Source organism: Candidatus Amarolinea dominans (genome assembly GCF_016704685.1).
Lineage (GTDB): Bacteria > Chloroflexota > Anaerolineae > SSC4 > Amarolineaceae > Amarolinea > Amarolinea dominans.
On sequence record NZ_JADIZS010000006.1, the window covers coordinates 57,672 to 115,342 of the forward strand.

At 62.2% G+C, this 57,671-nt stretch carries 56 protein-coding genes (2 of these 56 cut by a window edge); 24 read left to right on the forward strand and 32 right to left on the reverse strand.

From position 1 onward, the window contains the following. The 4 genes from atpF to IPF85_RS05560 all read right to left on the reverse strand — a co-directional run. A protein-coding gene (atpF, locus tag IPF85_RS05545) for a F0F1 ATP synthase subunit B (protein ID WP_343407075.1) crosses the window boundary here: on the reverse strand, window positions 1–255 show its 5' portion. 246 nt of this gene lie to the left of the window's left edge; only the first 255 of its 501 coding nucleotides appear in the window; it begins with the start codon at window positions 253–255; its stop codon lies beyond the left edge, outside the window. 20 nt (window positions 256–275) lie between these two features. Beyond that, window positions 276–518, reverse strand: coding sequence for an ATP synthase F0 subunit C (gene atpE / locus IPF85_RS05550; protein ID WP_343407076.1), 243 nt, complete (start codon window positions 516–518; stop codon window positions 276–278). 151 nt (window positions 519–669) lie between these two features. Further along, entirely contained in the window at window positions 670–1,746 is a 1,077-nt protein-coding gene (locus IPF85_RS05555) for a FoF1 ATP synthase subunit a (protein WP_343407077.1), read from the reverse strand. Window positions 1,747–1,821: 75 nt separating this feature from the next. Continuing rightward, on the reverse strand, window positions 1,822–2,223 hold the full coding sequence (locus IPF85_RS05560; RefSeq protein ID WP_343407078.1) for a hypothetical protein: 402 nt from the start codon (window positions 2,221–2,223) through the stop codon (window positions 1,822–1,824). 36 nt (window positions 2,224–2,259) lie between these two features. On the opposite strand from IPF85_RS05560, the gene IPF85_RS05565 reads away from it, so the two are divergent. Continuing rightward, window positions 2,260–2,562 carry a BrnT family toxin gene (locus IPF85_RS05565; protein WP_343407079.1) on the forward strand — a complete coding sequence of 101 codons (303 nt, stop codon included), beginning with the start codon at window positions 2,260–2,262 and terminating at the stop codon, window positions 2,560–2,562. Next, a complete protein-coding gene (locus IPF85_RS05570) occupies window positions 2,549–2,875 on the forward strand; it encodes a hypothetical protein (RefSeq protein ID WP_343407080.1) in 327 nt (108 codons plus the stop codon). Before IPF85_RS05565 ends, IPF85_RS05570 begins: the two co-directional genes overlap by 14 nt. 71 nt (window positions 2,876–2,946) lie before the next feature. Here IPF85_RS05570 and IPF85_RS05575 read toward each other — a convergent pair whose 3' ends face one another. The 5 genes from IPF85_RS05575 to IPF85_RS05595 form a co-directional block, all read right to left on the reverse strand. Beyond that, a complete protein-coding gene (locus IPF85_RS05575; protein ID WP_343407081.1) occupies window positions 2,947–3,900 on the reverse strand; it encodes a lysylphosphatidylglycerol synthase transmembrane domain-containing protein in 954 nt (317 codons plus the stop codon). 32 nt (window positions 3,901–3,932) lie between these two features. Then, complete coding sequence (locus tag IPF85_RS05580) at window positions 3,933–4,898, reverse strand: glycosyltransferase (protein ID WP_343407082.1); 966 nt, start codon at window positions 4,896–4,898, stop codon at window positions 3,933–3,935. A 212-nt stretch (window positions 4,899–5,110) separates the two neighbouring features. Continuing rightward, window positions 5,111–5,470, reverse strand: a complete 360-nt coding sequence (locus IPF85_RS05585) for a MazG nucleotide pyrophosphohydrolase domain-containing protein (protein ID WP_343407083.1) — start codon at window positions 5,468–5,470, stop codon at window positions 5,111–5,113. A 73-nt stretch (window positions 5,471–5,543) separates the two neighbouring features. After that, entirely contained in the window at window positions 5,544–7,784 is a 2,241-nt protein-coding gene (locus IPF85_RS05590) for a parallel beta-helix domain-containing protein (RefSeq protein ID WP_343407084.1), read from the reverse strand. Window positions 7,785–7,998: 214 nt separating this feature from the next. Then, on the reverse strand, window positions 7,999–8,382 hold the full coding sequence (locus tag IPF85_RS05595) for a cytochrome c (protein WP_343407085.1): 384 nt from the start codon (window positions 8,380–8,382) through the stop codon (window positions 7,999–8,001). Between the two features lie 208 nt (window positions 8,383–8,590). Between IPF85_RS05595 and IPF85_RS05600 the strand changes: the two genes are divergently transcribed. From IPF85_RS05600 to IPF85_RS05625, 6 genes are all read left to right on the forward strand, one after another. Further along, window positions 8,591–10,408 carry a hypothetical protein gene (locus tag IPF85_RS05600; RefSeq protein WP_343407086.1) on the forward strand — a complete coding sequence of 606 codons (1,818 nt, stop codon included), beginning with the start codon at window positions 8,591–8,593 and terminating at the stop codon, window positions 10,406–10,408. A 177-nt stretch (window positions 10,409–10,585) separates the two neighbouring features. After that, window positions 10,586–11,368, forward strand: a complete 783-nt coding sequence (locus IPF85_RS05605) for an SAM-dependent chlorinase/fluorinase (RefSeq protein ID WP_343407087.1) — start codon at window positions 10,586–10,588, stop codon at window positions 11,366–11,368. Between the two features lie 17 nt (window positions 11,369–11,385). Next, on the forward strand, window positions 11,386–12,681 hold the full coding sequence (murA, locus tag IPF85_RS05610) for a UDP-N-acetylglucosamine 1-carboxyvinyltransferase (RefSeq protein ID WP_343407088.1): 1,296 nt from the start codon (window positions 11,386–11,388) through the stop codon (window positions 12,679–12,681). Between the two features lie 534 nt (window positions 12,682–13,215). After that, window positions 13,216–14,604: a recombinase family protein gene (locus IPF85_RS05615; RefSeq protein WP_343407089.1), complete on the forward strand. Its 1,389-nt coding sequence runs from the start codon at window positions 13,216–13,218 to the stop codon at window positions 14,602–14,604. Further along, window positions 14,601–14,798, forward strand: coding sequence for a hypothetical protein (locus IPF85_RS05620; protein ID WP_343407090.1), 198 nt, complete (start codon window positions 14,601–14,603; stop codon window positions 14,796–14,798). The genes IPF85_RS05615 and IPF85_RS05620 overlap by 4 nt, the downstream gene beginning before the upstream one ends. Before the next feature lie 142 nt (window positions 14,799–14,940). Continuing rightward, window positions 14,941–17,181, forward strand: a complete 2,241-nt coding sequence (locus IPF85_RS05625; RefSeq protein ID WP_343407091.1) for a 6-phosphofructokinase — start codon at window positions 14,941–14,943, stop codon at window positions 17,179–17,181. Between the two features lie 401 nt (window positions 17,182–17,582). On the opposite strand, the gene IPF85_RS05630 is transcribed toward IPF85_RS05625, so the two are convergent. The 6 genes from IPF85_RS05630 to IPF85_RS05655 form a co-directional block, all read right to left on the reverse strand. Further along, window positions 17,583–18,578 carry a ketoacyl-ACP synthase III gene (locus tag IPF85_RS05630; protein ID WP_343407092.1) on the reverse strand — a complete coding sequence of 332 codons (996 nt, stop codon included), beginning with the start codon at window positions 18,576–18,578 and terminating at the stop codon, window positions 17,583–17,585. Window positions 18,579–18,600: 22 nt separating this feature from the next. Continuing rightward, on the reverse strand, window positions 18,601–19,389 hold the full coding sequence (locus tag IPF85_RS05635; RefSeq protein WP_343407093.1) for an alpha/beta hydrolase: 789 nt from the start codon (window positions 19,387–19,389) through the stop codon (window positions 18,601–18,603). A 244-nt stretch (window positions 19,390–19,633) separates the two neighbouring features. Then, window positions 19,634–20,080, reverse strand: coding sequence for a universal stress protein (locus IPF85_RS05640; protein WP_343407094.1), 447 nt, complete (start codon window positions 20,078–20,080; stop codon window positions 19,634–19,636). A gap of 62 nt (window positions 20,081–20,142) precedes the next feature. Next, window positions 20,143–21,720 (reverse strand): long-chain fatty acid--CoA ligase, encoded by a 1,578-nt coding sequence (locus IPF85_RS05645; protein WP_343407095.1) that lies wholly within the window; start codon window positions 21,718–21,720, stop codon window positions 20,143–20,145. Between the two features lie 8 nt (window positions 21,721–21,728). Continuing rightward, a complete protein-coding gene (locus tag IPF85_RS05650) occupies window positions 21,729–22,013 on the reverse strand; it encodes a Dabb family protein (RefSeq protein ID WP_343407096.1) in 285 nt (94 codons plus the stop codon). A gap of 248 nt (window positions 22,014–22,261) precedes the next feature. After that, the gene (locus tag IPF85_RS05655; RefSeq protein ID WP_343407097.1) at window positions 22,262–22,753 is read right to left on the reverse strand and encodes a hypothetical protein; all 492 of its coding nucleotides are present in this window, start codon (window positions 22,751–22,753) and stop codon (window positions 22,262–22,264) included. A gap of 913 nt (window positions 22,754–23,666) precedes the next feature. On the opposite strand from IPF85_RS05655, the gene IPF85_RS05660 reads away from it, so the two are divergent. The 7 genes from IPF85_RS05660 (at window position 23,667) to IPF85_RS05690 (ending at window position 32,326) form a co-directional block, all read left to right on the forward strand. Next, window positions 23,667–23,804, forward strand: a complete 138-nt coding sequence (locus tag IPF85_RS05660) for a hypothetical protein (RefSeq protein ID WP_343407098.1) — start codon at window positions 23,667–23,669, stop codon at window positions 23,802–23,804. A gap of 170 nt (window positions 23,805–23,974) precedes the next feature. Next, window positions 23,975–24,340, forward strand: coding sequence for a LysM peptidoglycan-binding domain-containing protein (locus tag IPF85_RS05665; protein WP_343407099.1), 366 nt, complete (start codon window positions 23,975–23,977; stop codon window positions 24,338–24,340). 565 nt (window positions 24,341–24,905) lie between these two features. Then, on the forward strand, window positions 24,906–26,501 hold the full coding sequence (locus IPF85_RS05670; protein WP_343407100.1) for a hypothetical protein: 1,596 nt from the start codon (window positions 24,906–24,908) through the stop codon (window positions 26,499–26,501). An 82-nt stretch (window positions 26,502–26,583) separates the two neighbouring features. Next, the gene (locus IPF85_RS05675) at window positions 26,584–28,017 is read left to right on the forward strand and encodes a hypothetical protein (RefSeq protein WP_343407101.1); all 1,434 of its coding nucleotides are present in this window, start codon (window positions 26,584–26,586) and stop codon (window positions 28,015–28,017) included. Beyond that, window positions 28,014–29,870, forward strand: coding sequence for a choice-of-anchor Q domain-containing protein (locus tag IPF85_RS05680; protein WP_343407102.1), 1,857 nt, complete (start codon window positions 28,014–28,016; stop codon window positions 29,868–29,870). Before IPF85_RS05675 ends, IPF85_RS05680 begins: the two co-directional genes overlap by 4 nt. Beyond that, complete coding sequence (locus IPF85_RS05685; protein ID WP_343407103.1) at window positions 29,804–30,670, forward strand: calcium-binding protein; 867 nt, start codon at window positions 29,804–29,806, stop codon at window positions 30,668–30,670. Before IPF85_RS05680 ends, IPF85_RS05685 begins: the two co-directional genes overlap by 67 nt. A gap of 174 nt (window positions 30,671–30,844) precedes the next feature. Continuing rightward, entirely contained in the window at window positions 30,845–32,326 is a 1,482-nt protein-coding gene (locus tag IPF85_RS05690) for a hypothetical protein (RefSeq protein ID WP_343407104.1), read from the forward strand. 160 nt (window positions 32,327–32,486) lie between these two features. Here the strand turns inward: IPF85_RS05690 and IPF85_RS05695 are convergent, their stop codons facing one another. The 13 genes from IPF85_RS05695 to IPF85_RS05755 all read right to left on the reverse strand — a co-directional run bounded on the left by IPF85_RS05695 (window position 32,487) and on the right by IPF85_RS05755 (window position 46,465). Beyond that, the gene (locus IPF85_RS05695) at window positions 32,487–33,224 is read right to left on the reverse strand and encodes an amino acid ABC transporter ATP-binding protein (RefSeq protein ID WP_343407105.1); all 738 of its coding nucleotides are present in this window, start codon (window positions 33,222–33,224) and stop codon (window positions 32,487–32,489) included. 29 nt (window positions 33,225–33,253) lie between these two features. After that, a complete protein-coding gene (locus tag IPF85_RS05700) occupies window positions 33,254–34,096 on the reverse strand; it encodes an amino acid ABC transporter permease (protein WP_343407106.1) in 843 nt (280 codons plus the stop codon). A gap of 84 nt (window positions 34,097–34,180) precedes the next feature. Beyond that, window positions 34,181–34,705 carry a thiol peroxidase gene (gene tpx / locus IPF85_RS05705; RefSeq protein ID WP_343407107.1) on the reverse strand — a complete coding sequence of 175 codons (525 nt, stop codon included), beginning with the start codon at window positions 34,703–34,705 and terminating at the stop codon, window positions 34,181–34,183. A 30-nt stretch (window positions 34,706–34,735) separates the two neighbouring features. Further along, on the reverse strand, window positions 34,736–35,665 hold the full coding sequence (locus tag IPF85_RS05710) for an ABC transporter permease (protein ID WP_343407108.1): 930 nt from the start codon (window positions 35,663–35,665) through the stop codon (window positions 34,736–34,738). Window positions 35,666–35,676: 11 nt separating this feature from the next. Further along, entirely contained in the window at window positions 35,677–36,753 is a 1,077-nt protein-coding gene (locus IPF85_RS05715) for an ABC transporter permease (protein WP_343407109.1), read from the reverse strand. Between the two features lie 271 nt (window positions 36,754–37,024). Then, window positions 37,025–37,822, reverse strand: coding sequence for a basic amino acid ABC transporter substrate-binding protein (locus IPF85_RS05720; protein ID WP_343407110.1), 798 nt, complete (start codon window positions 37,820–37,822; stop codon window positions 37,025–37,027). Window positions 37,823–37,965: 143 nt separating this feature from the next. Next, the gene (locus IPF85_RS05725) at window positions 37,966–39,660 is read right to left on the reverse strand and encodes an ABC transporter substrate-binding protein (protein WP_343407111.1); all 1,695 of its coding nucleotides are present in this window, start codon (window positions 39,658–39,660) and stop codon (window positions 37,966–37,968) included. Window positions 39,661–39,752: 92 nt separating this feature from the next. Further along, the gene (locus tag IPF85_RS05730) at window positions 39,753–40,469 is read right to left on the reverse strand and encodes an ABC transporter ATP-binding protein (RefSeq protein ID WP_343407112.1); all 717 of its coding nucleotides are present in this window, start codon (window positions 40,467–40,469) and stop codon (window positions 39,753–39,755) included. Continuing rightward, window positions 40,466–41,293: an ABC transporter ATP-binding protein gene (locus IPF85_RS05735; RefSeq protein WP_343407113.1), complete on the reverse strand. Its 828-nt coding sequence runs from the start codon at window positions 41,291–41,293 to the stop codon at window positions 40,466–40,468. The genes IPF85_RS05730 and IPF85_RS05735 overlap by 4 nt, the downstream gene beginning before the upstream one ends. Before the next feature lie 12 nt (window positions 41,294–41,305). Then, window positions 41,306–42,712 (reverse strand): branched-chain amino acid ABC transporter permease, encoded by a 1,407-nt coding sequence (locus tag IPF85_RS05740; protein WP_343407114.1) that lies wholly within the window; start codon window positions 42,710–42,712, stop codon window positions 41,306–41,308. 17 nt (window positions 42,713–42,729) lie between these two features. Then, window positions 42,730–43,731, reverse strand: a complete 1,002-nt coding sequence (locus IPF85_RS05745) for a branched-chain amino acid ABC transporter permease (protein WP_343407216.1) — start codon at window positions 43,729–43,731, stop codon at window positions 42,730–42,732. A 336-nt stretch (window positions 43,732–44,067) separates the two neighbouring features. Further along, window positions 44,068–45,705 (reverse strand): branched-chain amino acid ABC transporter substrate-binding protein, encoded by a 1,638-nt coding sequence (locus IPF85_RS05750; protein WP_343407217.1) that lies wholly within the window; start codon window positions 45,703–45,705, stop codon window positions 44,068–44,070. After that, on the reverse strand, window positions 45,614–46,465 hold the full coding sequence (locus tag IPF85_RS05755; protein WP_343407115.1) for a branched-chain amino acid ABC transporter substrate-binding protein: 852 nt from the start codon (window positions 46,463–46,465) through the stop codon (window positions 45,614–45,616). Before IPF85_RS05755 ends, IPF85_RS05750 begins: the two co-directional genes overlap by 92 nt. A gap of 435 nt (window positions 46,466–46,900) precedes the next feature. On the opposite strand from IPF85_RS05755, the gene IPF85_RS05760 reads away from it, so the two are divergent. The 3 genes from IPF85_RS05760 to IPF85_RS05770 all read left to right on the forward strand — a co-directional run bounded on the left by IPF85_RS05760 (window position 46,901) and on the right by IPF85_RS05770 (window position 48,263). After that, the gene (locus IPF85_RS05760) at window positions 46,901–47,026 is read left to right on the forward strand and encodes a hypothetical protein (RefSeq protein WP_343407116.1); all 126 of its coding nucleotides are present in this window, start codon (window positions 46,901–46,903) and stop codon (window positions 47,024–47,026) included. Window positions 47,027–47,098: 72 nt separating this feature from the next. Next, on the forward strand, window positions 47,099–47,950 hold the full coding sequence (locus IPF85_RS05765) for a DMT family transporter (RefSeq protein WP_343407117.1): 852 nt from the start codon (window positions 47,099–47,101) through the stop codon (window positions 47,948–47,950). A gap of 13 nt (window positions 47,951–47,963) precedes the next feature. Then, window positions 47,964–48,263, forward strand: a complete 300-nt coding sequence (locus IPF85_RS05770; RefSeq protein ID WP_343407118.1) for a hypothetical protein — start codon at window positions 47,964–47,966, stop codon at window positions 48,261–48,263. 26 nt (window positions 48,264–48,289) lie between these two features. Here IPF85_RS05770 and xseB read toward each other — a convergent pair whose 3' ends face one another. From xseB to IPF85_RS05785, 3 genes are read right to left on the reverse strand one after another with little or no spacing between them, the layout of a single operon-like run. Continuing rightward, complete coding sequence (xseB, locus tag IPF85_RS05775; RefSeq protein ID WP_343407119.1) at window positions 48,290–48,523, reverse strand: exodeoxyribonuclease VII small subunit; 234 nt, start codon at window positions 48,521–48,523, stop codon at window positions 48,290–48,292. Beyond that, window positions 48,513–49,730 (reverse strand): exodeoxyribonuclease VII large subunit, encoded by a 1,218-nt coding sequence (gene xseA, locus IPF85_RS05780; RefSeq protein ID WP_343407120.1) that lies wholly within the window; start codon window positions 49,728–49,730, stop codon window positions 48,513–48,515. The genes xseB and xseA overlap by 11 nt, the downstream gene beginning before the upstream one ends. Window positions 49,731–49,747: 17 nt before the next feature. Further along, window positions 49,748–51,061: a nodulation protein NfeD gene (locus IPF85_RS05785; protein WP_343407121.1), complete on the reverse strand. Its 1,314-nt coding sequence runs from the start codon at window positions 51,059–51,061 to the stop codon at window positions 49,748–49,750. Between the two features lie 233 nt (window positions 51,062–51,294). Between IPF85_RS05785 and IPF85_RS05790 the strand changes: the two genes are divergently transcribed. From IPF85_RS05790 to IPF85_RS05800, 3 genes are read left to right on the forward strand one after another with little or no spacing between them, the layout of a single operon-like run. Next, window positions 51,295–51,780: a nucleotidyltransferase domain-containing protein gene (locus tag IPF85_RS05790; protein ID WP_343407122.1), complete on the forward strand. Its 486-nt coding sequence runs from the start codon at window positions 51,295–51,297 to the stop codon at window positions 51,778–51,780. 57 nt (window positions 51,781–51,837) lie between these two features. After that, entirely contained in the window at window positions 51,838–52,044 is a 207-nt protein-coding gene (locus tag IPF85_RS05795) for a DUF951 domain-containing protein (RefSeq protein WP_343407123.1), read from the forward strand. A 46-nt stretch (window positions 52,045–52,090) separates the two neighbouring features. Continuing rightward, the gene (locus IPF85_RS05800) at window positions 52,091–53,275 is read left to right on the forward strand and encodes a M24 family metallopeptidase (RefSeq protein ID WP_343407124.1); all 1,185 of its coding nucleotides are present in this window, start codon (window positions 52,091–52,093) and stop codon (window positions 53,273–53,275) included. Window positions 53,276–53,429: 154 nt separating this feature from the next. On the opposite strand, the gene IPF85_RS05805 is transcribed toward IPF85_RS05800, so the two are convergent. Beyond that, a complete protein-coding gene (locus IPF85_RS05805) occupies window positions 53,430–54,584 on the reverse strand; it encodes a hypothetical protein (RefSeq protein ID WP_343407125.1) in 1,155 nt (384 codons plus the stop codon). A 253-nt stretch (window positions 54,585–54,837) separates the two neighbouring features. On the opposite strand from IPF85_RS05805, the gene rocD reads away from it, so the two are divergent. The 3 genes in view from rocD to IPF85_RS05820 are tightly spaced (at most 39 nt apart) and all read left to right on the forward strand, a layout consistent with a single transcriptional unit that may run on beyond the window. Next, window positions 54,838–56,070, forward strand: coding sequence for an ornithine--oxo-acid transaminase (rocD, locus tag IPF85_RS05810; RefSeq protein WP_343407218.1), 1,233 nt, complete (start codon window positions 54,838–54,840; stop codon window positions 56,068–56,070). Between the two features lie 39 nt (window positions 56,071–56,109). Next, window positions 56,110–57,084 (forward strand): UV DNA damage repair endonuclease UvsE, encoded by a 975-nt coding sequence (locus IPF85_RS05815; protein WP_343407126.1) that lies wholly within the window; start codon window positions 56,110–56,112, stop codon window positions 57,082–57,084. Between the two features lie 24 nt (window positions 57,085–57,108). After that, on the forward strand, window positions 57,109–57,671 hold the 5' portion of the coding sequence (locus IPF85_RS05820) for a hypothetical protein (RefSeq protein WP_343407127.1). It continues 268 nt past the right edge of the window; 563 of the gene's 831 nt are visible here — the first part of the coding sequence; its start codon is at window positions 57,109–57,111; its stop codon lies beyond the right edge, outside the window.

A 57,671-nucleotide genomic window follows, 5' to 3' on the forward strand; every position in this document is an offset into this window, starting at 1 on the left:
CGCCGCAATACGCGATTGCGCCGCGCGGCGTTCCTCGTCCAGCTTCTTCATCAATTCCGTCCGCTCGGCTTCGGCGGCTTGGCGTGCCCGGTCGGCGGCCTTCATCCCGTCCTCGATACGCTGACGTCGTGCGTCCAGCATGTTCATCACGGGCTTCAGCAAAAAGCGCCGCAGCAAGTAGAACAGGATCAGGAAGTTGATGATTTGCGCAAGCAGGAAGGCACCGTTAATTCCAAGTTGTCCAAAGATATCCAAGCTGGCACCCCCTCAAACCCCTACTTAAAGGTCGCGAGACCCGGCGCGCCCACGAAGACCAACAACAGGGCAACCACCAGCGCGTAGATGGCGATTGCTTCAGCGAACACGATACCAAGAATCATGTTCGTGCGGATTTCGCCGGCCGCTTCTGGGTTGCGACCCATAGCCTGCAGCGCACCCATCACAAGCAAACCGACGCCGATGCCGGGGCCAATGGCGCCCAAGCCAATCGCAAGACCCGCAGCCAGAACTGCATTCATAATTTTCGATCCTCCTCAATGATTCTGTTAAGTGTCAATGCGAACAGTTCACTCAGCGTCACACCCCAAGTGTGACCTCCACAAAATCAACGTTTGACTGGCCTGCCCGCGCGCTGCGTACCCGCCTGCGGATCAAACCCAGACAAGTTGCTCAATGCGCCGTCACAGGCGCCTCTTTTCCGTGACCATGCTCCTCGTGCCCTTCGTGGCTGACTACCGCCGACGACAGGAAGATCAGGGTCAGAATGGCAAAGACGAAGGCTTGCATAAAGCCCACAAACAGTTCCAAACCGTAGAACGGCAAGGGAATCAGGTACGGAATCAGAAATGGCATGACGAACAGGAGAACCTGCCCGGCAAAGACATTGCCGAAAAGACGAAAGGAGAAAGAGATGATCTTTGCAAACTCGGAGATGAGCTCCAAAATTCCGACGAAGGCGTCCACCGCTTTCATGCCGGTGATGGTCGGCAAGAAGAACTTACGCCAGTACTTCATGCCGAGGACCCGCATGCCCTCAGCTTGCGTTAGAATGACCGAGATCAGCGCCAGGGCCAGCGGCACGTTGAGATCGGTGGCCGCGGCGCGGAACAGCGGCTTCAGGACATAGGCGCCATACTTGCTCTCATGACTCTCGCTCTCGGTGGCTGCTTCTCCGCTTGCAGCCGCAGCTTCGTGCTCAGCCAGAATCTCATGCACTTGCTCATCGTCCAGGTTGACCTGCTCCTTGATGAGCGACGGAATGCCCAGGAACGTTCCCAGCTTGTAACCGGTGCGCACCGTGCCGTTGGTGTGGGCCGTGGCAACTTCTATCGGTTCGATCACGCCGATGCTGTCGAAGCCGGGGATCAACTCCCACCAGTTCGCCACCATCAGGAACATCATGATGGTGATGAAGACCGGGAACCAGCGCTTAGCGTTGACCTTGCCGGCGATGTCTTCGGTCATACGGTAGAAAGTTTCCAGGAACCATTCGATCAGGTTCTGAAAACCGGTTGGAATTTCTTTGAGATTGCGACCGACCGCGAAGGCAATGACCAACAGGGTGATGTCGGCGATCAGGGTGGTGATCAAGGTGTTCGTAACCGGGAAGCCAGCCACGGAGAAGATTACTTCCGCTGGCAGCAGAATGGTGGGCAGGGGCACCGGAAAGAGAATGGCGCCGCCCAGCATCACCGCGAGGACGACAACGATCATGAGAAGGTTGCGTGGTTTGAACAGATTGCGCACTCTGCTATATCCTCCTTCTGGTTCTTTCTGATAGAGGCGCAAAGTCCACGCGGGAGCCTTCACACCTCGGAATGCCTACTTTTTTCCCTGGTCAATTTCGGTATCGGGTGCAATGGCCCGGTACACGCTTCCCAAGCGACGAACGAGGAAGAATGTAGCAGCGGTGGCCCCAGTGCCGATACCGATCAATAATCCCCAGGGTGTGGAACCGGTTGCCATGTCATACCACAGGCCAACACCGAAGGGAACAAACAGAAAAAGCCCGACGACAATCAGTAAGATAAGGGCTTCACGATACCACGGATGTCGCATCACGATGACTTTTCCTGCGTCAACACCCGCATCAACGTCGCCACGGCTCCAAAACGAAAGATCGCCCCGAAACCTGAATCTCAGCGACCACGTTTGGATTATAACATATTGTACTAAGCGGCGCAAATGATGAACAGACCAGTGTTTTTGCGCAGCATAGCTCAAAACGTATTGACATTGTAAATACATTGAGTTATACTAATGATCATGGACGCTCGTTACCGGCTTCACGGCATTACTTTTGAATGGGACATCGCCAAAGCAGTTGTTAATCTGCACAAGCACCGTATTTTGTTTGAATCAGCATGCGAGGTCTTTCATGATCCGTTTGTTTATGTCGTGGAGGCGGACGAGGCGGAAGAAGAGTCAAGGGACAAAGCAATTGGCATGACACAGAACTGGCAATTACTGCACGTCGTGTATACCATGCGTGGTGATACGATACGCATTGTTTCTGCCCGCATGGCTGTCAAGTCAGAAAGAAGAATCTATGAACATCAATGATCTAAAGAACCGCCTGCGCCGTGACCGTCCGATGAAGACGATTACCGTTCGCATACCAGAGGATGTGTTGGAAGACCTGAAACGAATGGCCCCACGCCTGGGATTCTCCGGCTATCAGCCGCTCATGCGTGCCTATATTGGACAGGGCCTGCGCGCCGACCTGGCTCGCTTCGAAGCAGATGCACCCGAAATGGCACGCCTGCTCGATGGTCTGCGTCGCCATGGGGTTGACGACAAGATCATTGCTTCAGTCGTGGCGGAAGCCACGGACGACGTACGTTACATCACTACCGCCACACCGCCATTGGCTTGAGTTCAGGCAAATGCTGGCGCTTCGATACTCGGTGCTTGCTGAAAAGGCGCTACCTGTTCAAGCTGCAGCTCCTACCGCGTGATGTTCCTACCGCGTAACCACAACAGCCCACCGGGCAGGCTGGAGATGATGATGAGCGCCTGTATCAGCAGCGACACCGCCAGGGCATGGTCGTGCGGCACACCCACCAGGCCATAGAAACCGACGTACGCGTTCTGATTGACGCCAAGCCCGCCCACGGAAATGGGAATCAGAAGCACGAGGGCGATGAGCGGGTTGAAGAGGGCAATCGCCAGGAACGAGATACCGCCGCCCAGCGCCTGGGACAGCAGGTAATTGACCACGTTGGTCAGCATCAGGCCGGTCATGCCGATCAGGTAGGCAGCCAGCAGTGTCTTGTAGCGAAAACGATAGGCTCCAAAGGCATCGGCCAGGCGACCGTAGACAGGAGCCAGCGGCCGCAGGAGTGACCAGTCGAACAGCCGGGCCAGGACGATGCGCAGACGCCGGCTGAAGAGCACCGCAAAGGCAAAGATGAGCGCCGCCAGCGCAACAATCGCCACTGCGCCCACCACGACGAGATCGGGCAGGTGCGTGGTGTAGATGGCGATCAGTGCGGCCACCACCGCGGACGAAACGAACGCCATCAGCCCCACCAAGCGATCTACGATGACCGAGGCCGCGGCGTCGAGTTTGCTCTCCGTGTACGCGCTCAGGCCGTAGCCGCGCATGACATCACCGCCAATGTTGGCCGGCAGGATATTGTTGAAGAAAACGCCGATAAAGGTGTAGCGCAGCAGCGCGCCAAAAGGAACCCCGGGCACCTGGGCACGTAAGAGAACGGCCCATTTGGCCGTGTTCATGACAATGGCGCCGAAATAGGCGATCAGCGCCAGTAGAACAAGAAGACCGTTAGCGCCGGCCAGGCGAGCGCCCAGCGCAGCCAAATCTGCACGACTGAAGATGAAAGCGATCAGCGCTGCACTGACCACCAGTTTGAGCAGCGCCGTTAGTTTGTCACGCACAACTTGCTCCCTGCAATGATGGAGACCGGAGATCAGAGATTCGTCGTTGTCGCCATCGGTGCGGTGTCCTGGGCGCCCAGACGGCGCTGGGCCTCTGCGCCAACATCGGCTTTCTGCGTCCAGGCCATGTCCCACACCACATGACGGTCCTGCTTGACCTTGAAGTCGTACCAGCCCAGAACGCGCGCATAGCCCTCCAGAAAGGCCATCAAGAAGAGGGTGTAGACCAGGCGTATGGCGCCCAAGATCTCCTTGAGGGCAATCTTGAGGACGCGTCCGTTCTGAATGCTGGACACCTGGTAGCCGTATTTGTGCTGTAAGTAGAGATGCCCGGCATGGTTGCGCCGGCGTTGGCGCACGAAATCGCTCACGGTGTCCGGGCCGGTGTTGAAGACCACGGCATCCGGCGCATAACGCACCTGCATCCCGCGCTTGACCACCAGCGCCTCCACAAACGCTTCGTCCATCGCCACATCAGGTGGTATCTGATCGAACACCTTACGGAACGCAATCATCTCGCCCAGGCGCGGAATTTCCAGGCACAGTTCATGCTCCATGCGCAGGCGCAGATGCGAAAACAGGCCAACGATGTGATCGGGCGTGTTGACGGGGATCTTGTGCGCGCCGGTCATCCCGACGTTCGGGTCGGCGAACATACGTACCATGTGCTCCACCGCATCCTCCCGCGGCAGGGTGTCGCCGCTCTCCAGGACGCAGATCGCTTCGGTCGCCGCCTGCAGAAACAGGTTGATCGCGGACGTCTTGCCCTCACGCCGCGGCTGCACGATCAGCCGGATGCGCTCATCCTCGGCCAGCTTGCGTTCGATGATCGGTACCGTGTCGTCGGTGCAGCCACTGGCTACGACGATGATCTCGCTAATCTCCGCCTGATAGAGATGTTGGTTTATCAGCGCGTCCAGGAGCGCGCCGATGTTGGCGGCTTCATTATGCGCCGTCACGCCGACGCTGCAACGGATACGTGATGCTGGATGTTCCACAAGCTTGGCTCCTGCTGATCTCTGCGCCATCGGCTCTGATCTCGCGGGTACGCACAGCGCACGCTCACTCAGGCACAGGAAGCGCCATTATAAGGCGTCAACGCCCGAAATAGCAAATGCCAACGGCCCTGAACTTGTTCAGGACTCCCGCACCCGCCAGGCTTCCGAACTTGTTCGGGGCGCACCTGCCGGATTCGCGTCCCTGAACAGGTTCAGGACTCCGGGTGCGCCTGCTGCGCCAGGTAGCGCGCCATCTCCGGTGCGCCGGTCTCCAGGGGGTGACGGGTATCCGCCTTGACCATGCCTGCCCGCAATGCATCCTCGACATCCACGCCGCACTGATAGGCCAGCTTGAACAGAAAGACGAAGACGTCCGACAACTCCTCGCGCAATTCAACCTGCCATTGATCGGGAAAAGCCGACGGCTTGTAGCCCTCGCGGCGCAAAATGACCCGCGCCACCTCGCCCAGCTCCTCCATCGCGTGCAGCAGCGTATGGGCAGGCGCCACCTGGTCCCAGCCACGCGCGGCGTCCCATGCCTGCAACCAAGCCTGGTAGTCTCGAATTTTCATTTGACCCCCACAGGGCATGCATGAGCCTGGGTGCTGGCCCGCGACTCTGCGCCCAGGCAACGCCCCCCTGGATTTACATCACTCTCTCGATCACAAAATTCAGCAGATTGCCATAGGCGCGCTGCAAAAAGCCCGGCCAGCCTTGACTCGGCAGCAGGGGCGGGAAGGCCGATGCGCCGGGCTGATCGAACGTGTTGCCGGCGCCCGAACCGTCCCAGATCAGGTCCGAACCGGGAACGCCGAGTTTGGTCAGGAATTCGTCCGGGGCGAAGCCATTGTGCGCCAGGGTGTTGCCGTGGATGCGGTTGCCCTCCGGCAGCGGGCCAATGTCCAGCTCGTTTGGCTCGAACAGGCCGGTGCGCGTCAGGCTGTAGATGCCGATGCCGCCGGTTTTGTTGTCCTTGATCTCGTTGCCATAGATCTCAGCCCGGTCGGCGCCCATCAGCAGCACGCCGATGCCGGACGGGACGAAGCGCACGACGCCGCCGCGCGCAAAATTGACTCGATTGTTGTTTTCGATGATGTTATCGTGAACGCGTGTGTTGGCCGAGATCTTGGAAGTCAACTGTGGCAGTACGAAGACCAGCAGCCCCGCTGTGTTATCGTAGGCGTGACAGTTCGTTACTTCACCGTTGAGGGTATTTTCCAACTCGATCCCCGCAACGTTGGCGTAGGCGACGCAATCGCGCACGACAGCGTTTTCCGACTGACCAACGTAGATGCCGGCGTCCTCCACCCCCGTCACCGTCACTCGTTCGATCAGGATGTTGGTGCTGCGCACCGGATAGACCCCGTAGGTGCCCGTTTTTTCGGCATAGATGTCGTACAGATGCACACCGGTCGCGCCCTCGACCAGCACGCCGTTGTCGTTGTAGTTCTTGAACGCCAGCTTGCCTAGCTTGAAGTTGTTGCCTGAAGCGACGATCCCGTCGGCCAGCTTGAACTCGCCGTCCAACGTGGGGAAGTCGCCTTGCCCATCGGGAATTCCCTCGATGGTCAGATCGCTGATGTCAACGGCTACGGTTTCGTGATAGACGCCCATTGGAATCAACACTGTGTCGCCTGGGCGCGCCCGATCTACCACCGCCTGGATGGTCTGGCCCGGTTGCACAGTCAGGGTGACGGCGGCGCGCGGAGGAACCACCTGCCCGTCTCCGCCGCGGTTGTGATCTGCAACCCGTTGGTGTACCGGGTTGTCAATCGGCTGGACGACGGGCAGGCCAGAGGGGACCGCCGCCGGAATCTCTGGCTGTTGCGATTCGTCGGTCAAGGCATAGAGGAAGGCGACCAGGTCAGCCCGCTCTTGCTGGCTCAGATCGAAGCCGTTGACGAACACGTCCACGTTGGCGATGTCGAAGGCGTGACCGCCGCCGTTGGCATAGAAATCCACCACATCTTCCAGCGTGGCCAGGGCGCCGTTGTGCATGTAGGGGGCCGACAGGGCGATGTTGCGCAGGGTTGGTGTTTTGAACGCGCCTTTTTGTCCATCGGCGACGATGCCAGCGCGGCCCGGGTCGTCGTCGGGCACGCCAACGACGCGAAAGGTGTCGCTGGCGAAGGTGGGGGCGGTGTGGCATTCGAAACAGCGTGTGGCGCCGGAACGGAAGAGGGCCAGGCCACGCCGCTGCTGCGGCGTCAGGGCGTCGAAATCCCCGACGGCGTAGCGATCGAAGGGGCTGTTCTGACTCAAGAGGCTGCGTTGGAAGGCGGCCAGGGCCTGCATCAGGTGCTGCACGGCGACGGCTTGGGCGCCGCCGCCAAAGGCGGCATCGAATAGCTCGACATAAGCAGGGATGGCGCGTAGTTCTGCTTCCAGCGCCGAGGTGTCGGTGACGCCCATTTCGTTGGGGTGGGTGAGCGGAAAGATCGCCTGGGCTTCCAGTGAGTCGCTGCGACCGTCCCAAAAGAGCTTCTGCGTAAAAGCAGCATTCCAGAGCGTCGGCGCATTGCGCGCCAGCGGGCCGGACGGCCCTTTGGGCGTCGGCTGACCGTCGCCAAAGCCCAGGTCGGGATGATGGCAGGTTGCGCAGGATGTGTCGTTGGCCTGCGAAAGGACGGAATCGAAGAAGAGCAGACGGCCCAACTCGATTTTTTCTGGCGTGGAGGGGTTGTCGGCCGGTTCGTTGCTGGCAGGCCATTGGCGCTGCAAGCCGGAGTAGGACGGCTCGACGCTGCTGGCGCCGGCCCCGTGACGGGTCATGTCAATGGCTGGATCGGCCACCTCGGGCGCAATGGCCGCCACGATCACGACAAGAACGAACGCCGCCAGAATGGCGCCAACGATGATGGCCAGGGTCCTGAGCACGGTCTTCATGGGTGTCCTTCTTTCAGATAGCATCGAGATAGCAGCGTTGCCCATGCGCCATTTTTACCAGCAGCGGTGAGCCGCGGCTCGCGGGTCGCTCCTTCGTTTGTCTGCAATGCATCGTCCGTGACGATCATCGCTGCTCGGCCTGGGGGAAAGAAGGCCTGTCTGTACGGGCTGCGACCCGGTCAGAGCAGGCAGGGGGTGCAACGTGGGGGTTCGATCACTCTTGCGCCAGGAGGTAGGCGACGACGGCGTCAATTTCTTCGCCGCTGAGGGTTTTGGCCAGGGTCGAGGGCATCAGGTTGTCGAAGCCTGCGACCAGGAAATTGCTGGGTCGCATGATCGAGGTGTAGAGATAGGCGCGGGCATCCAGCCCATCAATGCGCGTCGCGCCCCGTTGAGCGATTCCAGCCAGCGAGGGGCCAACCAGGGTTGTATCTGGCGACAGGCTGTGACACGCGCCGCAGTGCTGCTCGAACACACGCTGGCCGCGCGCCAGCGCAGACGAGACTATCGGCATGCGAACGGGCGTCGGTGGGCTGCCGCAGGCGGTCAGCAGCGCGGCGAGAAGGGGAATCAACGGAACGAGAACGGATTTGCACATCGGAGTGGCCTTCGTATCATTGGTCTGGGAATGAAGCTATTGTACCGCAACCCATGACGAATTGCGAATTGTTCCCCTTGACTTTTCCCCCCACACCCATTATAGTTTTGTTATGACCATCTCTTCACGCATTCGTCGTCTCATGATTTTCTCCATTGTTCTCCTCATATTTCTCAGTCTACTGGGCCTGACCGGAATGGCGTTGGGAGTGCCGGGAGCGGGAGCGCCGGGATCGGCGACGCTCGCGGCGCCCGATTACGCGCTGGCGCCTGGCGGGGCCATGCTGGTGGATCGCGACAACTTCAACGGCGCCGCGCGCGCCATCCCTGGCATCGAGTTGGGCAGCCATCTCGATGTGCTGTGGGCTGAGATCAACCCGGCCAACTGCGCCACCAACCCCACCGGTTGCACCGATTTCAGCGTCATCGAAGAACGCCTGCGGCAAATGGGGCAACAGCAGGTCACCACGGTGGACGGGCAGGTGCTCTCCCCACGCCCCTTGTGGCTCAGCCTGCCGCGCTTCTGGTCACAGGGCAACGAAATTGACGGCATCCGCTATTGTAACAACAACGTCCCATCCTGGCTAGGCAGCAGCAACGGCGTGGCGCCCAACTACGCCATCAGCGTCACGCGCACAGTCGGCGGCCAGGCGCTCACCCACACCGAATACGTGCCGCGGCTTGACAGCGCGGCGCTGCAGGCCGCGTACAGCACCCTCATTCAACGCCTGGGCGCGGCGTTTGGCAACGATCCGCGCATCGCCGGGCTGTTCATCGCCGGCGGCTATGACAACGAGACCAACCTGGCCGCGCCCTGGTGCGGCATCACCCTGGAGTTGATCGCCAACTGCGCCAACCCCGCGTCGCCGCAATGCCTGATCTCAGCCTACGCCGGCGGCGAGTACGACCAGTTCGTGCGCAACGCCCTCGATGCCTTTCACCAGGCCTTCCCACGCAAACCGGTCTATCTCCTCTTTGCGCCCGCGCCCGATGATTATCTGCGCTGCAACTGGGTGTACGGGGTACCCGGCCAGTTCACCGGCATCGCCCAATACAGCAATCGCCACATCGGCCTGGGCTTCAACGGCATGCGCTATGATGTCCCCGGCTTCATCCGCCGGCCCCCGCCCGCGCCCCCGCCCGCCTCAGCCCGCTGCTCCGTCTTTCAACTGCTGCTCGACAACCGTGGCCTGTTGCCCATCAAACTGGAGCCGTCGCAGAGCTGGTCAGGCGTGGCGCGGCGCCAGATCGAATACTGGAGCTGGCTCTTCGGCCTGGGGCCGTTCTGGCCCGATTTCATAGACACACAGCCGGAATGGTTCTGCGCCAACACCGACGGCGATGGCAATTGCGGCACACCGGCGGCCAGCGAACTGCGCGCCTTCAACACGCAGTACGGCTTTCCTGCCATCACGACCCCGCGCAACGGCAACCAGGGCGATTTTGGCGATTGGCTGGAGCGTCAGTTTGGCGACAGCCCCACCAGCGCCCGCGATCTGTGGACCGCGTTCCACCGCACCGAATTTCCGCACACCGGCAGCTATTGTCAGGGCTACTGCGAAGGCTTCGACGACAACTTCAACCACTTCCTGGCCGTGGCCTACGGTCCGTACAGCGTGCGCTGCGGCGATAGCAGCCTGCCCTGCTATGACCCCGTGCCGCTGCCGCAGGCCGCCACGAACATCTACTCGCGCTTTGCCGGCCGCATGGATGGCGCCGCGCTCGCCTTTGCCATCAGCAACACCCTCAGCTATTACGGGCAAACGTTGGACAATGTACACATCCGCCTGGCCTACGTCAACGATAGCGACGCCGATTTCAGCGTGACCCTGCCCACCGAGTTCAGCAGCATCACCCTGCCGGTGGATCGCACCGCGGCCGGCAACTGGGCCTGGTTCGAGACCACGCAGCGCATCAAGCTGGCGAATGATCTCAATGGCGCTATCCTGCGCATTGACTACAACGGTCCCGACCCCCGCCCCACCCTGCACATGGTTTGGATTGACGTTAACGATGCGGCGCCCTGACCTGGTCGTTCGGTCTCTTGTTGTGGCAAAATTGTGGTAAAATAGAAGTAACACTGCCAGGGTCGGCGGAGCCTGTAACTTCGTCCTTCCTGGTGCGTTGTGTTTGGCAGTAGGATTCGTTTCTGCGCCGGCGGCATCCACCCTGCGCCGCCCATTCGACTCGAAGACGAGGAATCCGTGCCCATCATCACGCTGCTGACCGATTTTGGCAACCAGGATGGCTATGTGGCCGCCATGAAAGGCGTCATCCTCAGCCGTGCGCCGGACGTGACCCTGGTTGACATCACCCACGCCATTGCCCCACAGGCCGTGCTGCAAGCGGCCTATGTCCTGGCGCAGGCCGCGCCCTTTTTCCCCACAGGCGCCATTCATGTTGCCGTAGTTGACCCTGGCGTCGGCAGCGCCCGGCGTCCGCTCGCCATCCAGACCTCCACCGCCATCTTTGTGGGACCTGACAACGGCCTGTTTACCGATGTGCTCGACAGCGGCGCCGTCACGGCCTGCGTTCACCTCGATCGGCCTCGTTTCTGGCGCGACAATCCCAGCAGCACCTTCCACGGCCGCGACATTTTCGCGCCGGTCGCTGCACACCTGGCGCAACAAGTGTCCCTCAACATCCTGGGCACGCCGATCAACGACCCTGTGCGCCTGCTGCTGCCCAAGCCCCAGCGGCAGCCCGACGGAACCCTGACCGGCGCCATCATTCATGTGGATCATTTTGGCAACCTGATCAGCAACATCCCCGCGGCCTGGCTGAGCGTGGCGCGCTGGCAAGTCCACATCGGGCCAGCCACGATTGACGGCATCCAGCCCAGTTTTGCCGCGGCGCCGGTTGGCGCCCTCCTGGCCTACCGCGGCAGCGCCGGCACGCTGGAGGTCGCTGTGCGCAACGGCAGCGCGGCGCAGGCGCTGGGCGCTGAGGTGGGGCAAACCCTGGCTGCGGAACCGCACAGCCACTAATATAGAGGAAGAAAACCATGTCTTGCTTCAAGATCGTCGGCAAACAACCGCTGCATGGCGAGGTGACGCCATCCGGCAACAAGAATGCGGCGCTGCCCCTGTTGGCCGCATCGCTCCTCACCGATCAACCCCTGACGTTGCGCAATGTGCCCGCCATCGGCGACGTCAAAACCATGGTGCAACTGCTGCGTGGCCTGGGCGTCGAGGCAACCTGGCCCGACGAGCATACCGTGACCCTGCACGCGTTCGACCTGAATCGGGGCAAGTTGGACAGCGAGCTGTTTCGCGTCATCCGCGGCTCGGTCATGCTGGCGGGATCGCTCCTGGCGCGCACCGGTCGCGCTGAACTGCCCATGCCGGGCGGCGACAAAATTGGCCGCCGGCGCATTGACACCCATCTGCTGGCCCTGTCCGCGCTGGGCGCGGAGGTTGAGCACGGCCAAAACTTCACCCTGTCCGCGCCCTATCTGACCGGCGCCGACATCCTGCTGGACGAAGCCAGCGTCACCGGCACCGAAAACGCGGTGATGGCGGCCGTGCTGGCGCGCGGCGCCACTATCATTCGCAACGCCGCATCGGAGCCGCACGTGCAGGACCTGTGCAACTGCCTGATGCAGATGGGCGCGCAGATTCAGGGCATCGGCAGCAACACGCTGGTCATCGAAGGGGCGCGCCGTTTGCATGGCGCGGAGTTCAGAGTCTCGCCGGACACGACCGAAATCGGCTCCTACATCGGCCTGGGCGCGGTGACCAGCGGCGAAATTCGCATCCGCGACATTCCGGCTGAGCAACTGCGCATGATTCGTCTGATTTTCGGCGACCGCCTGGGGGTGCGCATGCGCCAGGAAACGACGGCCGGCGGTTTCGATCTCATCGTGGAAGATCAGCAGGACTTAGCGGTGCGCATGGATGTGGGCGGCGCGGTGCCCAAGATTGACGACGCCCCCTGGCCCGCCTTCCCGGCCGACCTGATGAGCATTGCCATCGTAGTGGCGACGCAGGCGCGGGGCACGGTGTTGATTCACGAGAAGATGTTCGAGAGCCGGCTCTATTTCGTGGACAAGCTGATCAGCATGGGCGCGCAGATCATCCTGTGCGATCCGCATCGCTGCGTGGTCGTGGGGCCATCCACCCTGCACGGACAGGAGCTTAGCTCGCCGGACATTCGCGCCGGCATGGCGCTGCTGATTGCCGCCCTGGCCGCGGATGGCGAGAGCACCATTGCCAACATCGGTCAGATTGATCGCGGCTACGAACGCGTGGAAGAAAAACTGCGCAGCCTGGGCGCGCAGATTACGCGCCTGGAAGATTGACAAAAAGGAAACGCCGCAGCCCTTGCGCAGGCTGGCTCCACCACACATCGCCGGGCAAGTCGCAATCGCCCGACCCGTGAATGAATTCACGGTCTGATACACCGAAACCTGCTGAAGCAGGTTGGTGTTGGGTGTGACCGCTCGAGGCGTAAAATTCGTGGCAGAACGAATTCACGGGCTGAACCACCCGTGAATGAGCAGCGCTCTCCCGAATATCCTTTGCGTCTTTGCGCCCTGGCGTCTTGGCGTTATGGTTACAAACGACAAGAAGGTGGTGAAGAGAAGGGACTTGCACTTTGACAATCGAATAGAACTTCCTATCTGTTTCGGGCGCAAGCGAGAACGCTGAAGTTACGGTGGCTGAAATGTGCTATCCTGAATAAAGTCATGAGGCGAAATTCAGGAGGCAGCCAATGAAAGCAAAAACAGAATGGCGAGTACGGATGGAACGCCAAGCCCATCGAGATGCCATGCACAGACTGAAAGCCGCTTATCAGAAATTGAGTCAAGAAACAGAGCCGAAGGAGGTTCGTAATGAAACAGACAGCTGCGTTGTATGCCCGTGTTTCGACGCAACGCCAGGAAGAGGAGGCCACGATAGCCAGCCAGGTGGCGGCGATTGAAGAATATGCCACCCACGAGGGGTACGCCTTGCGAAAGGACTTGTATTTTCTGGACGAGGCGGTGAGCGGGGCGAAATTGGATCGTCCGGCGCTGGATCGGTTACGAGACCGAGAAGGTGAAGGCTGTTACCAGGTGGTGATCTGCCTGAGTCCAGATCGGTTGGCAAGGGTGTACATGTTGCAGGTGCTTCTGCTGGAAGAATTTCGGCAAGCCGGGATACAAATGTTGTTTGTGAACCAGCCTCCGGTGAGTGATAGCCCGCAGAGCCAACTGTTGTTCGGCATTCAAGGGTTGTTTGCCGAGTATGAACGGGCTGTGATTGCCGAACGGATGCGGCGAGGGCGTCTGCATTGCGCACGTCAGGGAGCAATGGTCAACCCAAAGACCCCATATGGGTATGATTACGTGCCCAAAACAGGGAGGGAAGGCGGGCGTTGGGAAATCAATGCCGAAGAAGCCAGGGTCGTGCGTCAAATTTACGCCTGGTATACCCAATCCGAGCCGATGACTATTCAAGAAATCACAGATCGCTTGAATCGAGACGGCCTCCAACCGCGTCGCGGGAAGTGCTGGCGCAGTAGCCTGATTGGAAACATCCTGCGACAAACCCAATATACCGGATTGGCTTACTACAATCGCACCGAAAAGGTGTATCATGAGGTGGGGCGATTGCGTAAAATTGGGCATGGCAAGCGTCTTTGCCCGGTGAGTATGCTTCGCCCCACAGAAGAATGGATTGCCATTCCCGTCCCCAGCATTTTGGACAAGGATATCTGGCGCATGGCACAAGAACGACTGAAAACGAACCAGCGATTCTCAATGCGCAACAATCGCAACCACCGCTATCTCCTGCGCGGCTTGTTGATTTGCGCCACTTGTGGCCATACACTCACCGCCCGCGCTGGGAATGGCTATTTTTCCTACAGCTGTGGCTATGGCGGTGTTCACCGTGCCCCCGATACGCCTGAGCATACCTGCCGCATTGACGGCAACACCGTTGAAACCCTGGTTTGGAACGCAGTGGTGGAGCTTTTGAAAAATCCCAAACTGATTTCCCAAGCGTGGGGCTGCGATGAAGCTGCCAACATCGAGCAAGGTGAGAAAGAGCGGTTGGAAAATCGCTTGCGATCGCTCGACCGTCAGCAAGAACGTCTGCTGGATTTGTACCAAGATGAGCAGATCGAAAAGCCATCCTACCTGGTGCGCAAACAACGTCTGGATGAGGAGCAAAAAACATTCAAACGCGCCTTCTGCAAATCGAGCAAGAGGCCAAGTCCGAACAAATCAAGCAGGAATTGATCGAAGATTTCCAGCAATATTGCCAGCGTATCCAGGAAAACCTTGCAAATCCCAGCCCGGATTTACAACAGGAAGTGATTCGGTTGTTAATTGATCACGTTGTTGTCGGAAAAAATGAAATCGTGATCAAGCACATCGTCCCGACCGATGATGATTGTCGTTTGAAACCACAACGTCTTGATGTGGAACCCTGAATCTGTGCAGGCAGAGCCGGATTCCCTGGGCGCCTGTGGTATACTTGAAGAGAAGAAGCCAAAGTAATGCCCATGGGCGCCCGCTGGCCCGCACAGGCAGCGCCCGAAGCCTGACGCCCCGGGATGAAGGAGAATTTGTCGTATGTCAACAAATGTCAGACGTGTTGGGATTTTGACCAGCGGCGGCGATGCGCCCGGAATGAACGCCGCGGTCCGCGCGGTGACGCGCGCAGCTCTGGAGCGGGGTGCGGAGGTGTACGCGATCTACGAAGGCTACCAGGGCATGGTGGATGGCGGCGACCGCATCCGCCCGCTGACGTGGGAATCGGTGGGCGGCATCCTGCAAAAAGGCGGCACGATCATCGGCACGGCGCGCTGCCCCGCGTTTCGCACGCGCGAGGGACGGCGCCAGGCGGCCCGCAACCTGGTGCGCTTCGGCATTGACGCCCTGGTGGTTATCGGCGGCGACGGCAGCCTGACCGGCGCCAATCAGTTCCGCGGGGAATGGCTGGAACTGCTGGCCGAGTTGGTCAAGACGGACGAGATCAGCCCGGAGAGGGCCGAACGGCACAAGCACCTGGCGATCGTGGGCCTGGTCGGCTCGATTGACAATGACATGTACGGCACCGACATGACCATTGGCGCGGACACGGCGCTGCGGCGCATCACCGATGCCGTGGACGCGATTGCCAGCACGGCCGCCAGCCATCAGCGCACCTTCGTGGTCGAGGTGATGGGGCGCCACTGTGGCTACCTGGCGTTGATGGGCGCCATTGCCGCTGGCGCCGATTTTGTGCTGATTCCCGAAAGCCCGCCAGACGTGGACAATTGGGAAGACAGCATGTGCAGCCTGATGAAGGCTGGCCGCGCGGCCGGACGCCGTGACAGCATCGTCATCGTGGCCGAAGGCGCGCAGGATCGCAACGGCAAACCGATCAGCGTGGACTACGTCCAGCAGGTGTTGGAACAGCGTCTGGGCGAAGATGCGCGCGTGACGATCCTGGGACATGTGCAGCGCGGTGGCTCGCCCACCGCGTTCGATCGCAACCTGGCGACGCTGACCGGGTTTGCGGCCGTGGATGAACTGCTGGCGATGACGCCAGAGAGCGAGCCGCAGGTGATCGGCATCCGCGGCAATCGCATCAACAAGGCGCCGCTGATGCACTGTGTCAAGCAGACGCAGGCCGTGGCCGAGGCCATTGGCGACAAGGACTTTGGCCGGGCGATGGATCTGCGCGGCGGCAGCTTCAAGGATTCGTTCCGCATCCTGCGCACGATGGTGCGCGCCTTGCCGCACGAGCCACAACCAGAGCAACGCCGTCTGCGCCTGGCCATGCTGCACGGCGGCGGCCCGGCGCCCGGCATGAACACCACCATCCGCGCGGCCCTGCGTCTGGGCCTGGATCAAGGGCACATCATGCTCGGCGTGGAGCAGGGCTTCGAGGGGTTGATTGCCGGCAAGGTGCGCGAAATGAATTGGATGAGCGCCAACGGCTGGGCCTCGCTGGGCGGCGCGGAGCTGGGCACGAACCGCAAGGTGCCGTCCGGCCGCGATCTGTACGCGCTTGCGCGCACGATCGAGGAGCAAAAACTCGACGGCCTGCTGATGGTGGGCGGCTGGTCAGGCTATCAGGCGGCTTTCAAGCTGGTGAGCGAGCGCAAGAACTATCCCGCGTTCAACCTTCCGATCATCTGCCTGCCGGCCAGCATTGACAACGACCTGCCCGGCTCGGAGCTGAGCATCGGCGCGGACACGGCCTTGAACAACATCGTCGAGGCGGTGGACAAGATCAAGCAAACGGCCGTGGCCTACCGGCGCTGTTTCATCGTGGAGGTGATGGGACGCTACTGCGGCTACCTGGCCCTGCTCGGCGGCCTGGCCACCGGCGCGGAGCGGGTCTATCTGCACGAAGAAGGCGTGACCTTGCGCGACCTGGAGAATGACCTGGCGAATCTGCGCAACGGTTTCGAGCACGGTAAGCGCCTGGGCTTGCTCATCCGCAATGAAATGGCGCACCCGGTGTACACGACCGGCGTTATGGCTGCGCTGCTGGAGGCGGAGGGCAAGGGGCTGTACGATGTACGTCAGGCTATCCTGGGCCATTTGCAGCAGGGCGGCAGTCCGACGCCTTTCGACCGCATTCAGTCCATGCGCCTGGCCGCGCGCTGCATCGAGTGGCTGATCGCGGAGGCGCAGAAGCCGGAGCCGGGCGCAGCCTTCATCGGCCTGGAGGCGGGTCAAGTGCGCTTCCACGATCTGATTGACCTGCCGCGCATGGCCGACGAACCGTTCCAGCGCCCCAAGGAGCAGTGGTGGATGAACCTGCGCCCGATCGTGCGCGTGCTGGCGCAGCCGGGGCCGAGCGGAGGACATGCGGAATAGTGCAATGCGTTTTCTCCGAAAACGCAGAAAGTGCAATGCGTTTTCTCCGAAAACGCAGCGTGCAAAAGGTAGGGGCTGAATGCTGAATGCGCAGCTGGGAGATGGCGACCTGACTGCACCAGCCAAAACCGGTTCGCCCACAGGGTGACGCAGGAGATTGAATGAATGTCATTCCGGCCCGCCCGACCATCTACCACATCACGCATGTTGATAACCGGGGGCAGGCTGGAGCTGCTCGCGACGGTTCATTGGGTCGTAACGCACGAAGGCATAACGGATCGAGAGCAGATTACGCGTGCAGTTCATACGTGGAATGCACGCAAGCAGCAGTTTTCTTCTGCACAGATCACACTGGCCCTGGATCGCCTACGAGAACAAGGTTGGCTGAAAATGGCTGTGGCCTAAACCGTCCACCGGAAGAGCACACAGCCGATTGCCATGCCGCCGCCGGTGGCGCAGAAGATGACGTGGTCGCCGGCGTGTGGGCCTTTGCCGCGCTCCACCGCATCATCCAGGGCCATGGGAATGCAGGCCGAGCCGGTGTAGCCCCACTTGTCCATGATCCAATGGGTCTTGCTCAAGGGCTGTCCCAGGTTCGCCATGACGGTCTTGATGGTGTTGACGTTGAGCTGCGTGAAGAAGAACCAGTTGACCTCGTCCACGGTCAGCCCGGCGCGTGCCACCACCTGCCTAATCAGCGGCGGCCAACGTTCGCTGTTGAAGGTGGCCGGAAACTTACGCACGAACTGCACCCGCGGCTTGCCCTGCGCGTTGACCACCTCAGGCGTGGCCGGGCGGAAGGTGCCGCCGGTGTAGACGCCCAGGGCATCGTGAAATTCACCCATCGCCAGCAGCTTGCCGCCCAGGAAACCGGGCTGCTCCCCCGCCCCCAGGATGACCGCGCCCGCGCCGTCGGCGAAGAGGGTGCCGGTCTGCTTGTCGTGCCAGTCGAGGAAACGGGTCATGCCATAGGCGCCGACCACCAGGATGTGGCGATAGTTCGTGTCCGTGGCGATGTAGCGGCTTCCGATGTCGAGCGCCGTGACCCAGGCCGCGCACGCACAGTTGACGTCAAAGGCGCCGGCGTTGGTCGCGTTGAGTTTGCCTTGCACCACCGAGGCCGTGGCCGGACTCAAATAGTCGGGCGTGTCGGTGGCGACGATGATGAGATCGAGGTCCGCGGCGGCCAGGCCGGCGCGCTCCAGCGCCTGCTGTGCCGCGGCCACCACCAGGTCCGACGTGACCTGCTCCGGCGCCATGACATGGCGTTCTTCGATCCCAACCTTCTCGATCAGCCAGGGGCCGACATCCTGACCCAGGATGGCGCTGACATCGGCATTGGTGACGACACGTTCCGGCACATAACGTCCGGTAGACAAGATTTGCGCGTAGGGCATGGGTCAACTCCTCAAAACTGGACTACAAAAGAAAATCGAGCAGCGCCTGCACGGTCGCGGCCGGGTCTTCGATGGGGAAGATGTGGCCGGTGTGGGGAATGATAGTCACACTGGCCTGCGGCAGGAGACCGGCCAGCAGCGCGGCGTTGGCGGGCGGCGCCACCCGGTCGTGTTCGCCAAAGAGCACGTTGACCGGACAGGTGATTTGTCCCAGGCGCGCTTCTGCGTTGTGCTGAGCGCCGGCCATGACCTGCGCCTGGTAGTGCGCAGGGGCAATCGGGCCGCTGAGGCGATACGCCAGCAGTTCGGCGACGACGTCCGGATGGGTCCCGGCAAAGCCCGGCGCACAGGCGACGGCGATGCCGCGGCGGATCAGCTCCAGCGGGTCGCCGCTGCGATTGAGCAGCACATCGAGCGCCTCCGGGGTGATGGGCACGACGTTGGGGCCGCCGCTGGTGGTGGCCGCCAGCACCAGTTTGCTGACCAGGGCCGGCCGCGCCAGGGCCAGTTCCTGCGCGATGAAACCGCCCAGCGAATGACCAACCACGTAGGCCGACTCGATGCCCAGCGCGTCGAGCAGGCCGGCCGCGTCGGCCGCCAGCAGCGCGGTGGAATAGGGGCCGTCCACGCGGCTGCTCTGGCCGACGCCGCGGTTGTCAAAGGTGATGACGCGGTAATGACGACTAAGGTCGGGCGTCAGTTTGTGCCAGAACCAGGCGCCATAACCCACGCCGGTGATGAAGAGGAGCGGCTGCCCCTGCCCGGCGCTCTCGTAGTGCAAGGTGATTTCGTTTGCAGCGATTTGTGACATAGTTTCCTCATGCAGATTAAGAGCCTCACCTCAACCCCCGGCCCCTTCTCCTCTCCGCGTGGCGGAGAGGAGAAGGGGGGACGAGCCTCACCTCAACCCCCGGCCCCTTCTCCTCTCCGCGTGGTGGAGAGGAGAAGGGGGGACGAGCCTCACCTCAACCCCCGGCCCCTTCTCCTCTCCGCGTGGCGGAGAGGAGAAGGGGGGACGAGCCTCGCCTCAACCCCTTGCATTGGGGCCTGCATTCTCAGATGCGGACTTGTTCTTCGGCTGTGGCGTGGGTGATCAGGATCGGTACATCGGTCAGATGCAGCACGTTGTCGCTGACGCTTCCCAGCAGAACCTGCTCCATGGGGGAGAGGCCGCGGCGGCCCATGATGATGAGATCGCAGCCTTGTTCGGCGGCCACGCGCACGATGGCTGCAGCGGCCGGGCCTTCGACAATGGCGGGGTGTACGACAACGCCGGTGCGCTGCGCATTGATGATCGCGGGGGACATGATGCGCATGGCCTCGGCCTGTTCCAGGTCGAGAAACTCATCCGCATCGTCCAACGGGGATGAACTGGTAATGGGGGCATACGCATGCAGAATGTAAAGCTCCGCGTGGAGTGCTTCTGCCATGCCGATGGCGTAGCTCAGGGCTTCGCGGCTGTGGGTCGAGCCGTCGAAGGCGAGCAGCAAACGCTTGAACATAAACATGCTCCGATGACGCTGCCATTCGTTGACGTGCGTTCGGGGGCCGGCGACCGCGGGGGTCAGTCGCGACCGTACAACGCCAGCAGCGCCTGTTTGTTGACTTTGCCCGCGCCGGTCAGCGGCAGTTGGGGCGCCACCACCACCGATTTGGGCACTTTGTAGCGCGCAAGACGGCCGCGCAGATAGGTCATAAATTCCTCACTATCCCCGCCTGCCCTGCTGGCGTCATTGCCGCCAGGCTGATCGCGCAGGACGACGATCAGACGCCCCACTTCACCCCAGTGCGGGTCGGGCACGCCGATGAGCGCGGCTGCGGCCACGGCCGGATGTCCGCAGGCCACGCTTTCGATCTCGGCCGGATAGATGTTTTCACCGCCGGAGATGATCAAATCCTTGCTGCGGCCGGCGATCGTGTAGTAGCCTTCTTCATCACAGATTGCCAGATCACCGGTGTGCAGCCAGCCGTCCACATCTATGGCCGCCGCGCTGGCAGCCGGATTGTTCCAGTAACCGGCGCAGACGTGCGGCCCGCGGATGAGCAGCTCGCCTGGCTCCCCGGCCGCGCAGGGCTGACCGTCCGGCCGGATCAGCTTGACCTGCACATGAAAGAGCGGAAAACCCACCGCGCCGGGCTTGCGCCGCACATCCGCCCCGGGCAGCCAGAAGGTGTTCGGGCCAGCCTCGGTCAGGCCGTAGCCGGACTTGAAATCCACCCCTTTGGCCCAAAAGCGCTCGAACACGGGTAGGGGGCAGGGCGCGCCTCCGCTGATGACCAACTTGAGACGGCTAAAATCGGCGGTGGGCCACCGCGGATGCTGCTGCAGGGCGTTGAACATCGTGGGCACGCCGAAAAACAGGGTGGCCGCAACTCCGCCCGCGCCCTCGGCCACCAGGTCGAACACCTGACCGGCGTCGAAGCCCTGGCAGACGATGGACGCACCGCCGATGTACACCAGCGGTGCGGTGAAGACATTCAGCCCGCCGGTGTGAAAGAGCGGCGCGTTCAGGATGGCAACATCGTCGGCCGTCAGCCCCCAACTAACCACCGTGTTGACGGCGTTGGCGGTGATCGCGCGATGGGTCAAGATGGCACCTTTGGGCAGGCCCGTGGTGCCGCCCGTGTAGCAGATGACCCAGGGCTGTTCCCAGTCAAAACCGGCTTCGGGGAGATTGGCGCCGCTGCACACCTCGCGCTGGCTGAAGGACTGATCGCCTGGCCGGTCGGGCTGTCCCAGGGCCACCCAATGGCGCACGCTGGGCGCCAGACCGCGCAGGTCGGCGACCACGTCGCGGAACTCCGGGCCGTAGATGAACACCGCCGGCGCGGCGTCCTGGACAATCCCTTGCAGCTCGGCTGCGGTCAGGCGCCAGTTGAGATTTTGCAGCACCGCGCCCAGCTTGCCCAGGGCAAACCAGAGGTCCAGGTACTCCACGCAGTTCAAGGCCAGCATCGCCACACGATCACCCGGCCGCACGCCCAGCGACTCATGCAAGAAGGCCGCGGTGCGATTGGCCTGCGCGTTCCAGGCGCGATAGGTGATGATGGGGCGTTCCTGGTGCAGGGTATCAACCAGGGCCACACGGTCAGGCGTCAGGCTGGCCCGGCGGGCCAGCCAATCCACGGCAGGAATCGTCATGATCGGGGTCAGGGGGCGCTGTAGTCCACCGAAACGCGGCTGGCGCACAGCTCTTCGATCCTCTGGAGCAGCGCTTGTACCGCGGGATGTTTGAAGTAGCGCAGGAGCGCGTCCTTGTCGGCAAAGTCGCCGACCACGGCCATGTCGTAGGCCAGGTCAATGTTCAGTTCATTGCAGCCTGTGGACCAGTTGACAATCTCAGGCACTTGGTTTTGGGCGGCGGCCAAATCAGCCACCAACTGCCCAGCACGCGAACTCCGGTGCGTGCGACTTGAATTTGAAAAGAGCCACATGTCGAAACATACGTGATTTCCTTCGTCACTTTCTTGTGCATTTCGTTCTCACCAGTTGCGCTGGTGAGATTTACAGTGTAAACTTCCCATCTACCATGATCGTGCGCCCATCCAGTTCGATGGTACACGACGTGGGGATGACATCCACATGAATGCTGGCCGACCAGGTCGCGCCGGTTTCGTGCGGATACGAATCACAAATGCGACGTGAATGCCCGGCAGCTTTTCGTCCTGCAGCAGATTGCCGGTCAACCCGTTGAGGCCGATGTTGGTGCCGATGGCACATTCGCCCATGCGCCGTCCGTTTTCGGCCGAAGAGAGATAGGCGGTGACTTCATCCACCAGCGCCTGGTTGGCGCCTGTCCGCAGCTGATCTCGCCGGCGCTGATGTGAAAGAAGATCGGCGTCGGCAGCACGCCGTATTTCTCGCTGAAGTAATCGCCCAAAACGCTGGCCGCCACCACGCCCTCGGCTGTCGCCGGGCAGGTGAAGGTTTCCCCTTCGGGTAGATTGCCCCATTGTCCCGCCCGATGATAGATTCCCGTGCAGGGCACCCAACGCAGCGCCGGATCGAAACGCGCGGTCAGGTCGGTGCCGGCCGGCGAGGTGACGTGAATCTCATGGGCCTGGCGTGCCAGGTCGTAGACCTGCTCGGTCAGGCGGGCAATCTGATGGTAGTCCGCGGTCATACCCTGGGTCATGAGCTGCTCGGTGATGCCGATCCTATGGGCTTGGCGCACGTGCAGGTCGTGTACCAGGGAAGCGCGCAGGCCGATGCGGAAGGTGATCTCGCCTTCTGGCCGGTGGCTGCATAGAAGGTCACGCTGGGCGCAAAGGTCACCAGATCTTGATGCAGGGCCACCGGCACGGCCACAATGGGCCGCAGGGCGTAGTCTTCCAACTGCACGATGCGCACAACCGCACCGGCCGAAGCGCTGCTGCGGCCAGCGCTTCAGCGATGGCGGCGCAAAGGCGATCGGTGAGAATGAACACGCGGTCCTGGGCGGTGACGCCCATGCAGGTGAACACGCTGCGCTGTGCCCGCTGGGCAATGCTGCAGTGGATCCATCGCTCTTTCGTCGCTCCTTTCGATCCGTGTACGATTTCGATGATCTACTATTCATTATACCCACGAACGGCCCAACCGTAAAGAACACCCGGTTACGGAATGAATCCAATCACTTTGACAAATCCAAACGACCGGCGTATGATGATGCTGTACGCCCACTGGGGTGTACCGGATGCCCCGCAGGTCAGCTACTTCCTCAAACCATCGCGCGCCGGCCTCATCCGATCTTCGTCAGTAGTCGTGCATCTGAGTGGCACAGTATATCGGTCAATGACCAGGAGAAAAGAATACTATGGGAGTTTTTCAATCGCAGAAGACAGTTCCCGTCAGATGACGCCCCTGGCGCCAGAAACCAGGCGGTCGCCAGCCATTTTCAAGCCAAGGGCTTCGAGGTGAAGAGCCAGCGCACGGACAAGGGTTGGCATGTCAGCGTCAGCAAGGGCCGACACGTTCAAGGTGGTCATGGGCACCAAGACAGCCCTGAACGTGGAGCTGGGCCAAAGGGCGATGGCACCGAGATCAGCGCAGGATTGGCGTCTTCGGCCAGCAGAGCGGCGGACTCAGTTCGCATGGCGGGGCCACTGATGATTACCCAACTGTGGGGCATGGTGCAGCAGTCCAAGTTGGACGACGAGGCGCTGGCGGTGGCCGAAAAGGCGCTGCAGGACGCCAAGTCCGCGGGCGCCACGGCGGAAAAGGCGGCCGCCGCGCGGCGCAGCTGAGATGGAAGCACGCCGGCACGAAGAAGCGACTGCGGAAGGGGAGGCCAAGGCTCAGGCGGCGGCTGCGGCCAAGGCGGCCGCGGCTGCGAAGGCCCACATGGAGGCCCAGATCGCAGCCCGCGTGCAGCAGGAAGCCGAGGCCGCCACCGGGCACAGGCGGCGGGGCCAATGTGAGGCGGGAAATCCGCCTGGGCCAGGAAATCACCACCGAAGCCCGTGTGCAGGCTGCGGCAGAGGCAGCAGCAAAAGCGGAAGCAGAGGCCAAGGCGAAGGCTGAAGCAGAGATGCAGGCCAAGGCCGAGGCGGCTGCCCAGGCCCGCGACGCGTTGGGGCGTGGGTCCCAACCGGTGGGCACACGCGGTGTCCTCGGCGGCAGCGAGCGGACGCACGTCGTGGTCGCTGGCGACAGCCTGTACAAGATCGCGGCGCACTTCTATGGCAACGGCAACCGCTGGCCTGAGATTTTCGAGGCCAACAAGGATATCATCAAGAACCCGCGCATCATTCGCCCCGGCCAGAAACTGCGCATTCCCTGATCCGACCGGCCCCCCGTGCAACGCAGGTCGGCTATGGCTCCGCCGAAACGGAGCGAGAGGCGTTCCTGTAGGTCCGGCCTCCTGGCCGGACGACGCTGGACGAGGGAAATAAGCTCTGTGGCAGAGGGCGTCGTCACGCCGGAGACGTGACCTACGGCTTGGGCAATACGGCAAACAGCAGCCACGAATTACACGAATTAGCACGAATTTCAGGATCTTTTCGTGTCAATTCGTGCAATTCGTGGCCGAAACGCGGTTCAGTCGAAGGAGACGACGCCCACCCCTCTCATGAGCCGTTTTGCCAATTGGGTCAGGTTCTGGTACAATTTTCCTACTTCAAGCAGACCGCCTAATTTTCTTGGCCATGATTCCCGGATACACCTTCTTCTTTGATTCGGCTGCTGCCTTCTACGCCTGCCTGCTGCGGTTCAACGCCAGTTGAACGCTGGTCTGCTTCCTGGATTGTGTTCGGCGCCCATTCCAACCGGCGCCCAGGGTCCTCCACAGACCCAAGCCATCGTTGTTCGTCAGAAAAATCGTACCCCCTGCATCGGAGGATTGTTCCATGTCAACCCGTCGTCCATCTCGCCCTTTGGGGCACGCCCTGTCCATTCTTCTCCTGCTTAGCCTGCTGGCTGTGCTGGTCACGCCGGCGCTGGCGCACAACAGCCTCAATCCCTCTCAGGCCGGCGTTGCCGTGCCGGCGGCCGCGCCCCCCGTCCCCAAGACGATCGGCGGCGGCGGCGACTATGCCACCCTCAAGGCGGCGTTCGATGACATCAACGCAGGGGTGCTGACCGGCGCTATTCAGCTCGATGTCATTGGCGACACCACCGAGACCGCAACCGCATCGCTCAACGCCAGTGGGACAGGATCGGCGTCCTACACCTCGGTGTTGATCCAGCCCTCCGGCGGCGCCGCACGCACCATCAGCGGTGCAATCGTCGCCGCCAGTCCGCTGATTGACCTCAACGGCGCAGACTACGTCACGATTGACGGGTTGAACAGCGGTGGCAACACGCTGACCATTGCCAACACCACTGTTTCGGCCACGTCAGGCACCAGCACCATTCGATTCCAAGCCGACGCCACGAATAACACCGTCACCAATTCCAACATTCAGGGCGCGGCCACCATGGCGGTCGGCACGAACGGCGGCACGATCTACTTCGGCGCCGGCGCCATCTCGACCGGTAACGACAACAACACCATTTCCTATAATAACATCGGCCCGGTTGGCTCCAATCTGCCCAGCAAGGCCGTCTTCAGCAACGGCACGACCACCTCAACCGCCACCTACAACAGCGGCAACGTCGTCACCAATAACAACATCTTCGACTTCTTCGGAGCTGCGGTGCAGAGCGCCGGCTTTTACATGAGCAGCGGCACCACCGACTGCACCATCAGCAACAACCGGCTATACCAGACCGGCACGCGCACGCAGACCACCGCCTCCACTCACGCCGGCATCCAGCTTGCCAGTTCCAACATCAACAACTGCACGATCAGCGGCAACACCATCGGCTATGCCAGCGCGGCCGGGACGGGAACCTACGATTTCGTTGGTTTCTCAAGTAGCTCGAAATTCATTCCCATCTATTTCTCGACGCATGGCACGACCACGGCTTCGAGCGTACAGGGCAACACCATCACCGCCATCAGCTTGAGCGGCATCGTGGGCGGCACCGGCACATCGGGCGCGTTCGTGGGCATCAGCGTCAGCAGCGGCCTCGTCAACATCGGTAACGTCACCGGCAACACCATTGGCAGCCTGACGACACCCGGCGCCATTGCGGTCAGCAGCAACAATGCTTCGGCCTTCGATGTGCGCGGCATCTACTTCTTCCCATCGGCCAGCGTCAACATCTCCAACAACAACGTGGGCGGCATCACAGCCGCAAACAGCGGCGTAGGCGCCATCAACCTGATCGGCATTCACGCCTACACCGGTGCAACTTACACCAACGTGATGTCGAACAACACGGTTGGCTCGGCCGCGGCGCCGCTCAGCAACAGCGCCAGCTCGACCTCCTCCGTCATCATCGGCATCCGTTCGCAGTCGGGCATCACCACGATGACCGGCAACTCCGTCAACAATCTGACGCTGTCCGCGGGCAACATCGGTACCGGCTCCACCGCCTCCTCATCGGTTTGTGGGTAGATGGCTCCAGCGTGACTTCGGCGCACAACGTCGCGCAGAACACCGTCCATTCGCTGAGCAACACCAACGCCGCCGCGGCCGTGTGGGTGACCGGTCTGCAGTTCAACGGCCCCGACGAGCGCCGCGCACACCGTGCAGCGCAACTCTCATCTACAACCTGTCCACGCCAAGCTCCAGCGCCACGGCCACCGTCAACGGCGTCAACGTGCAGGGCGGTACGACGACCTATCAGAACAACATGATCGCGCTGGGCAACGATATGACCGCCAACAGCCCGCAGATCAACGGTATGGCGGAAGTCGTAGCCGGAACCGACAACTTCTACCACAACAGCGTCTACATCGGCGGCTCGGGCGTGGCGGCCGGCACGGCCAACTCCTACGCTTTCCAGAGCACCATCACCACCAACACGCGCAACTACCGCGACAACATCTTCTACAACGGCCGCAGCAACGGCGCCGCCACCGGCAAGCACTACGCGGTGCGCGTCGGCGGTACCGCGCCCAACCCCACCGGTCTCACCAGCAACAACAACGACTATCTCGCCAATGGCGCCGGCGGCGTCTTCGGCTACTTCAACAGCCTTGACGTGGCCAACCTGGCCGCCTGGCAAGCTGCCGTGGGGCAGGATGCCAACAGCTTCGAGTCCGACCCGCAGTACCTGGCGCCCACGGCCGCCGCGCCTGATCTGCACATCAACCCCTCGGTGGCGACGGTCGTCGAAGGTAATGGCTTCCTGATCGCCTCGATCACCGATGACTACGACGGCCAGACTCGCGCCAGCCTGACCCCAACCGACATCGGCGCGGACGCCGGCGATTTCACCTCCGCGGGCGATATCTCTCCCCCCTCCATCGCCTACACCGCGCTGGGCAACACCGCCTCCACGGCTGACCGCATCCTGGCCGCGACCATTACCGACGTCACGGGCGTGCCCACCTCTGGCGCGCTGCAGCCCCGCATCTACTACAAGAAGGGCGCGGGCGGTACGTGGTACTCCTCGCAAGGCGTTCTGACCAGCGGCAGCGGCACCAGCGGCGCCTGGGACTTCACCATCGTCGCTGCCGATATGGGTGGCGTGGCCGCGGGCGACACCATCTACTACTACGTCATCGCCCAGGACACGGCCTCTACTCCCAACATCGGCTCCAATCCCAGCGGGGTCGTGGCCACCGATGTCAACACGGTCATCACGCCCCCCGCCGTGCCCAACAGCTACAACGTCCTGGCATCCATCAGCGGCACCTACGACGTGGGCGCCACCTGTGCCACGCCGGAGTATGCCACCATCACCGCCGCCGTCACGGCGCTGAACGCAGGCGTCCTGACCGGACCGGCCACCTACCTGCTGTGCGACACGACCTATCCCAGCGAGACGTTCCCCATCACGATCGTCGCCAACGCCGGCAGCAGCGCCGTCAACACCATCACGATCAAGCCCGCGCCCGGCGTCTTGCCCACGGTCAGCGGCTCCAGCGCCACGACGATCTTCGACCTGAACGGCGCCACGGCGTGATCCTGGACGGGTTGAGCACGGCGGATTCGCCTCCGGGCAAAGATTGGACGATCGAAAACACCAGCACCAGCGGCGCGACCATTCGCTTCATCAACGGCGCGTCGAACAACACGGTCAAGAACGCGGTGGTGCAGGGCGTCGTCACCAGCAGCACGAGCGGCGTGGTGTTCTTCTCCACCTCGACGGCAGCCACCGGCAACAACAGCAACCTCCTGCAGAACAACGACCTGCGCGGCGGCGCTACTATGCCAGCCAACATCTTCTACAACCTCGGGACGAGCGGCAAGGAGAACACCGCCAACACCGTGGCCGGCAATCGCATCTTCGATTTCTCGACCGCCGGCATCAATGATGGTGGTAACTCATCGGGCAACGCCTGCACCGGCAACGAGATCTTTGAGGTCACCTCTCAGACCACCACAGTGTACGGCTTCTATCCGCATGCCACGTCCATCATTGGCTTCACCTTCAGCGGGAACTACATTCACGACCTGGCCACGTCCGGAATCACGGTGTACGGCATCTACCTCTACGACATCAGCAGCGCCCTGGCGTCGGTCGGAACGATCGCCAACAACTTCATCTCGCTGTCGCCCACCACGCCGACGACGCTGTACGGCATCTACGATCTCACCGCCACGACCGAGAAGTACGACATTTATCACAACTCGGTCTACCTGGGCGGTTCGGTCAGCGGCGCCTCCAACTCGGCCGCCTATCGCCGCAGCATCAACAGTATCACGAACTTCAAGAACAACATCCTGGTCAATGCGCGCACGGATGGCACAGGCAAACACTATGCCATCCAGTTCTCCAGCGGCGTGTTGACGGCGCTGACCGCGGACTACAACGACATCTACAACACGGGCGGCACCGCCAACGTCTTTGGACACGACGGCACCACCGAACAACCGGACCTGGCCTCCTGGAAAATCGCCACCGGCAAGGATGCCAATTCTGTCAGCGGCGATCCGCTCTTCCTCTCCAGCCTGGACCTGCACCTTCTCAGCGCGTCGTCGCCCGCCAGCAATGCCGGCACGCCGATTGGCAGCGTCACCACAGACTACGACGGCGAGGCCCGTAACGGCACGACGCCCGACATCGGTGCGGACGAGTTGACCGTTGTCTCCACGGCCACGCCGACAGCGACCCCGACCGCCACGCCGACCGACACCCCGACGGCCACGCCGACAGCCACGCCGACCAACACCCCGACAGCCACGCCGACGGCCACGCCGACGGCCACCCCGACGGCCACGCCGACAGCCACGCCGACCAACACCCCGACAGCCACGCCGACCGACACCCCGACGGCCACGCCGACCGACACCCCGACGGCCACGCCGACCGACACCCCGACGGCCACGCCGACAGCCACGCCGACCAACACCCCGACGGCCACGCCGACAGCCACGCCGACCGACACCCCGACGGCTACGCCGACAGCCACCCCGGTGGGTCCCACGGCTACGCCGACCGCCACGCCGGTAGGGCCAACCGCGACGCCGACCGCGACCCCGGTGCCGCCGACAGCCACGCCGACCAACACCCCGACGGCTACGCCGACCGACACGCCGCTGCCGCCGACGGCTACGCCGACCAACACCCCGCTGCCGCCGACGGCTACGCCGACCGACACGCCGGTAGGGCCAACCGCGACGCCGACCGCGACCCCGGTGCCGCCCACGGCCACCCCGACCGACACGCCGGTTCCGGCGACGGATACGCCGACGCCGACCGACACCCCGGGCCGCCCACGGCCACCCCAACGCCGACCGCGACCCCAGTGCCGCCCACGGCCACGCCGACGCGCACCCCGACGCCGACTAGTGTGCCCGGTAGCCCGGTGTTGACCTTCTTCACGGCCAACGGCTTCACGGTCGCCTCGGTAAACTACAGCGGCTTCACGCCTGGCGTAACTTACCGCCTCAAGGTGTTCCGCTCAGTGGATACGACTGTCAGCGTGGGTGACATGGGTCTGGGCTTTGTGGACTTCGTCTCCGCAACCAGCAGCGGTGTGTTCAACTTCCCGATTGGAGACGGAAACAACTTCCCGCTTGGAGCCGGAATCAACTTCCCGACCACCGATCCTGGGTTCGACTACTATCTGCTGGCGCAGCTGCGTGAATCGCCCTCTACCGCAGTCTTCTACGGCATCTATCACCTGCCGGCCAGCCCGGTGTTCGTGCATGGCGGCGCTGCGCTCGCGGACAGGGTCACTGTTCTGACGGTCTCTACCGCGGAAATTGCCGACGGTGTGCGTGTGAAGCTGGGCAACCCCTCCTTCACCTACGCCACCGGCGATGTGACCGGCATCAACATTCACACCTATGCGGGCAATGAATTCATCAGCGCGGTAAGCCTCGCCGCCCCCATTGCGCTCACGGTCTACGCAGGCGATGGCAACGACACGGTGATCACCGGGTCTGGCGCAGACATCATACGCGGCGGCGCCGGCAGCGACGTGCTGAACGGTCAGGGCGGCGCGGATTCCATCACCGGCGATGCGGGTAACGATACCCTCTACGCGGGCGGCGGCTGCAGCGGCGACGGCGCGGTTGACCGCCTGGACGGCGGCGCGGACACCGACACAGCCTACCATGTAGGCGCCGGCGACCGCCTGTTCAACATCGAAACGATCATCGGCTGCTAAAGCAGCCCTGTGGGCCTCTACTGGGATGCGGCGCATGGTGGCCGCATCCCGGGGAGATCGGGACATCGTTCAAGATCGGCGCCGCTGACACAGGTAACCATCATACCCGTGTCAGCGGCGTCATCATCGAGATGCACTTTTTATCACATCTATCACATCAGGAGGTCGTTCGCAATGTCCACCAAGTTGTTCCGTTCCCTCACCCTCGCCCTGGCTCTTGTGCTCATTCTATCCCTCACCGCCTTCTCGACCCTGGCCGCAGCCATGCCGCCTGGCGATGAGGCAGAGATCAACGCTGAAATGAACGGCTGGAGTGCGCCGGCCCCGCGTTCTCTACCGGTCCCCGATCAAGCCGCTCATGCCCGCGCCCTGCAACTGCTTGGCTCGACCGGCATCCTGCTGGCGCCTGATTCGACCAACAAGCGCGTCATGGCCTTCGACCCGGCCAACGGCGACCTGGTGGATGCTGACTTCATTCCCGCGGACACGGCCCATCTCAGCACGCCCAAGCATGCCATGCTCAGCGCGGACGGTCAGAGCATCCTGGTGGCCGATCAAATCACCGATGGCGTTTATCAGTACGACTTCGACGGCAACTACATCGGCCTGTTTGCGCCGGCCGGGGGCGTCAACACCGCCATCCTGGACAATATCCGCGGCATGGCCCTGCGCCCCAACGGTAATCTGCTGGTCACCGTGGGCAGCAGCGGCAACGCCAACGCCATCGCCGAATTCGATACCTCCGGCAACTACCTGGGCAACTTCATCGCGGCCGGCTCTGGCGGTCTCAGCAGCCCCTTTGCCATCCTGCACCGGACCAGCGACGTCCTGGTTGATGCCTCCACGAGCGACAACGTGCATCGCTACGACACCAGCGGGGCGTACCTGGACAATCTGATCACGGCCATCGCCTTCGCGCAGCAAATGGTCGAAGCGGCCAACAGCAACATCCTGATCGCCAACTTCAGCACACCCAACTCAGGCGTGCAGGAATACACGGCCGCCGGCGCTGCTGTCGCCACCTACACCATCGTGACAGGCAACCGCGGCGCCTATGAGCTGGGCAATGGCAACATCCTGACCTCCAATGCCAGCGGGGTCCATGAGATCAGCCGCGCCAATGTCCTGGTTGCCACGGAGATCAGCGGCGTGAGCAGCCAGTACATCGAGTACGTGGTTTCGCCCTCCGCCAGCATCAGCCTGGACAAAACCGTTGGCCTCGATCCCAACGCGTGCGCGCTCACCAACGAGGTTACTGTCGCCGCGGGCACTACCGTCGTCTACTGCTACACCGTCACCAACACCGGTTCGGAGACGTTGGGTACGCATACGCTGGTGGACGATCACCTGGGCACGCTGCTGAACAACTTCGCCTACAGCCTGACGCCCGGCGCCAGCGCGTTCATTACCGAGGCGGCGACCATCAACGCAACTACGGTGAACAGCGCCACCTGGACGGCCAGCAATGCGGGCGTCGGAGGCGTGGAGGCCAGCGATACCGCGACGGTCACGGTACAGGGGCCCACCGCCCTGACCCTGGTCAATGCACAGGCTACCCCTCTGCCCGCGCCGTGGAGCGCCTTCCTGGCATTGGCCCTGGCCATCTTGCTCGCCGCCGCCCTGACCTGGCGCCTGCGGGCTGCGACGCAGCGGTAACATCGGAACCGATACCGCCAATCAGCAAGAAGAGGGCTGGCAACGGATTGCCAGCCCTCTTTTTGTTGGGAAGGGCGCCGCCACCCCCTCGCAGGGCCGCGGCAAGATGACGACCTCAGAGGCACGCGACGCCGTGACTTGCGCAAGGGGGGGGGGGGCGTTAGTGGAGAATTTTGCTCAGGAACTGCTTGGTGCGCTCGTGCTGTGGGTTGCTGTAGAGTAATTCGGGCGTGGTGTCTTCCAGCAGTTGACCGGCGTCCATGAAGAGAATGCGCGTGGCGGCGGCGCGGGCAAAGCCCATCTCATGCGATACCACGAGCATGGTCATGCCATCACGGGCCAGGTCCTGCATCACGTCCAGGACTTCGGTGATCATCTCCGGGTCGAGCGCGGAGGTTGGCTCGTCGAACAGCATGATCTTGGGGTTCATGGCGAGGGCACGGGCAATGGCGACGCGCTGCTGCTGTCCGCCGGAAAGTTGGCTGGGGTAGCTGTCGGCCTTCTCAGGAATGCCTACTTTGTCCAGCAGATCACGCGCGACCTTTTCTGCCTCGGCCTGGGAGCGTTGGCGCACCACACGCTGCGCCAGGCTGATGTTCTCCAGCGCGGTCATGTGCGGGAACAGGTTGAACTGCTGAAACACCATGCCGACTTCCGCACGGACGGTGTTGATGTTGACCTTCGGATCGGTCACCAGCATCTTGTCAATGTAGATCTCACCGGAGGTCAGCGTCTCCAGATGGTTGATGCTGCGCAGCAGGGTGGATTTGCCCGACCCGCTTGGCCCGATGATGATGACAACCTCGCGCGGCCGCACCGTCAGGCTGACGTCGTTCAGGGCGTGTACCCGGCCAAAGTATTTTTGTGCATGACGCACTTCGATGATTGTGTCGTTCATGATGGTTCAACTCCTCAGCGCAAATGCCATTAGCGGTGCCCAACGGTCAAGCGTTGCTCGAGCCAGCGCGCCAGGCGCGTAAAGATCAAGGTCATCAACAGATAGATCAGCGCAATCATGGTGAAGGTCTCGAAGCTCAGGAAGGAGCGCGAGACATACTCGCGCCCGCGGCGGGTCAGGTCCGAGACGGCCAACACCGACACCAGCGACGAGTCCTTGAGCAGCGTCACAAATTCGTTGCCCACCGGCGGCAGGATGACACGGATGGCCTGCGGTAAGATAATGTAGCGCATGGCCTGGGCGTAGCTCATACCTAACGAGCGTGCGGCTTCCATCTGCCCCTTGGAAATGGACTCGATGCCGGCGCGGAAGATCTCGGTCATGTAGGCGCCATAGCAGACGGTGAAGCCAATCACGGCCGCGACGAAGGGGTCTATGCGCAAGGTGCTGATGAAATTGCCGGCGGCCGGAATGATCGGCTGCAACGCTTTACCCAGCACCTGCAGCACCTGCGGCAGGGCAAACCAGATGTAGAGCAACCACACCAGGAGAGGGATGCCGCGCACCACTTCGACATACAACGAGGAGACGCCGCGCACGATGCGATTGCCGGAGATGCGCCCCAGGCCGCCCAACATGCCGACGACGAGAATTGTGAAGAAGGATGTAATCGAGATGCGCAGCGTGACGGCGATGCCGTCTTGAATGAAACTCCAGATTTCGGCGTAGGGCTTGGCCACGAAGACGATCATGAAGACGATCAGGGCCAGTACCGCCAGCACCAGCAGCCACCAGCGGTCAATGCCCGCCAGGCGACCCCGTGTATCAACGGCACGCGGGCCAGGTCCCAACGAGGGAGCGGTTGCACTCATAGATACCTCCTCAAATAATCAGCAGCGGCGCTCCCGCGGGCGGGCACAAGACCACACCCCCAAGGCCACGCCCCTACGGCGTTCCTACATCAACTCGCGCACAGCCGCCAGCGCCGCCTCGTAAGCGGGATGCTGGGAGATCTCCGGCACGTATTCGACATAACGCACAACATCCTCCTCATCTACCACGAAGATGGCGCGCTGCTCGATGCGTAGCTCTTTGATGTGCGTGCCATAGGCGTCGCCAAAGGCCATGTCATAGTGATCGGAGAACATCAGCACCCGATCCACGCCTTTGGCGGCGCACCATTCCACCTGTGCAAATGACAAATCAACGCTGACCGTGACCACCACGACCTTGTCACCGAAGGTGGATGCTTCCTGGTTGAAGCGCCGCGTCTGCGCATCGCAGATGCCGGTGTTCAGGGAGGGCACGACGTTGATCAGGCGGATTTTGCCTGCGGTGGAGGCCAACAGCGGCTTGCGTCCGTCGAAGCCCTTGTCGTTGAGAGTCACCTCGGTGGCCATGTCGCCGGGCAGCAGGGCCACACCGAAGACGGTCAGCGGTTTGCCTTTGAAGGTGACATCACCAAAACGTTCTTGCAGCATGGAAGTTCGTAACTCCTTGTTTATGATTGTCTACGCCTTGTGCAGGCGCGGGTCAAGCGCGTCGCGTAAGCCATCACCGAGCAGGTTGAAGCCGAGCACGGTCAGCATGATCGCCAGGCCGGGGAAGAAGACCAGGTGCGGCGAGGTAAAGACCTGGTTGCGTTCGGCGCCTAACATCGAACCCCACTCCGCCATCGGCGGCTGCGCGCCCAAGCCGAGAAACGAGAGCGCTGCGGCATCGAGGATGGCCGTGGCAATGCCCAGGGTGCCCTGGACGATGAGCGGGGTGAGGACGTGGGGCAGAATGCTGCGAAACAGGATGCGGTTGGGCGTGGCGCCAACGGAACGTGTGGCGTTGACGAAATCAAGCTCCTTGATCGCCAGGACACTGGCCCGGCTGACGCGCGCGTAGGTGGGAATGGAAACGATGCCGATGGCAAGCAGCGCGTTGGTCAGCCCCTCACCCAGCACCGTGACGATGGCAATCGCCAGGAGCAGGGCCGGAAACGCCAACAGCACGTCCATCAAGCGCATGATGAGGTTGTCGGCCCAGCCCCCGGCATAGCCGGCGATGGCGCCCAGGAGGGTGCCGATGATGATGGCGAAGCCGACAGTGCTCAGACCGATCAGCAACGAGACACGCGCGCCAAAGACCATGCGGCTAAACAGGTCACGCACATTGCCATCCACGCCCAGGATGTGCTGCGGAGTTTCGGGCGCACATCCCAGGAGGTGAATACACGGGCCCGAGCGCATCTTGATGTTCTCGATGCCAATCAGAACCTGGTCAGGGTCATAGGGCGCAATGAGCGGGGCAAAAATGGCCGTCAGAATCAAGACGCCCAAAATGACCATGCCCAGGATGGCCGACTTGGTGCGTAGGAGGGTATAGAGAGCGTCCTGCCAGGGGCTGCGGGGTGGACGAGCCAGTATTTGTTGGGTGACGGTAGGTATGCTCATGCCATTCTCGTCTAACTGAGGCGGATACGGGGATCCAGGAAGGCGTAGGTCAAATCTACAATCAGGTTGACCACCACAAAGACAACGGCCACCACCAGCGTTACCGATTGCACGATGGTGTAATCACGGGCCTGGATGGCGTCGAAGAGCAGGCGCCCCATACCGGCAAAATTGAAGATCGTCTCCGTCAAGACGGCGCCGCCGAGCAGGCTACCCAACGAGAGTCCGATGACGGTCACAACCGGCAGCAGGGCATTGCGCATGGCGTGACGGTAGACCACGACGACATCGCGCAAGCCCTTGGCCCGTGCCGTGCGGATGTAATCCTGGCCCAGAACCTCCAACAAACTGGAGCGGGTCATGCGCGCAATGATGGACATGGGAATCGTGCATAACGCCGCGGCCGGCAAGATGAGATGTTTGATCGTGTCCCAGAAAAATGCCCAGTTGCCGGTGACGAATGCATTGAAGAGATGCAGATTGGATAAGAACATCAGGATCGAATAGCCTGTGCCTTGCGTAGCCGAGACATTCCAGGCTTCGACCAGGGAAGGGATGGTCAGGCCCGGCGTATTGCGCCCGGATGGGGCCAGCCAGAAGGGAGTATCTTTGAGCAGTAAGGCAAAGACATAGGCCAGCATCAAGCCCAACCAGAAGACCGGCATCGAAACGCCCACGTTGGCCATGAGCATGGTGCCCACATCAATCGGCGAATTGCGCCGGTACGCGGAGAGTACGCCGGCCAGGACACCCAAGACAGAGGAGAGGGTCAACGCGGCCAGGGTCAATTCCAATGTCACCGGCAGACGTTCGATCATCAAATCCAGCACCGGGCGGCCGTAGCGGAAGGAGCGGCCAAAATTGCCATGCGCCATGTCGTTCATGTAGATGCCAAACTGCGAAATGATCGGCCGGTCGAGGCCGAAGCGCTTGATGTAGGCATCGCACAGCTCGTCGGTGGCGCGCTCGCCCAACGCGGCCCGGCAAGGGTCGCCTGGCAAAACACGGGCCAGGGTGAAGGTGACAAAGAGAATACCGACCAGGACCGGAATAGAGGCCGCGAGGCGTTGGGTTATGTAACGAAACATGGATCAACCTTGAGACGGGGTCTTGACGGCAACATTTGTCAGGCCACAGAGATCACAGAGCAGAGCGATTGAAATCGCGCCTGATGGGCGTACCGCCGGGCGTCCACCTGCGTGGACGCAATGCCGGTCGGCGCAGGCGAGCGATTGAAATCGCGCCTGATGGGCGTACCGCCGGGCGTCCACCTGCGTGGACGCAATGCCGGTCGGCGCAGGCCGACCTTGCGGCGGCACGCCCTTTCGGCCCGAATTCATTCGGCGGCCTGCGCAGATCCTACTTCGCCGGGCTGGCGCCAATCCACTTGGCATAGATTTTGTCATAGGTGCCATCGGCCTTGATCTTCTTCAAGCCCTCGTTGAACTTGGGCAGGAAGCCGGTCGGGTCACCCTTGCGCGCCACTACGCCGTAGTACTCCTCGGTAAACGAGGCGCCCACGGTCTTGAGCTTGCCCTTGAAGTTTTCAGACGCCAGGACATAGTTGGCCGCCACCGGCGTGTCAACCACTACGGCATCCACGTTCTTGTTGAGCAGATCGAGCAGGGCCAGGTCAATCGAGTCGTACTCCTTGAGCGTGGCGCCCGCGATCTTTTGCACGGCAAAGGCGCCGGTCGTGCCAATCTGCGCGCCAACCACCTTGCCGCTCAACGACTTGTCGCCGGTGATGGCGGTTTCCTCGGCGCGCACGACCACGATCTGGCCGGCGTTGACGTATGGATCGCTGAAGTCGTACTTCTCCTTGCGCTCGTCCGTGATGGTGACGGCCGACAGAATGGCGTCATACGCCGCCCCTTCCAGCCCGGCGAAGATGCCGTCCCACGCGGTGTTCTTATACTCCACCTTGAACCCCATCGCCGCGGCAATGGCGTTCATCATGTCCACATCGAAGCCGACGATGGCCTTGCTCTCGTCCACGTACTCCATCGGCGGGAAGGAGGCGTCGCTCGCAATGACAAATGGCCTCGTCTCCGGCGCAGCCGTTGGGGCAGCAGTTCCGGCGCTGCTGCAGGCTGCCAGCATGGTTGCGAGGATGATGACCACAAGCGACAGACTAGCAATTTTGCGCGAATTCATTCTTTATCTCTCTTTCTCTCCACACGGTGGGTTCGCCCTATTTGACCAGGCGCCGCAGGGGGGCGCCTGGTCAACATGACAGACAACATTCTCCATTCAGACCGGGCGCCGCCCTGTTGCGGATCCCGGCGTACTCTTCACGCTTACTTCGGCGCGTTGAGGAAGGCGCCGAACAGGGCGTTGAAGTAGGTGAAGGTGCCGGTGCGGCCCTTGTGCAGCGGATTGGCGGCGTCCCACTGCACGGCATAGCTCGCCACCACGTCGTTGGCGTCGAAGGCGCTGCCGTCATGGAACTTGACGCCCTGGCGCAGGTGGAAGGTCCACTCGGTCAGGTCCGCGTTGGCCTCGTACTTCTCGGCCAACGACGGCTCCACGGCCGTGCCGCCGACCTTGTAGGCCAACAGCGATTCGGTCATCTGCTCGCACACGCGCAGCGACTCGCCATCTTCTTCATCGGCGCAGTAGAGGCTGATCGGTTCTGCGTTCTGCATCCACACCAACTGCTCACGGCTGCCGGCCTTCATGCTGGCGAAGTGCTCATTGCCCAGCGGGCTGGAATGGGCGCCGGTCACGTCTGCGCGGAACGCGGTGCCCGAGCCGCCATGGGCGACCGGGATCATGGGAACGTGCTTCTTGATCAGGCCATTGGCATCGGCGTAGATCTTGTTGCGCTCCGCCTGGTCGGACAGCGATGCCGCACGGCTGAGGGCGTCATGGACATCGGTGAAACCAGTGCCGAACTGCTGGCTGGCGCCCTTGCCAAAGTGATAGTCCAGGAAGTTGGTCTGATCGGGGTAGTCAGCGCCCCAACCCAGCAGATACATCGGCAGGGTTCCGGTCTTGGCCGTGTCGAGGAAAGCGCCGGACTCCATGACGTTGATCTTGACCGTGACGCCGAGATTAGCCTTCAACTGCGCCTGGAGGTCCTGGGCCACGAGGGCCGGCTGCGGCAGATAGCCGCGCACGACATCGCGGAAGGACAGTTCGGTCTCGAAGCCGTTGGGGAAGCCGGCATCGGCCAACATCTTCTTGGCCGCGGCGGCATCGAACTTGTACCACTCCTCGCCATCGCAGCCACCAGGGATGGCGCACGGCGTGAAGTGGCTGGCGACAACCGATCCCACCGGATAGAAGTTGTCCACGATGCGCTGGCGGTCAATGCCCATCGCGATAGCCTGGCGCACCATTTCATTGTCGAACGGCTTGACCAGGTTGCTGAAACCGAGATAGAAGACGTTCAAGGCTTCGCGTGGGTACAGCTTGAGTGCGCTGTCGCCCTCGATTACCTTGAAATCGTCCGGGCCAGGGTTGTCAATGCCGTCGGTGGTGCCGGACTGCAGCTCCAGCAAACGGGCGGCCGCTTCCTTCTGCCAGCGGAACACCAGCGTCGGTGACTGCGCCTTGTCGCCCCAGTAGTTGGGGTTGGCCTTCATGATGACGCTGTCGCCCTTCTGCCACTTGTCCAGCATATAGGGGCCGGTGCCAACCGGCTTGTCCAGCAGATCGCCGGTGCCGCCGGTCTTCTCCAGGTAATCCGAAGAATGGATGGCAAACGCGCTGAAGGCAACCTTGGATGGGAACGCCACGTCAGGCGCGCACAGGGTGAACTTGACGGTGTTGGCGTCCAGCGCCTCGATGCTCTTGAACGCGCCGCCATAGGCGCAGTCCGCGGCTGATACCTTCATCAGCTCCACGGGGACAGCGGTCGGTTCGGGGGGTTTGGTCGGCTCAGGCGCCTTGGTGGGGGTGGCAGCGCCGCTACAGGCGGCCAACAGGGTCGCCAGCAACATCACGATAACCAACAGACTAATCGTTCTTACTGTACTCACTGTACGCATACGATCTTCTCCTCTTAGCAGATCAAGATATTCGACACGGGGGCGACAGGGTCAGAGCACGGGCATGCGCCCGCCGCTATCGGGTCAATGGATCATCCGCCCAGGTAAGCCTGGGCAACCTGGGGGTCGTGTAACAGCTTATCGGCGTCCCCTTCCAGCACGATATGGCCCGTTTCCATCACGTACCCGCGATGCGCAATGGAAAGCGCCATGCGTGCGTTCTGTTCCACCAACAAGATGCTGGTACCTAGACCGTTGATTTCCACGATGATGCGGAAAATCTCCTCAACCAGGATGGGAGCCAGCCCCATCGAAGGCTCGTCCAGCAGCAGGATGTGCGGATTGCCCATCAGGCCGCGGCCGATGGCCAACATCTGCTGTTCGCCGCCGGAAAGGGTGCCGCCCTTCTGGTTGATGCGCTCACGCAGCCGCGGGAAGCTGACGAAGACGTGATCCAGCCGGCGCTTGATCTCCTTGAGATCGTTGAGCAGGAAGGCGCCCATCTCCAGGTTTTCCCTGACCGTCAGCTTGGGGAAGATGCCGCGGCCCTCCGGCACATGACTGATACCGGTCGCCACAATTTTGTGCGGCGGCACGGCGGCCAGGGAACTCCCGTTCAGCTTGACATCGCCGTGACGCGGGCGCACCAGGCCGGAGATGGCGCGCAGGGTGGTGGTCTTACCCGCGCCGTTGGCGCCGATCAGGGTGACGATCTCACCCTTGTTGACGGTCATCGAGATGCCTTTGAGGGCATGAATCTGGCCGTAGTAGGTGTGCAGGTCTTGCAACACCAGAATAGGATCGCTCATGCTGCACCTCCGACCGCGGGCGCAGGCGTGCCAGGCCGCACGGCGTTCATCAATTCCTCCTGCGCCTGGCGTCCCAGGTAGGCTTCGATCACCTGGGGGTTCTTGCGCACGGCGCCAGGGTCGCCTTCGGCAATCTTCTGTCCGTAGTGCAGCACGGTGATATATTCAGAAATGCCCATGACGACGCGCATATCATGCTCGATCAAGAGGACGGTGATGCCCAGTTCATCGCGCAGGCGCCGAAAGAGGCCCATGGCCGCCTCTGACTCACTGGGGTTCATGCCGGCCGTTGGTTCGTCCAACAGGATCAGCTTTGGCTCGGCGGCCAGGGCCCGGGCAATCTCGATGCGGCGTTGGGCGCCATAGGGTAGATTCTTGGCCAGTTCATCGCCAACGCCTTTGAGACCTACGAAGCCCAGGAGATCTCGCGCCTTCTCGGTGGCGGCGGCTTCCTGTTTCTTGAATGAGCCGCTGCGCAAAACGGCGCCGAAGGCCGTGCTGCGCAGGCGGGTGTGCATGCCAACCAGCAGATTTTCGATCACCGTCATGTTGTGAAAGAGGCGGATGTTCTGAAACGTGCGGCAGATGCCGATTTCTGTAATCTGATCGGGGCGCTTGCCGCTGAGGGCATGACCGTCGAAGATGAACTGGCCTTCGTCCGGTTTGTAGATACCGGTCATGATGTTGAAAAAGGTTGTTTTGCCGGCTCCGTTGGGGCCAATGATACTGGCAATCGCGCCCTGTTCGATCTTGAAATCCACGCCATCCACGGCCACGAGGCCACCAAAGCGCTTGGTGATGTGTTGAGCTTCCAGTAAGGCCACCTGCATCCTCCTTTACGCGGCTGCGTCTGCCAGTGGGGCCGATTCATCCAGGTCCAACACCGGGCCTGCGTCGCCGTCTCCATGCTCCTTCAGCTCCATGCTGCGGCGCTTCGATGGCAGGATGCCGGCGGGGCGGAAGATCATCATCAAGATGAGGATGATGCCAAAGACCAGCTTCTGGTAGCGTGCCGGATCGAGTTGACTCGGCAACTGCGCCCAGGGCAGGCCAATCAGCGGAATGACGCCGGCGCCCTGGCGCAGACGGCTTAGTTCCAGGGACAGCGTCTGTAGAAAATCAATGTTGAGCAGCACGACCAGGGACGCGCCGAGCACCACGCCCGGAATACTGCCCAGGCCGCCCAGGATGACCATGACCAGGATGGTGATGGATTGCAGCAGGGAGAAGGTTTCCGGGCTGACGAATGTGCGATTGGCCGCGTAGATCACGCCCATGGCGCCGGCAAACGCGGCGCCAGTGGCGAAGGCGGTCAGCTTGGTGCGGGTCAGCGGGATGCCCATGGCGATGGCAGCGACTTCATCCTCACGCACGGCCGTCCACGCGCGGCCAAGTTTAGAATCTTCCAGGCGACGGGCCACGATGATGACGATGATCAGGACGACCACGGCCAGGAAATAGAAGAACAGGCTGTACATGTCCCCGCGTGTCACCTCGCGCCCCACCAGACCAGACAGGAGGTGGCTGATCGGGCCATTCAAGAAGAATTCGGGCAGCGGTGGGCGTTGCACCGGGGTGATGCCTTGCGGGCCATTGGTCAGATTGATCGGTTTGTCCAGGTTATTGGCCAGGACGCGAATCACTTCACCGAAGCCGAGGGTCACGATGGCAAGGTAATCGCCGCGCAGGCGCAGCACCGGCAGACCGAGCATGATGCCGGCTATGGCGGCCAGGCCAATGCCGCCGAAGACAAAGAGCCAGAACAGATTACCGTTCAGCGGAAAACCGGTCTGGGTGGCGGCCGTGCCGGCCACCTCGTGGAGGTGCCAGAGCTGCTGCGAGCCGAAAATGGCCCAGGAATAGGCGCCGACCGCATAGAACGCGACGTACCCCAGGTCGAGCAGACCGGCAAAGCCCACCACGATGTTGAGGCCCAGGGCCAGGGCGGCAAACACGCAGACCTGAAAGCCAATTTCAAGCAGGAAGGGGTTACCCGATCCCACCAGGGGTACGAGCAGAAAGAGCAGAACGCCCGCCAATGTGAGCTTGGTGCGCTGACCGTTGGGCAGGGAGAAGATGAAGATCACAGACGCCATGAAGAGCAGGCGCCAGAGGAGCGCACGCGGGTTTTGCAGGAGGAAGAATGTGACCACGGCAATGTAGACGACCGTCAGGATCAACGCCACGGGACCGCGTCTCAGAAAGGCGAAGGGCGACGGTGACGTTTGCTGTGCGTTTGTCATACGTATTTCCTCCTTGCTCAGGCCTTCTGCGCCACTTGCTCACCCAGGAGGCCGGAGGGCCGGAAGATGAGAATGATAATGAGAATGCCGAAGGCGACAATGTCTTTATACTCAGCGCCAAACGCGCCCTTGGTGAAGATAGAAAGGTACGAAGCGCTGACCGATTCGAGCATGCCGAGCACGATACCGCCGAGCATGGCGCCGGTGATGTTGCCGATGCCGCCGAGCACTGCGGCCGTGAAGGCCTTGAGACCGGGGAAGAAGCCGACGAAAGGATCAATACGCGTAAACTTGAGAGCAAAGAGCACGCCCGCGGCCCCGCCCAGCGCACCGCCGATGAGAAAGGTCAAGGCGATGATGGCGTTGACGTTGATGCCCATCAGGCTGGCCGTGCGCTGATCTTGCGCCACCGCGCGGATGGCCTTGCCCACCTTGGTCGCGTTGACCAGGTAATTGAGGCCAATCAGCATCAGCAGCGCCACAACGATCACAATGACCGATTTGATCTGCACGTCCATGATGATGGCGCGCTCACCCAGGGGCACCGAAAACAGCTTGATACGCGTGTCGAAATTGCCAAAGGTGGGAAACGAGCGATAGAACTGACCACTGGTGATGCTTTGGATGAAGCGCATGGCGTCCTGCAGGAAGAAACTGACACCGATGGCCGAAATGAGCGGCACCAGGCGCGGGGCGTTGCGCAGCGGTCGGTAGGCCACACGCTCGATACTCACCGCCAGCAGCCCGGCTATCACCATGCCCAGCACGATGGCCACAATGACAAAGGCGTAGCTGGTCAGCACGGGAGCACCCTGTAAGGCGCCACGGCCCTTGAGAAACAATAAAAATTCCACCCCTGCAAAGGCGCCGAACATAAAAATTTCGCCGTGTGCAAAGTTGATGAATTCGAGAACACCGTACACCATCGTGTAACCCAGGGCAATGGTGGCGTACACAAAGCCGAGCACGACGCCGTCCAGGATGACTTGGGGAAGAATCAAGAGAGTGAGCTGCAGGATGTCCTGGTCAGGGCGCGTTCCCCTGAGGAGAAACGCGACCGACACGACAAACAGAGAGACGACAAGGCTAGTGCCGAGCACGAAGACCAGCATTTGGCCGAGGGGGCGCAGGATTTCGCGCAACGTCGTGTTTTGGAGCAATCGTTGCATGGGCGCATCCTTTTCTGAAAGAGTGGTTAGCCTCTCGCCAGCATGCTGGCGAGAGGCCCTAGACGAGCGTTTGCGCAACGCCATCCGAGCGTAACGGTCGGCTCACGATGGTCATAGGGCGGAAGCCGGGTTGCCGGTTGCGTACAAACTTGCAACTCGGCCTCCCGGCCCCGCAGGCTGTCAGACTTACTTGGCGGGCGGTGCGATGTCCAGCGTCTGTGCGACGGTGTTATCGCCCCACTTGGCCGCATCGGACGACTTGACCTGGATGACGAAGTACTTGGCCGAAGCCAGATCGCCCAGGTTATTGAAGCTCAGGTCGCCGGTGATGCCCTTGAAACCGGCGGTCGCACGCACGGCCGCGGTCACATTGGCGCGGGTGGGCTTGGCCTTAGCCGCAGTCGCGGCGGTTTCGATACTCTTGAGGCAGATGCCCATCGAGTCGTAGGCCTGGGCGCTGAAGGGTTCGGGGTTGGCGCTAAACTTGGCCTTGTAGTCGGCAATGAACTTGGCCGTGGCCGGGTAGACATTGGCCGGGCCGGCAACGGTGCTGTAGTACATGCCCACCACCGACTCGCCGCCCAGGTTGACCAGTTCGGAACTGTCCATGCCGTCAGGTCCCATGAACACCGACTTGACGCCCTTGTCCCGTGACTGCTTGAAGAAGATACCGGCTTGCGGATAGAGACCGCCAAAGTAGACCAGGTCGGGTGCATTGGCCACGATCGGGGTAATCAGGCTGTCGAAGTTCGCCTGTTCTTCCGTGCCCTCGAAGCCCAGCACCTTGATGCCGTCCTTCTCCGCGGCCTGGCGGAAGAACTCCGCCACGCCCTGGCCGTAGGCCGTCTTGTCATGTATGATGTAGGCGGTCTTGATCTTCAGGGTGTTGAGTGCGAACTGCTCGCCCACCACGCCCTGCACGTCGTCACGACCGACGATGCGGTTCACTTCGACGTAACCACGATCCGTCACCTTCGGGTTCGTGTTGGCCGGACTCACCATCGCTAACTGTGCGGTGTGATACTCCTCGGAACTTGGAATGGCAACGCCTGAGTTCAGGTGACCCACCACGCACAGGATGTCAGGGTCGGCCACGATGTTCTTGGCATTGGCAACGCCCGTGTCTGGCGTCGCCTGGTCGTCGAAGGGCACCAACTGCACCTCGAAGCCCATCCCCTTCAGGGATCCGCCTAACTGCTCCAGCGCCAACTGCGCGCCGTTCTTGATCGCCACACCCAGCACTGACTGCGGCCCGCTCAACGGACTCTGCGTCGCAACCTTGACCATGCCGCTCAGCTTAGGCGCCGCGGGTGCAGCACCCGGCGGTGCGATGTCCAGCGTCTGTGCGACGGCGTTATCGCCCCACTTGGCCGCATCGGACGACTTGACCTGGATGACGAAGTACTTGGCCGAAGCCAGGTCGCCCAGGCTGTTGAAGCTCAGGTCGCCGGTGATGCCCTTGAAACCGGCCGTGGCGCGCACGGCGGCGGTCACACTGGCGCGGGTTGGTTTGCCCGTGGCCGCGGCTGTCTCAATGCCCTTGAGGCAGATGCCCATCGAGTCGTAGGCCTGGGCGCTGAAGGGTTCGGGGTTGGCGCTAAACTTGGCCTTGTAGTCGGCAATGAACTTGGCCGTGGCCGGATAGACATTGGCCGGGCCGGCAACGGTGCTGTAGTACATGCCCACCACCGACTCGCCGCCCAGGTTGACCAGTTCGGAACTGTCCATGCCGTCAGGTCCCATGAACACCGACTTGACACCCTTGTCTCGTGACTGCTTGAAGAAGATACCGGCTTGCGGATAGAGACCGCCAAAGTAGACCAGGTCGGGTGCATTGGCCGATCAGGGTAATCAGGCTGTCGAAGTTCGCCTGTTCTTCCGTGCCCTCGAAGCCCAGCACCTTGATGCCGTCCTTCTCCGCGGCCTGGCGGAAGAACTCCGCCACGCCCTGGCCGTAGGCCGTCTTGTCATGTATGATGTAGGCGGTCTTGATCTTCAGGGTGTTGAGTGCGAACTGCTCGCCCACCACGCCCTGCACGTCGTCACGACCGACGATGCGGTTCACTTCGACGTAACCACGATCGGTTACCTTCGGGTTCGTGTTGGCCGGACTCACCATGGCCAACTGTGCCGTGTGATACTCTTCCGAACTCGGAATCGCAACGCCTGAGTTCAGGTGTCCCACCACGCACAGGATGTCCGGGTCGGCCACGATGTTCTTGGCATTGGCTACGCCCGTATCCGGTGTGGCCTGGTCGTCGAACGGCACCAACTGCACCTCGAAGCCCATCCCCTTCAGGGATCCGCCCAACTGCTCCAACGCCAACTGCGCGCCGTTCTTGATCGCTACACCCAGCACTGACTGCGGTCCGCTCAACGGACTCTGCGTCGCAATCTTGATCATGCCGCCTGCAGGTTTGGGGGCGTCGGTGGCTTTGGGGGCGTCGGTGGCTTTGGGGGCGTCGGTGGCTTTGGGGGCCGCGGTGGCCGGCGCCGCGGTTGGCGTTGCAGCGCTGCCGCAGGCTGCCAACAGCACAGAGGCTATCAACAGCACGGCTAGTAGACTATACACTCGCTTGGACATACGTTCTCCTCCTGACTACAACTGACTCAACTGGCATATTTAGTGGGCACCTGCCCAGATAATGGCGATATTATCGTAGAAAACGGGCAACGTATCAGGAATCACTTAGACGATGGGTAGGCCGAGGCATAACGGCCAATGACAGGGGAGTTGATCCAAGTCGTTAGCGCCATCTCCACGCGCCGATGCGCAAAATCCTATGGCTAACGACAGAAAAAACAAAAGCGATGCTGCCTTGCGCGGGAATGAAGATTGGGCACGATTATAGGAGAGGGTGTCAATTTTGTCAAACACCTGTTGGAAGGGAAAAATCCCAAGAGCGCCTTGCGCCTGCCCGCGTGGGCGACTTGAAGGTAGATGGAAAGTAGCTTGAAAATTCGCCGCGGCAATGGTATAATGCCGACCATATCATCAATCCAGGAGGATTAGCGAAGAATGACTCGAAAATCAAACAACACCCCCAAACGTGATTGGCGCCAGGTCGTGCTGATCATTCTCAGCCTGTTTCTCATTTTGACCATGGCGCTTGGTTATGTGTTGCCGTATCTACTGCCGCAATAGCGCGGCGTCAGCACGGGGTGCATGTGGCAACTGCCCCTGGCCCAATGCTTCAGGCGACGCCGGTGTGGCCGCGTGACCGAACAACGTCAGGGCCTGTTCCTGGTCGCGCTGGCCGTTTTTTTCTTCTCCACCAGCCCCGTCCTGGTACGCTGGGCGGCTCCGCTCAGCGCGTATGAGATTGCCACGGGGCGCCTGTTGGTGGCCAGCCTGGCCGTGTTGACGTTGGCGCGGCTGCAGCAGCAGCCCCTGCGCGTGGCACGCGGTGATTGGGGACGCTTCGCTGTTTTCGGGTTGATCACCGCGCTTCATTTCCTGTTCTACATCGCCTCGCTCACCTACACCACCATTGCCCATTCGCTGGCCATCGTCTACACCGCGCCCATCTTCGTCAGCCTGGCCTCGGCCTGGTTCTTGAACGAACCGATGCCGCGGCGCAAATGGGGCGGGGTGGCGCTGGCGGTGGTTGGCGTTGCCATCTTGGCCAGCTTCGAGCCGACCTGGAACACACGGATGGCCTTTGGCGATCTGCTGGCGCTTGGCTCGGCCATCACCTTCGGGCTTTACTCGGTGGCCGGACGTTCACAACGCGCCGCGTATCCCCTGTTGACCTACGCCGGCCTGGTCTACGGCCTGGCTGCCGTCTGGGCCTTGCCGGCCGCGGTACTCAGTTTCAACCCGGCCGCGTACGGCTGGCAGCAAGTCCTGGCGGTCATCGGTTTGGGCATCCTGCCGCTGGGAATCGGGCACACGCTCTACAACGCGGCCCTGCGCCGCATGCATGCCACCTACGTCAACCTGGTCGCCACGCAAGAAATCACCGGTGGTGTCCTGCTGGGTGTTTTGCTCCTCGGCGAAATTCCCAGCCCTGGCAGCCTCATCGGTGCGCTGGTGACGCTGGCGGGCATCGCCTTTGTCATTCTGTAACGCTGGAGTAAACATGCCGACACGCATTGACTGTCGTTATTACTATGAGGATTATCACCGGGGTCGTGACGTGCAGGAGTGCCGATTGCCGCAGAGTCGGGAGTCGGCGGCCTGGAATCCGAACGTGTGTAACTCCTGCCCGGTGCCGGGGATTTTGCGCGCCACGAACACCCGTCATCTGGCGTTGGAGGGTACCATCAAATCCCGCTTCTTGCTGGGAAACCGCATGACCGTCTTCGCCATTTGCACCCGCCACAAGCAGCAGCTCAGCGATCCCCGCGTATGCCCAGCCTGCGCCAGCGAAAGCGCTTAGTGGCCGTTCATGGGAGCCGGTCTGCGCTACGCGTCGCGCTCGTTCCAGCCGCTAAAGTCCACGGCGCGCAGCGCGTCAGTGCCAGGTGTGGCCACAACCTGGCGCACCCGTAGGTCGGCCTTGTCCAGCCATTCGTTGCACACCGCGGCCAATGACACGCCCTCTTCGTACAGCGCCAGCGACTCCTCCAGCGCCAAGTCACCCTGTTCCAGCTTACGCACGACTTCATCCAGGCGTTGGAACGCTTCTTCAAATGTCATCTGTTGTTACCTCCGCTTCGAATGTGCCGCCGGTCACCTGTATGCGCAGGCGTTCACCGGGCGTGACCTGTCTCACCTGACGCACCACGGCTCCGCTGATCTTTTGCTGCACGATGGCATAGCCGCGCGCCAGCACTTGTCGTGGATTGAGCGCCTCGACGCGGGCCTGCTGCGCGCTGACCCGCGCGTGGGCCAACGTCATGCGCCCCTTGATACGCGCCTGGCCGCGCCACAGGAGTTCGTCAATGCGCTGCCGCCGATAGGCGATGAGCTGCTGCGGCGACACCCGTGCCAACAACCGCCGGTGCGCCTGCACCTCGCGCCGCATCGCCACCAGACGCGCCTGCAGGTGCGTCGTCAGCAGGCCGGAGAGGCCGGCCACCTGCTGGCGCAGGTCGCGTTGATCGGGCACCACCAGCGCGGCCGCGGCTGTGGGCGTCAGCGCACGCACATCGGCCACAAAATCGGCAATGGTATAATCAACCTCGTGCCCCACCCCGCTGACAACCGGCACCGCGCTGGCGTCAATGGCGCGGGCGACGCGCTCCTCGTTGAACGCCCACAGCTCTTCCAGCGAGCCTCCGCCCCGCGCCACGATGATGACGTCAATCGGCTCCACCGTGGCCGACCAGCGATTCAGCCGCTGGAGCGCTGCCTCAATCTGCGCCGGCGCTTCGCTGCCCTGCACCAGGGTAGAGGCTAGAAGCACATCCACCAACGCATAGCGCGCCTTGAGGGTGCGCAGGATATCGCGTAGAGCCGCCGCATCAGCCGAGGTGACGATGCCCACGCGCCGCGGCCAGGCCGGCAGCGGCCGCTTGCGCGCCGGGTCGAACAGCCCTTCGGCCAGCAGCCGCGCCTTGAGCGCCTCGAAGGCCTGGTTCAACTGCCCCAGGCCCGTGGGCTGCAGCAGGTCCACCACCAACTGCAAACGACCCTGCGCCGGGTAAACATCCACCTTGCCATGCGCCTGCACCAAATCGCCGTGGGCGGGCACACGACGCAGATGCGCAGCCTGGCCGCGCCACATGACACACTCCAGCGTCGCCGCGCCGTCTTTCAACCGAAAGTAGCAGTGGCCTGAGCCGGCGGCCTGCGTGAACTGCGACACCTCCCCCTGCACCCACACATCCTGCAGCGCGTCATTGGCCTGCACGGTGTTTTTGATGTCGCTGATCAGTTGGCTGATGCTGATGACGGTCGGCATGAGTACGGTTTGCCTCCTCAGGCGCTGCGACGTACCAGCAGGCGCATGCCCTGACGGCCAATGACTTCAACCTGGGCGCCGGCGGCCGCGGCGCCTTCCGCAATCTCCGCCTGCCACAGCTCGCCGTTGAAAAATACCTGGCCGCGCGGCTCCAGTGCGCTGCGCACCTCGGCCCGGCTGCCGATGAGCGCCTCCGCACCGGTGGCCGGGCGCCGGCGCCGGGCGCTGAGGACCTTGGCCATGGCAAAGGCAAAAAAGGCCGCGGTACACAGCGCCAGCGTAATGATCGTCGGCCAGGGTACGGCCGTGTAAGGTGTATTGAACAAGATACCTGCTCCTACGACAAATGAAGTCACGCCCCCCAGGGTCAGTGCGCCGTGGGTGGGTGCTTTGATGTCCAGAATGAAGAGGGCGAAGGCCAGGATGATGAACCCCAGGCCGACCCAGTTCGCCTCCAGCGCGCCCAGGCCATAGAAGGCCAGCAGCAGCGCAATGACGCCAACGACACCAGCCGCATACCCGCCGGGGCTGGAGAGTTCATATAGCAAGGCGTTGAGTCCCAAGGTCAACAGAATGGCTGCAATGGTCGGGTTCGCCACGGCGTTCAGCAGGTCTTCGAGCAGCCCGAATGGCACCTTGTTGATTTGCACCGCTTCCGTCTGGAAGGTCTGCTCGCGGCCGTTGACCGTCACCGTGAAACCATTCATCTGCGCCAGCAGGTCATCCAGGTCACGGGCGATGAAATCAATCACGCCCAAATCTTTGGCCTCATCGGCCGTGGCCGCGCGGGCCTCTTCCACGGCCTGGCGCGCAAATTCAACCGCCTTCTCCCCGCGCCGCTTGGACAGGTTTTCCGCATCGGCTGACAGGATGTTGACCAGCTTGCTCTTGATGGTGTCTGGCAATTCGGCGCCGCCTTCGCCCACGGGGCTGGCCGCGCCGATGCTGCTGCCCGGCGCCATGGCCGCCACATGCGCCGCCAGCGTGATCAGCGTGCCAGCGGAGCCGGCATGAGCGCCGCTCGGAGAAACGTAAACCACAACCGGCACATCAGACTTCAACAATAACTGCACGATGTCCTGCATCAGGTCCACACTGCCGCCCGGCGTATCGAGTTGCAGGATCACCGCCTGGCTGCCGTTAGCCTGCGCCTGCGCAATGCTGCGCTCCAGATAGCTGACCAGGACCGGCGTCACCGGGCCGCGGAAGGTCAGCACTTCCACAGCCGGCGTCTGGGCGTAGGCTGAGCGCCCTCCGCTGAAGATGGTCAGCGTGACCAGGAAGCCATAGAAAGCCAGGAGTAAACGCTGGCGCCACGACGATTGTCGCATAGGTCTCTCCACAGGGGATAATCACATCAGCGGCGCAAGATCATCTGGCCGCTATGCCTGAATTATACCGCACACGCCGCGCAAAGTACAGAGGGAGGGCAGAAGTGCAAAGTGCAAAGTGCAAAGTGCAAAGTGGCTGTGTCTTACGAACGAGTGGCTGCATGAGTCCCCAACTCGTGACTTTGGGCACATGGGATGATCGGTGTATAATCTGCAGCGTGAGGAGGAATCGTATGACCCAAAACGCGTTGACTCAAGGAGATCGCTTGCCGTTGGCGGAAGTCGTCGCGGCTTTACAGGCTGGGATGGGCGAGCGCCTGGTCAGTATCGTACTATTTGGATCGCGCGCGCGCGGCGATGCTCATGCGGATAGCGATTGGGATTTGTTGGTCATCGCGCGCGATTTGCCGCAAAAAACGTTGGCACGTCATCTGTGGTTGAAAAATATGCTACCGGTATCCTGGCGAGGCGCGGTGGCAGTGATTGCTAAGACCCCGGAAGAGTTCACTGCACGGCTGTCGAGCCTGTATCTCGATATTGCACTTGATGGACTCATTCTTTATGATGCAGCTGGGTATGCCGCGCAACGCGTGTCCCAGGTACGTCGGCTGATTGAAAAGCAGGGTTTGTATCGCGAATCGCACCACAACGACATGCAATGGCACTGGCGACATTTCCCCGGGCGAACGTGGTCGTTGGAATGGGAGGTATCTCCATGACAAGCCATCTCGATGCCCAGTATCGGCTAAGAGTGGACTTGGGGGTTCTGAAGGAATATGCCGCTCGAACTCTCTCTGGGTGATATCGTCCGCTTGCGCAAGCCGCATCCGTGCGGTGGTTATGATTGGGAGGTGGTGCGCCTGGGCGCGGACATTGGCATCCGCTGCCTCACCTGCCAGCACAAAGTTCTCCTCGAACGGCGCGACCTGGAACGGCGCCTCAAGACCTTCGTCAAACGGGCCGTCGTTCCCAAGCAAGAATAATATCTCGCTCGGACACGAACCATAGTATGGATAGTAGGATGAACCGATGACAAACCTTGTGGAAATTCAGCAAGCACTACAGCAAGCCGGCCTCGATGGCTGGCTCCTCTTTGATTTTCGCGGCATGAACCCCATTGCCCGCCAGGTGGCCGCACTGCCAGAGGAAGGAGTCTTCAGCCGGCGCTGGGTCTACTGGATTCCAGCCCGCGGCAAAGCCACCTGGCTCGTTCATCGCATCGAAGCCGGCCCTTTTACCGGCTCCGGCGCCCGTGTCTACACCTACGTGACCTGGCAAGAACTGACCCGCGGGATCCAGGACTTGCTCGGCCATGCCCAACGCATCGCCATGGAATTCTCGCCTGGCGGCGCCATCCCCTACGTGGCACGCGTGGACGCCGGCACCATTGATCTGATTCGCAGCCTGGGCGTGGAAGTGGTCTCTTCGGCCGACCTGGTGCAGTGGGTGCAGGCGCGCTGGACGCCCGCGCAGTTGGCGCAGCACCGTGTGGCCGCCCGCCTGCTCGATCAGATCAAGGACGAATGTTTTGCCTGGATGACCGCGGAACTGCGCGCCGGGCGTTCTCCTGGCGAGGTCGAGGGCCAACAGTTTGTCATGCGCCGTTTCGCCGAGGAGGGCTTGATCACCGACCACCCGCCCATTGTGGGCATCAACGCGCACAGCGGCGATCCACACTACGCGCCGACTGCGCAGCGCCAGTTCTTCCTCAAGCCCGGCGATTTTGTCTTACTCGATCTGTGGGCCAAGCTCGATCAGCCCGGCGCGGTGTTTGCCGACATCACCTGGGTGGCCTTTGCCGGCGCTGAGGCGCCCGCCGCGCAGCGCCAGGTTTTCGACATCGTCGCGGGGGCGCGCGATGCCGCGGTGCAGTTCATTCAGCAGCGTTTGGCCGCGGGGCAGGGCGTGCAGGGGTTTGAGGTGGACGATGCCGCGCGCGCTGTCATTCAGCAGGCCGGCTATGGCGGGGCTTTCTTCCATCGCACCGGCCACAGCATTGACACCAACGGACACGGCAACGGCGTCAACATGGACAACCTGGAGACGCACGATGAGCGCAAGCTGATCCCCGGCGTCGGCTTTTCCATCGAGCCGGGCATCTACCTGGCCGATTTCGGCGTGCGCAGTGAAATCAACATGATCGTCGGCGACGGTTTTGCCGAGGTGACCACCCAGCCGGTGCAGAAGGCCATCGTTTCCCTTCTCGCCGAATGAATTCGGGGCGAAAGGGCGTTCCGCCGCAAGGTCGGCCTGCGCCGACCGGCATTGCGCCCACGCAGGTGGACGCCCGGCGGAACGCCCACCAGGCGCGATTTCAATCGCTCTGCTGCGCCGACCGGCATTGCGTGGTCGCAGGTTGCCTGAATAGTTACCTGACGACCACGATGCCGGGCATGCGGTATTCGTCGTAGTTGCCATCGGGAAAGACGAGGCGCAGGCGCAGGTCGTAGCGGCCGGCCGCGTAGCGCCCCGTGTCCCACAAGGCCAGGGTGTTGCGTTCGATCGGCTGACTGCTGGAGGTCAGCCACAACCATTCTTCGCTGCCGGCGCGCGCCACGTGCAGATCGAAGCGCTCGAAGCCCGGCCCGCTCGCCCAACCCCAGATGCGCACCTGGCCGCTGACCGTCTGCTCGCTGCGCGGCCCGTAGATGCCCGGCCCGGCCAGCACCGGCGTCGCAGTCGGCGTTGGCACAGGCAGTGGCGCCTCGTTGACCGTCTCGAAGTCACTGACCAGCATCTCACGCACCTCGCCGCTGCGCAGATGGACGCGCAGCCGCAGCGCGTAGATACCATCAGGCCAGCGCCGTGTGTTCCAGACGCCAAGCACACCGCTTGACACCGTGCCCGACAGCGCGCGCAGGAGATCGAACCCTTCGCCATTGTCCAGCCCCAGGTGCAGTTGATAGCTCAGTTGCCCGGTGACATTGGCTGTCCCCCGGATCGTCACCATCCCGCGCAGGGCCACGCCGGGCAGCGGTTCGGTGATGGTCAGGACCGTCGTGGCGGCCAGCGGGGTGGCGGTGGTCGTCGGCGTTGCTGTGGCCGTGGGCACAGCGGTTGGTTCTGGCGTAGTTCCCGGCGGCAATGCCGTGGCGGTGAGGGCAGCGGCCGCGGCGGTGGCGTGGATCGTGGCCTGGTTGACCAGGTAGATGCTGCTGGTGTAATAGTCGCGGTAATCCCCGCTCTGCGTCACCAAGCGCAATTGCAGGCTGTAGCGTCCATCCGGGTAGGGCGGTGTGAACCAGGTGAACAGCGGCCCATCCACCACCACGCGCTCGACCGTTGTCAGCCAGATGCGCTGCAGCAGCGGACCGTCAGGGATCAGATAAAGCTCGTAACGCTGAAAATTGTCAATGGTGGCCGTGCCACGAATCGTCACGGCGCCCATGACCGCCGCACCCGTGGCCGGCGACGTGATGCCTGGCTCGGCCGCGGCCGGGCGCGCCAGAATCAACAGGGGCAAGGTCAGACAGCAAAGGAGGATGGCACGCGGCCATCTCGTGTCGAAAGTTCGTTTCATCACGGCCATTGGTTTTTCAACGTCGTATTATTTTACCACAGCGCCGGTCGGCCCGGCAATCATCGTTGAACGGTTGACTGGTCGGCGCGACCTGACGCTCGTCAGTGTCAGGCCGCGGCCAATCGGTTAGACTGCAACCAACCGCTGTGTTACAATCGAGTTCCAACGGCCCGGCGCTGCGGCGTCAGGGTGAGTTGCAGAAAGAATCGTAGAAATCACAGCCGATTTCAGCCTATCTCAAGGAAGAGAAAAAATGATGCTCACACAAGATTACATTCACCTCGATGAAACCTACGGCGCCCACAACTACAAGCCCCTCGATGTGGTCATCGCCCAGGGCCAGGGCGTTTGGGTCACCGATGTCGAAGGCCGGCGCTACCTGGACTGCCTCAGCGCCTATTCGGCGGTCAACCAGGGGCACTGCCACCCGCGCATCGTGCAGGCCCTCATCGCCCAGGCGCAGACACTGACGTTGACCTCGCGCGCGTTCCGCAACGACCAGATGGGCCTGTTCCTGCAAGACCTGTGTACCCTGACCGGCTATGAGATGGCGCTGCTGATGAACACCGGCGCCGAAGCGGTCGAGACCGCGGTCAAGATGGCGCGCAAATGGGGCTATCAGCGCCGTGACGTGCCGGAAGACCAGGCTGAAATCATCGTCTGCGCCGACAACTTTCACGGCCGCACCATCAGCATTATCAGCTTTTCCACCGAGCCGCAGTACCGGGCCGGCTTTGGCCCCTTCACGCCCGGCTTCAAGGTGACGCCCTTTGGCGATTTACGCAGCCTGGAAGCCGCGTTCAGCGCCAACACCGTCGCCTTCCTGGTCGAGCCGATTCAGGGCGAGAGCGGCGTTCATATTCCACCGGCCGGCTATCTCAAACGGGCCAAAGCCCTGTGCGAGGAGCATGAGGTCCTGTTCATCGCCGATGAGATTCAGTCTGGCCTGGGGCGCAGTGGCAAGCTCTTTGCCTGTGACTATGAAAACGTCAAGCCTGACGTGATGATTATCGGCAAGGCGCTGTCCGGCGGCTGTTATCCGGTATCGGCCGTGCTGGCCTCAGCCGACATCCTGAGTGTCTTTCGCCCTGGCGAACATGGCAGCACCTATGGCGGCAACCCGTTGGCCTGCGCGGTGGCCCGCGAGGCCATGAAGGTGCTGGTGGAAGAAGATTTGATCGAAAACTCGGCCCGGCTGGGCGCCTATTTCCAGGAGAAGTTGCGCGCCATCGCCAGTCCCTTCGTGCAGGAAGTGCGTGGCAGGGGGCTGTTCATCGGCGTCGAGCTGAAGCCAGAGGCCGGCGGCGCGCGCCGCTTCTGCGAAGCCCTCATGCGCGAGGGCCTGCTGTGCAAAGAGACGCACGAGCATGTCATCCGCTTTGCACCGCCCCTGGTCATCACCCAGGCGGAGATTGACTGGGCGCTGGCGCGCATCGGCTTGGTGCTCATGGGGCAGTTTGCCGGCGCACCCGCGCTGGCGCTGGCCTGAATCCGCCGCTGCATCTTTCTGAATCTGTGAGAAGGCCCAATGCATCTTGGCTTCCCGGTTGCCGTGCAGGGGCGCCCCGGTTTACGTGCCTATGACAGCCGTTCTCCCCAGGCGCCAGACGGATCAGGCCCGCACCTCAGTGTGAGCCTGACCTATCTGCGCGACATTCTGCGCTATCTGGCGCAGACGCACATCCGCTTCTATCGCCTCTCCAGCCGCCTGGCGCCGCACCTGGCCTTTCCCCGGCATCCTGAACTGACGGCGCAGGTTGATCAGTGCCAGGCTGAGCTGGCCCACACGGCCGACCTGTTGCGCCGTGACCGCGTGCGTTTCACCATCCACGCTGAGGCCAGCGTCATCCTCGACAGCGCGGATGCCACGCTGACGGACACCAGCCTGGCCCACCTGCGCGGCCTGGCCGGCCTGCTCGATCGCCTGGGCGCGGGGCCGGAGGGCGTGGTGGTTGTCCACACCGGCGGCGTCTACGGCGACAAGGCCGCGGCGCAGGCGCAGTTTTGCCGCAACTTCACGCGCCTGCCGCCGGCGGTGCAGGCGCGGATGGCGCTGGAGAATGATGATGACCGCTTTGGCCTCAGCGACGTGCTCTGGATACACCGCCAGACGGGCGTGCGCCTGGTCTTCGACCGCCTGCATCACCTGGTCTTCAACCCGGATGGCCTGGACGAATTCGAGGCCCTGGCCCTGGCGCTCAGCACCTGGCCGCGCGGGGTGCGGCCCAAGGTTCACTTCGCCTCCCCGCGCACCGCGTTCAACGTGCTGACCGCTCCTGAGCCGGGCGGGCCGCGCCGTCTGCTGGCCGCGCCGCGCTGGACGCAACATGCCGATTATGTCAATCCATTCGAGTTTGTGGACTGGCTGCGACGGGCCAGGGCGTTCGGGCTGCCCGATTTCGATATCATGCTGGAAGCCCGCGGCCGTGACCTGGCGCTGCTGCGCCTGCGCGCCGATCTGGAGCAGTTTGCCCCAGACGTACGAGGCTGGATCGAAAGCTAGAGGACCGATCACCAGGAGGTACCCATGCCTGTTTCGCTCAACCTGGACGATTTACCCGCGCCGGGTCATCAGCGCGTGCTGGTGGCCGTGCTGCCGACGCCCGCCGACTTGACGCGGGCCGCTGAAGAAGGGTGGTACCGGGTGCCGGTGGCCCGTGCGCCGGCACAGATGGGCGCCGACTACCTGGCGTTTTACCAGACCGGCGCCTTTGCCCCGGCCGACCGCTGGCAAATTGCGACCCTGGCAGCCGTGCGGCGCGTCAGCATCGCCCGCCGCGTGGACTTGCTGCCCGCGGAGCCGCAGCACCCGCGTGCGCACGACGAATACTACCGCATCGAGTTGGGGCCGCTGTGGCGCTTGCCGCAACCGATCCCCAGCCGGCGCCTGCGTCGCATCACCTTCATCCCCACCACGCTCGCGCGGCTGCTCAGCGCGCGCGAAATCAACGATCTGTGGGACAAGGGAACCGCGCAGGATCGCCTGTGGAGCGCCCTCTTGAACGCGGGGCTGGAAGCCGAGCGCCAGGTGCCGTGGGATGAACCGCCGGATGATGACGTGACTGATCTGGACGATGTGTGGGGCGTGGC

What these genes read in the sequence shown, in the direction of transcription:
- IPF85_RS05590 (WP_343407084.1), bottom strand. Translation starts at nt 7,784, where the DNA reads ATGAAGACCGTGCTCAGGACCCTGGCCATCATCGTTGGCGCCATTCTG.
- IPF85_RS05695 (WP_343407105.1), bottom strand. Translation starts at nt 33,224, where the DNA reads ATGAACGACACAATCATCGAAGTGCGTCATGCACAAAAATACTTTGGC.
- IPF85_RS05625 (WP_343407091.1), top strand. Translation starts at nt 14,941, where the DNA reads ATGTCAACAAATGTCAGACGTGTTGGGATTTTGACCAGCGGCGGCGAT.
- tpx (WP_343407107.1), bottom strand. Translation starts at nt 34,705, where the DNA reads ATGCTGCAAGAACGTTTTGGTGATGTCACCTTCAAAGGCAAACCGCTG.
- IPF85_RS05630 (WP_343407092.1), bottom strand. Translation starts at nt 18,578, where the DNA reads ATGCCCTACGCGCAAATCTTGTCTACCGGACGTTATGTGCCGGAACGT.
- IPF85_RS05815 (WP_343407126.1), top strand. Translation starts at nt 56,110, where the DNA reads ATGCATCTTGGCTTCCCGGTTGCCGTGCAGGGGCGCCCCGGTTTACGT.
- xseB (WP_343407119.1), bottom strand. Translation starts at nt 48,523, where the DNA reads ATGACATTTGAAGAAGCGTTCCAACGCCTGGATGAAGTCGTGCGTAAG.
- IPF85_RS05690 (WP_343407104.1), top strand. Translation starts at nt 30,845, where the DNA reads ATGTCCACCAAGTTGTTCCGTTCCCTCACCCTCGCCCTGGCTCTTGTG.
- IPF85_RS05650 (WP_343407096.1), bottom strand. Translation starts at nt 22,013, where the DNA reads ATGTGGCTCTTTTCAAATTCAAGTCGCACGCACCGGAGTTCGCGTGCT.
- IPF85_RS05710 (WP_343407108.1), bottom strand. Translation starts at nt 35,665, where the DNA reads ATGAGCATACCTACCGTCACCCAACAAATACTGGCTCGTCCACCCCGC.
- IPF85_RS05800 (WP_343407124.1), top strand. Translation starts at nt 52,091, where the DNA reads ATGACAAACCTTGTGGAAATTCAGCAAGCACTACAGCAAGCCGGCCTC.
- IPF85_RS05615 (WP_343407089.1), top strand. Translation starts at nt 13,216, where the DNA reads ATGAAACAGACAGCTGCGTTGTATGCCCGTGTTTCGACGCAACGCCAG.
- IPF85_RS05725 (WP_343407111.1), bottom strand. Translation starts at nt 39,660, where the DNA reads ATGCGTACAGTGAGTACAGTAAGAACGATTAGTCTGTTGGTTATCGTG.
- murA (WP_343407088.1), top strand. Translation starts at nt 11,386, where the DNA reads ATGTCTTGCTTCAAGATCGTCGGCAAACAACCGCTGCATGGCGAGGTG.
- IPF85_RS05770 (WP_343407118.1), top strand. Translation starts at nt 47,964, where the DNA reads ATGCCGACACGCATTGACTGTCGTTATTACTATGAGGATTATCACCGG.
- IPF85_RS05645 (WP_343407095.1), bottom strand. Translation starts at nt 21,720, where the DNA reads ATGACGATTCCTGCCGTGGATTGGCTGGCCCGCCGGGCCAGCCTGACG.
- IPF85_RS05755 (WP_343407115.1), bottom strand. Translation starts at nt 46,465, where the DNA reads ATGTCCAAGCGAGTGTATAGTCTACTAGCCGTGCTGTTGATAGCCTCT.
- IPF85_RS05740 (WP_343407114.1), bottom strand. Translation starts at nt 42,712, where the DNA reads ATGACAAACGCACAGCAAACGTCACCGTCGCCCTTCGCCTTTCTGAGA.
- IPF85_RS05795 (WP_343407123.1), top strand. Translation starts at nt 51,838, where the DNA reads ATGCCGCTCGAACTCTCTCTGGGTGATATCGTCCGCTTGCGCAAGCCG.
- IPF85_RS05660 (WP_343407098.1), top strand. Translation starts at nt 23,667, where the DNA reads ATGATTACCCAACTGTGGGGCATGGTGCAGCAGTCCAAGTTGGACGAC.
- rocD (WP_343407218.1), top strand. Translation starts at nt 54,838, where the DNA reads ATGCTCACACAAGATTACATTCACCTCGATGAAACCTACGGCGCCCAC.
- IPF85_RS05785 (WP_343407121.1), bottom strand. Translation starts at nt 51,061, where the DNA reads ATGCGACAATCGTCGTGGCGCCAGCGTTTACTCCTGGCTTTCTATGGC.
- atpE (WP_343407076.1), bottom strand. Translation starts at nt 518, where the DNA reads ATGAATGCAGTTCTGGCTGCGGGTCTTGCGATTGGCTTGGGCGCCATT.
- IPF85_RS05565 (WP_343407079.1), top strand. Translation starts at nt 2,260, where the DNA reads ATGATCATGGACGCTCGTTACCGGCTTCACGGCATTACTTTTGAATGG.
- IPF85_RS05790 (WP_343407122.1), top strand. Translation starts at nt 51,295, where the DNA reads ATGACCCAAAACGCGTTGACTCAAGGAGATCGCTTGCCGTTGGCGGAA.
- IPF85_RS05760 (WP_343407116.1), top strand. Translation starts at nt 46,901, where the DNA reads ATGACTCGAAAATCAAACAACACCCCCAAACGTGATTGGCGCCAGGTC.
- IPF85_RS05670 (WP_343407100.1), top strand. Translation starts at nt 24,906, where the DNA reads ATGTCAACCCGTCGTCCATCTCGCCCTTTGGGGCACGCCCTGTCCATT.
- IPF85_RS05640 (WP_343407094.1), bottom strand. Translation starts at nt 20,080, where the DNA reads ATGTTCAAGCGTTTGCTGCTCGCCTTCGACGGCTCGACCCACAGCCGC.
- IPF85_RS05700 (WP_343407106.1), bottom strand. Translation starts at nt 34,096, where the DNA reads ATGAGTGCAACCGCTCCCTCGTTGGGACCTGGCCCGCGTGCCGTTGAT.
- xseA (WP_343407120.1), bottom strand. Translation starts at nt 49,730, where the DNA reads ATGCCGACCGTCATCAGCATCAGCCAACTGATCAGCGACATCAAAAAC.
- IPF85_RS05570 (WP_343407080.1), top strand. Translation starts at nt 2,549, where the DNA reads ATGAACATCAATGATCTAAAGAACCGCCTGCGCCGTGACCGTCCGATG.
- IPF85_RS05595 (WP_343407085.1), bottom strand. Translation starts at nt 8,382, where the DNA reads ATGTGCAAATCCGTTCTCGTTCCGTTGATTCCCCTTCTCGCCGCGCTG.
- IPF85_RS05635 (WP_343407093.1), bottom strand. Translation starts at nt 19,389, where the DNA reads ATGTCACAAATCGCTGCAAACGAAATCACCTTGCACTACGAGAGCGCC.
- IPF85_RS05730 (WP_343407112.1), bottom strand. Translation starts at nt 40,469, where the DNA reads ATGAGCGATCCTATTCTGGTGTTGCAAGACCTGCACACCTACTACGGC.
- IPF85_RS05585 (WP_343407083.1), bottom strand. Translation starts at nt 5,470, where the DNA reads ATGAAAATTCGAGACTACCAGGCTTGGTTGCAGGCATGGGACGCCGCG.
- IPF85_RS05715 (WP_343407109.1), bottom strand. Translation starts at nt 36,753, where the DNA reads ATGTTTCGTTACATAACCCAACGCCTCGCGGCCTCTATTCCGGTCCTG.
- IPF85_RS05720 (WP_343407110.1), bottom strand. Translation starts at nt 37,822, where the DNA reads ATGAATTCGCGCAAAATTGCTAGTCTGTCGCTTGTGGTCATCATCCTC.